46 protein-coding genes (2 of these 46 running past the window's edge) are annotated in these 57671 nt (G+C 40.8%); 30 read left to right on the forward strand and 16 right to left on the reverse strand.

What is annotated here, in order from left to right:
- From SALPA_RS25895 to SALPA_RS25935, 9 genes are all read left to right on the forward strand, one after another.
- Positions 1-1539, forward strand: the 3' portion of a protein-coding gene (locus SALPA_RS25895; protein ID WP_145100891.1) for a (Fe-S)-binding protein. Its footprint begins 519 nt before the window's first position; the window shows 1539 of its 2058 coding nt (coding positions 520-2058); its start codon lies off the left edge, out of view; its stop codon occupies positions 1537-1539.
- A gap of 230 nt (positions 1540-1769) precedes the next feature.
- Complete coding sequence (locus SALPA_RS25900; RefSeq protein ID WP_145100894.1) at positions 1770-2543, forward strand: hypothetical protein; 774 nt, start codon at positions 1770-1772, stop codon at positions 2541-2543.
- The gene (locus SALPA_RS25905) at positions 2527-2754 is read left to right on the forward strand and encodes a hypothetical protein (protein ID WP_145100897.1); all 228 of its coding nucleotides are present in this window, start codon (positions 2527-2529) and stop codon (positions 2752-2754) included. The genes SALPA_RS25900 and SALPA_RS25905 overlap by 17 nt, the downstream gene beginning before the upstream one ends.
- A 904-nt stretch (positions 2755-3658) precedes the next feature.
- Positions 3659-3856: a hypothetical protein gene (locus SALPA_RS25910; RefSeq protein WP_145100900.1), complete on the forward strand. Its 198-nt coding sequence runs from the start codon at positions 3659-3661 to the stop codon at positions 3854-3856.
- Positions 3857-4179: 323 nt separating this feature from the next.
- Positions 4180-6231, forward strand: a complete 2052-nt coding sequence (locus SALPA_RS25915; RefSeq protein WP_145100902.1) for a TonB-dependent receptor — start codon at positions 4180-4182, stop codon at positions 6229-6231.
- 163 nt (positions 6232-6394) lie between these two features.
- Positions 6395-6967, forward strand: a complete 573-nt coding sequence (locus SALPA_RS25920; RefSeq protein WP_145100905.1) for a hypothetical protein — start codon at positions 6395-6397, stop codon at positions 6965-6967.
- Between the two features lie 473 nt (positions 6968-7440).
- Positions 7441-8565, forward strand: coding sequence for a uroporphyrinogen decarboxylase family protein (locus tag SALPA_RS25925; protein WP_255451367.1), 1125 nt, complete (start codon positions 7441-7443; stop codon positions 8563-8565).
- 241 nt (positions 8566-8806) lie between these two features.
- Positions 8807-10126: an MFS transporter gene (locus tag SALPA_RS25930; RefSeq protein ID WP_145100912.1), complete on the forward strand. Its 1320-nt coding sequence runs from the start codon at positions 8807-8809 to the stop codon at positions 10124-10126.
- 331 nt (positions 10127-10457) lie between these two features.
- Positions 10458-10784 carry a DUF3870 domain-containing protein gene (locus SALPA_RS25935; protein WP_145100914.1) on the forward strand — a complete coding sequence of 109 codons (327 nt, stop codon included), beginning with the start codon at positions 10458-10460 and terminating at the stop codon, positions 10782-10784.
- Between the two features lie 170 nt (positions 10785-10954).
- Here SALPA_RS25935 and SALPA_RS25940 read toward each other — a convergent pair whose 3' ends face one another.
- A complete protein-coding gene (locus tag SALPA_RS25940; RefSeq protein ID WP_145100917.1) occupies positions 10955-12283 on the reverse strand; it encodes an aromatic acid/H+ symport family MFS transporter in 1329 nt (442 codons plus the stop codon).
- Between the two features lie 1191 nt (positions 12284-13474).
- On the opposite strand from SALPA_RS25940, the gene SALPA_RS25945 reads away from it, so the two are divergent.
- The 8 genes from SALPA_RS25945 to SALPA_RS25980 all read left to right on the forward strand — a co-directional run bounded on the left by SALPA_RS25945 (position 13475) and on the right by SALPA_RS25980 (position 25784).
- On the forward strand, positions 13475-14794 hold the full coding sequence (locus SALPA_RS25945) for an MFS transporter (protein ID WP_145100920.1): 1320 nt from the start codon (positions 13475-13477) through the stop codon (positions 14792-14794).
- Between the two features lie 117 nt (positions 14795-14911).
- A complete protein-coding gene (locus SALPA_RS31715) occupies positions 14912-15046 on the forward strand; it encodes a hypothetical protein (protein WP_255451368.1) in 135 nt (44 codons plus the stop codon).
- A 312-nt stretch (positions 15047-15358) separates the two neighbouring features.
- Positions 15359-17410, forward strand: a complete 2052-nt coding sequence (locus tag SALPA_RS25950) for a sigma-54-dependent Fis family transcriptional regulator (RefSeq protein WP_145100924.1) — start codon at positions 15359-15361, stop codon at positions 17408-17410.
- 270 nt (positions 17411-17680) lie between these two features.
- Entirely contained in the window at positions 17681-18760 is a 1080-nt protein-coding gene (locus SALPA_RS25955) for a DUF362 domain-containing protein (RefSeq protein WP_186451234.1), read from the forward strand.
- A gap of 407 nt (positions 18761-19167) precedes the next feature.
- Entirely contained in the window at positions 19168-21489 is a 2322-nt protein-coding gene (locus tag SALPA_RS25960; RefSeq protein WP_145100930.1) for a molybdopterin-dependent oxidoreductase, read from the forward strand.
- Positions 21489-21818: a 4Fe-4S dicluster domain-containing protein gene (locus SALPA_RS25965; RefSeq protein WP_145100933.1), complete on the forward strand. Its 330-nt coding sequence runs from the start codon at positions 21489-21491 to the stop codon at positions 21816-21818. Before SALPA_RS25960 ends, SALPA_RS25965 begins: the two co-directional genes overlap by 1 nt.
- A 301-nt stretch (positions 21819-22119) precedes the next feature.
- On the forward strand, positions 22120-23505 hold the full coding sequence (locus SALPA_RS25975; protein WP_145100939.1) for an SLC13 family permease: 1386 nt from the start codon (positions 22120-22122) through the stop codon (positions 23503-23505).
- A 305-nt stretch (positions 23506-23810) separates the two neighbouring features.
- A complete protein-coding gene (locus SALPA_RS25980) occupies positions 23811-25784 on the forward strand; it encodes a methyl-accepting chemotaxis protein (RefSeq protein ID WP_145100942.1) in 1974 nt (657 codons plus the stop codon).
- A 244-nt stretch (positions 25785-26028) separates the two neighbouring features.
- Here the strand turns inward: SALPA_RS25980 and SALPA_RS25985 are convergent, their stop codons facing one another.
- Positions 26029-28077 (reverse strand): sigma-54-dependent Fis family transcriptional regulator, encoded by a 2049-nt coding sequence (locus SALPA_RS25985; RefSeq protein ID WP_145100944.1) that lies wholly within the window; start codon positions 28075-28077, stop codon positions 26029-26031.
- Positions 28078-28751: 674 nt separating this feature from the next.
- Here SALPA_RS25985 and SALPA_RS25995 point away from each other — a divergent pair.
- From SALPA_RS25995 to SALPA_RS26010, 5 genes are all read left to right on the forward strand, one after another.
- Positions 28752-29828 carry a S1C family serine protease gene (locus SALPA_RS25995; protein ID WP_145100947.1) on the forward strand — a complete coding sequence of 359 codons (1077 nt, stop codon included), beginning with the start codon at positions 28752-28754 and terminating at the stop codon, positions 29826-29828.
- Between the two features lie 334 nt (positions 29829-30162).
- The gene (locus SALPA_RS31720; protein ID WP_255451369.1) at positions 30163-30588 is read left to right on the forward strand and encodes a prolipoprotein diacylglyceryl transferase; all 426 of its coding nucleotides are present in this window, start codon (positions 30163-30165) and stop codon (positions 30586-30588) included.
- Positions 30581-30706 (forward strand): hypothetical protein, encoded by a 126-nt coding sequence (locus tag SALPA_RS31725; RefSeq protein WP_255451370.1) that lies wholly within the window; start codon positions 30581-30583, stop codon positions 30704-30706. The genes SALPA_RS31720 and SALPA_RS31725 overlap by 8 nt, the downstream gene beginning before the upstream one ends.
- Positions 30707-30940: 234 nt before the next feature.
- The gene (locus SALPA_RS26005) at positions 30941-31834 is read left to right on the forward strand and encodes a hypothetical protein (RefSeq protein ID WP_145100949.1); all 894 of its coding nucleotides are present in this window, start codon (positions 30941-30943) and stop codon (positions 31832-31834) included.
- A 290-nt stretch (positions 31835-32124) separates the two neighbouring features.
- A complete protein-coding gene (locus tag SALPA_RS26010; protein WP_145100951.1) occupies positions 32125-34170 on the forward strand; it encodes a cation-translocating P-type ATPase in 2046 nt (681 codons plus the stop codon).
- Positions 34171-34475: 305 nt separating this feature from the next.
- Here SALPA_RS26010 and SALPA_RS26015 read toward each other — a convergent pair whose 3' ends face one another.
- A complete protein-coding gene (locus SALPA_RS26015; protein WP_145100954.1) occupies positions 34476-34958 on the reverse strand; it encodes a hypothetical protein in 483 nt (160 codons plus the stop codon).
- Positions 34959-35706: 748 nt separating this feature from the next.
- Positions 35707-35910, reverse strand: a complete 204-nt coding sequence (locus SALPA_RS26025; RefSeq protein ID WP_145100960.1) for a hypothetical protein — start codon at positions 35908-35910, stop codon at positions 35707-35709.
- A 430-nt stretch (positions 35911-36340) separates the two neighbouring features.
- On the opposite strand from SALPA_RS26025, the gene SALPA_RS26030 reads away from it, so the two are divergent.
- The 8 genes from SALPA_RS26030 to SALPA_RS29315 all read left to right on the forward strand — a co-directional run bounded on the left by SALPA_RS26030 (position 36341) and on the right by SALPA_RS29315 (position 43975).
- On the forward strand, positions 36341-36787 hold the full coding sequence (locus tag SALPA_RS26030; RefSeq protein WP_145100963.1) for a hypothetical protein: 447 nt from the start codon (positions 36341-36343) through the stop codon (positions 36785-36787).
- Between the two features lie 37 nt (positions 36788-36824).
- Positions 36825-37157 (forward strand): hypothetical protein, encoded by a 333-nt coding sequence (locus SALPA_RS26035; protein ID WP_222428129.1) that lies wholly within the window; start codon positions 36825-36827, stop codon positions 37155-37157.
- 137 nt (positions 37158-37294) lie between these two features.
- Positions 37295-37912, forward strand: a complete 618-nt coding sequence (locus SALPA_RS26040) for a hypothetical protein (RefSeq protein ID WP_145100969.1) — start codon at positions 37295-37297, stop codon at positions 37910-37912.
- A gap of 11 nt (positions 37913-37923) precedes the next feature.
- Complete coding sequence (locus SALPA_RS26045) at positions 37924-38178, forward strand: hypothetical protein (protein ID WP_145100972.1); 255 nt, start codon at positions 37924-37926, stop codon at positions 38176-38178.
- A 195-nt stretch (positions 38179-38373) separates the two neighbouring features.
- Positions 38374-41499, forward strand: a complete 3126-nt coding sequence (locus tag SALPA_RS26050; RefSeq protein ID WP_145100975.1) for an HAD-IC family P-type ATPase — start codon at positions 38374-38376, stop codon at positions 41497-41499.
- Between the two features lie 510 nt (positions 41500-42009).
- Positions 42010-42255 (forward strand): hypothetical protein, encoded by a 246-nt coding sequence (locus SALPA_RS26055; RefSeq protein ID WP_145100978.1) that lies wholly within the window; start codon positions 42010-42012, stop codon positions 42253-42255.
- Between the two features lie 202 nt (positions 42256-42457).
- The gene (gene phoU / locus SALPA_RS26060; protein ID WP_145100981.1) at positions 42458-43129 is read left to right on the forward strand and encodes a phosphate signaling complex protein PhoU; all 672 of its coding nucleotides are present in this window, start codon (positions 42458-42460) and stop codon (positions 43127-43129) included.
- Between the two features lie 615 nt (positions 43130-43744).
- The gene (locus SALPA_RS29315) at positions 43745-43975 is read left to right on the forward strand and encodes a hypothetical protein (RefSeq protein ID WP_186451235.1); all 231 of its coding nucleotides are present in this window, start codon (positions 43745-43747) and stop codon (positions 43973-43975) included.
- A 222-nt stretch (positions 43976-44197) separates the two neighbouring features.
- Here SALPA_RS29315 and SALPA_RS26065 read toward each other — a convergent pair whose 3' ends face one another.
- The 12 genes from SALPA_RS26065 to SALPA_RS26120 all read right to left on the reverse strand — a co-directional run.
- Positions 44198-45181 (reverse strand): site-specific integrase, encoded by a 984-nt coding sequence (locus SALPA_RS26065; RefSeq protein WP_145100984.1) that lies wholly within the window; start codon positions 45179-45181, stop codon positions 44198-44200.
- Between the two features lie 330 nt (positions 45182-45511).
- A complete protein-coding gene (gene istB / locus SALPA_RS26070; protein ID WP_145100986.1) occupies positions 45512-46261 on the reverse strand; it encodes an IS21-like element helper ATPase IstB in 750 nt (249 codons plus the stop codon).
- Positions 46258-47802 carry an IS21 family transposase gene (istA, locus tag SALPA_RS26075; protein ID WP_145100988.1) on the reverse strand — a complete coding sequence of 515 codons (1545 nt, stop codon included), beginning with the start codon at positions 47800-47802 and terminating at the stop codon, positions 46258-46260. Before istA ends, istB begins: the two co-directional genes overlap by 4 nt.
- A 516-nt stretch (positions 47803-48318) precedes the next feature.
- Positions 48319-49656, reverse strand: coding sequence for a VanW family protein (locus tag SALPA_RS26080; protein WP_145102299.1), 1338 nt, complete (start codon positions 49654-49656; stop codon positions 48319-48321).
- A 135-nt stretch (positions 49657-49791) separates the two neighbouring features.
- Positions 49792-50649: a PRC-barrel domain-containing protein gene (locus SALPA_RS26085; protein ID WP_145100991.1), complete on the reverse strand. Its 858-nt coding sequence runs from the start codon at positions 50647-50649 to the stop codon at positions 49792-49794.
- A 29-nt stretch (positions 50650-50678) separates the two neighbouring features.
- Positions 50679-52427, reverse strand: coding sequence for a hypothetical protein (locus SALPA_RS26090; RefSeq protein WP_145100994.1), 1749 nt, complete (start codon positions 52425-52427; stop codon positions 50679-50681).
- 131 nt (positions 52428-52558) lie between these two features.
- Complete coding sequence (locus SALPA_RS26095) at positions 52559-53800, reverse strand: methionine gamma-lyase family protein (RefSeq protein ID WP_145100997.1); 1242 nt, start codon at positions 53798-53800, stop codon at positions 52559-52561.
- A 3-nt stretch (positions 53801-53803) separates the two neighbouring features.
- Positions 53804-55597 carry a GTPase HflX gene (gene hflX, locus SALPA_RS26100; protein WP_145100999.1) on the reverse strand — a complete coding sequence of 598 codons (1794 nt, stop codon included), beginning with the start codon at positions 55595-55597 and terminating at the stop codon, positions 53804-53806.
- Between the two features lie 61 nt (positions 55598-55658).
- Entirely contained in the window at positions 55659-55880 is a 222-nt protein-coding gene (locus SALPA_RS26105) for a hypothetical protein (protein WP_145101002.1), read from the reverse strand.
- The gene (locus SALPA_RS26110) at positions 55877-56467 is read right to left on the reverse strand and encodes a hypothetical protein (RefSeq protein ID WP_145101005.1); all 591 of its coding nucleotides are present in this window, start codon (positions 56465-56467) and stop codon (positions 55877-55879) included. Before SALPA_RS26110 ends, SALPA_RS26105 begins: the two co-directional genes overlap by 4 nt.
- A complete protein-coding gene (locus tag SALPA_RS26115) occupies positions 56448-57050 on the reverse strand; it encodes a GTPase (RefSeq protein ID WP_145101008.1) in 603 nt (200 codons plus the stop codon). Before SALPA_RS26115 ends, SALPA_RS26110 begins: the two co-directional genes overlap by 20 nt.
- Positions 57035-57671, reverse strand: partial view of an AAA family ATPase gene (locus SALPA_RS26120; protein ID WP_145101011.1) — the 3' portion only. Its footprint extends 335 nt past the window's final position; only the last 637 of its 972 coding nucleotides appear in the window; the start codon falls outside the window, past its right edge — the gene reads right to left on this strand; the stop codon is at positions 57035-57037. Before SALPA_RS26120 ends, SALPA_RS26115 begins: the two co-directional genes overlap by 16 nt.

Here is a 57671-nt window from a genome sequence, read left to right on the forward strand (position 1 = left end):
GGGCAAGACCTGAATTTGATTACAGCTGCCCCGCTGGCTTTTGCCAGTTCACAGTTTTTTGTAAATAGTAACGAAGTTACTTTATATCAGGTTATGCCTATTTTCTGGTGGACTCATTTCCTGGCTGTATTTTCATTGTGTTTTATTATTCCTAATTCTTCGCATTTACATCTGGTTTTTGCTCCTTTTAACGCTTATTGGCATACCCTTGCTCCTAAGGGAGCTTTAAGTAAAATCCAGCAGGACGGTAAGTGCAAAGCTGTTATTGGGGCCAACTACATGGAGGATTTTACCTGGAAGCAACTGTTTGATGTGTATTCCTGTGTTAAATGTGGCCGGTGTAATGGCCAATGTCCGGGTCAATTAAGTGGCGAACCGCTTAAACCACGAGCCATAAATGGTCGTCTGCGTAAACACATCGAAGCAAGGGCTCCCCGGTTACTAGAGGGAAAAACTTCCAGGGATATCACAAAACAAGAAATAGGTACAAAAACAGATAAAGCAAATAAAACAGATAAAAAGGCCAATGGAGATAAATTCAAAAAAAATCTAGCCGGGGGGTTGTTTGATCAGGAATTTATTTGGAGTTGCACAACCTGTGGGGCCTGCCTGGAGGCCTGCCCGGTATCCATTGAACATATTAGCAAACTAATTGATATGCGGCGTTACCTGGTATTGACCGCAGGTAATGTCAGTGAAGGTATGAAGCAAGTCTTTGCCGGGATCGCCGGCCAGGGCAGTCCTTGGGGTTATAGCCGCAAAGCTGGTCTTCCATGGGCCAAGGAGTTGTTTGTACCTACTATTCAGGAAAATCCGCAGGCGGAATATCTCTATTACGCCGGTTGTGCAGCTGCTTTTGATGCCAAAGCGCAAAAAACGGCAGCAGCCTTTATAAAACTTTTACAGGCGGCTAACGTCAACTTTGCTGTTCTTGGTAGTTTGGAATGGTGCTGCGGGGATACTGCCCGGCGCATGGGCAATGAATTTCTCTTTGAAAAAGCAGTAAATGATAATATTGCTACTTGGAATAAGCTGGGGATAAAAAAAATCATTACTACTTGTCCACATTGTTTTAACACCTTGAAAAATGAATATCCTCAATATGGTGGCGGGTTTGAAGTACTACACCATGCTGATTTTTTGGCGAACTTACTCCGGGAGGGGAAGCTGTTGGCTAATAAATCGTTTGCTAAGGTGGTTGTATTTCACGATCCGTGCTATTTAGGGCGGTATAATGATGTATTCAGTCTGCCGCGGGAGGTTATCAAAGCGGTTCCTGAGATTCAGCTAGCAGAAATGCCGCGTTCAAAGCAGCGAGCTTTTTGCTGCGGGGCTGGTGGCGGTAGGGTTTGGACAACGCCTACAGCCGATAATTTGATCACCGGTAATCGCGTCAAAGAAGCTGTTGCAACCGGGGCAGAAGTAATTGGGACTGCCTATCCATTTTGTAAAATGGTTTTCTCTGAAGCAGTGAAATTGGAAGGTTCTCATAATATTGAGGTTTTGGATATTGCTGAAATTTTAGCATCAAGTTTGTAATCTAAAATAAATTAAGTCATTGGTGCCGGGAAGGGGGACATCGGGTGAGTGTACAACAAAAGGGGCGATGGTGTTGTAATTAGTGTCCCAATTGATTCTCGGGTTTACTGGGGGTGTTATAGCATATTTCGCATGTGAACGATTGGCTTTTTTAAGACAAATTTCTCGAAAATGTAAATAACCATATTTTCTTAAATACTAGTACATTTTAAAGAGTGGCGGTGTAAGATATGCAAATTCTTGTGTGTATTGATGATACGGATAATATAGAAAGTAGAGGAACAGGGGAACTGGCCGAAATGATTGCGCAGGCTATTGAGAAACATGACTGGGGTAAGTGTTCTTGGATTACACGCCACCAGTTGCTGCTTGATCCGGCTGTTCCATATACTTCGCATAATAGTTCAATGTGTTTTAAAGCTGATATCAACATTGAATATTTGCAGCTGATTATTGACTATGCAGCTAAGTTTCTTGAGCAGGAAAGTCAAGTAGAGGCCGATCCCGGTTTATGTGTAGCCGTTATTGATGACTTTCTTGATAGTAAAAGTTTGATAGATTTTGGATACAGAGTAAAGCAGGAAGTAGTCACAAAAGATGCTGCCTATAACTTGGCTAGCCGGTTGAATGTTCATCTTTCTGAGCATGGAGGCACTGGACAGGGAATCATCGGGGCTTTAGCCGGAGCCGGTTTGCGTTTAAGTGACAACGATGGCTGGGTAAAGGGAAAGGTCAAAATTAATGTACCTAATAACATCATAAATGTTAGGGATCTTTGTTCCCATCCCGCTATTGACAAGGTAAGAAATATCCAGGGAGGATATTTGGAAGATTCTGAATTAATTTTATTGGGAGATATGGTTAAGTCGCTTCTTATGGATGGTAGTGCAGTAGTTTTAGTCCATAAATTAGATGAAGCTAATGATTTAAGTTTATGGACAACCTGTTCTAAAAAACAACTTGCTAACTATGAGGAGATGAGAACACTTGTGGAGAACCAATGAAAGTGGCGAAAAAGAGTTTAGTGGTGGTAAGAAGGATTGGGTTGGGGCCGCTTCTACGGCTGCCAGCTGTCTATCCTTTCAATCTGACGTTGAAGAAGAAACGGTAGCAGATGAAACAATTTCCTGCTATAACTGCCGTTTTCGCCGGTGGACCAGATCTTCTTTTATCTGTTGTAATTCGGCAACAGATAATCCAACATTGAATACATAACGAGCTTTGTTAATAAATAATATGAGTAAATAGCCACGAAGGTATTACGGTTAAGAATGACCGTAATACCTTCGTGGTTTTTTATTTTGAGTGTGGCGTAGATAAAAATTCATTTTGATGCCTGTGACACCTACCTAAATATTTTTTTAACATGGCAGGAATTTCATAATCAATGTAGAAACATATATAAACTAAAATAGCCAATATAAATAAACATAAACATACTAAATTACAGATGCAGATATAAGTTAATGCTGATTATGTGCTATATATGATGAGAAAATTTACTTTAATGATAGATTTTCTTGACTCTTAGTTATAATATATTACTTGATAAACTAACAATAACTAATATAAATATAAATAGTCTATAAAATCTTAATGGAATCCAGTTCATTTTAACTGATTATTGCACAGGCAGACTAACTATCGAGTTCAATGGCGCACCAATTGCGTGGTAATGTTTACTACTCATGGAAGAGACTAGTTATGCTATTTTTTTTAGTTTAACTAACTATTTTGAAGTGATTCTGTCTCTATATGACAAAGCAGAGCAGTTGTATACCTTGTTCATAAGATTAACTGCAAGTTGCAAAACCCGAAGTTCGACTCGACAGACCAGAATGTATTACCACCTATTACAAAGGTTCAAACTGGTGGATACTGAAGACTGCGCGGAAACGAAAGCAATGTACTGCCGGATATCTGCGAAAATGATAGGTGTTCGTCCCCGCACCATTTTGTTTACACAGATCCTGCCGAACGCCGGAGTGATAATTTGCTTAATCGATAAAGGCAAAACATATTGCCTTTTTATTTAGTTCAACTAACTATTTTCAATCACCGCAACCATCATAATCAATGTAATTTTAGGTCAATGTATTATATTAGGGAGTGAAGTGTTATGACTACGGAAATTGCTCAATTAATAAAGCAGCTATACGAGGTTGGTTACAGTCATTATCAAATAGAAGAAATAATTAGGGAGACTACAGGAACAGTTAGAATCAAAGACCTAGATTCGCAACAGGGTATTGATTTGATCCAAACTTTAGAAGATTATATACGTTTTTCCATCAAGTGTCGTCAGGGTGTAAAATAGTGAATTTTTTTGGCACTATATAATGAAATGGTTTGGGAAATGACAGTCTGTTGAAAAAAGGTTATGCTTTCGGGTTTCCTAGCTTACATAGAAAAAGTGGGAGAACAAACCACACTCATGCGGAGCTGGAAAATCATAAATAAGTCACTGGTGCAGGGAAGGAGGGGACATCAGGTAAGTGTATGATGAAGGGAGGCGAGGGGATATATTGCGGCTGCAAGGCAAGATCTTCTGCAGGAATAATTAATTCGCAAAAGTTTAGAGACCAATATACAATTTAGATGCACTTAGATAGGCTGATGTTTATGGAGGGGTATAAGAAAATGAGAAAAACAAAAAAAGTAGCAGTTATAGTTGGATGCATACTGATATATTCTAGTTTCGCGGCCATGGCAGCTGCAGAAGAAGCCAATAACAGTGATACAACACTTGACGAAGTAGTAGTAACTGGCTCTAAGCTTAATCCACTCAAAATTCCTGTCAAAATGACTGTGATCACAGCAGATGAGATAAAAGCCAAAGGGGCCCAAGATGCGGCTGAGGCATTGAAAGATGTAGCCGGCTTATATGTTACCAGTAGTAATACAAAGGGTAAAAAGTATGCCCAATTTCGCGGCAGCGATGCTAATAGCACTAAGGTAATTGTTGATGGAGTGATGCTCAGTACAGTTGGTGACGGGAGGACAGATTTATCACTTATACCTGCAGATAATATCGAGAAGATTGAGGTAATAAAAGGCCCTGCGCCCGTAATGTACGGTACCAACGCTCCTGGCGGACTAATATTTATAACTACTAAAAGTGGCAGTAAGGGAAGTTCCGGTTCTATATCGATAGCAAAGGGAAGTTGGGACACCGAAACATATTCGCTTTCATTTGGCGGCGATACCGGAAAGGTTAACTATTATTTTGGTGTGAAAAAACAAGATACTGACGGCTATACAACCCACTCTGCCGAAAAATCAGAATCCTACAATGGAAAAGTTCGTTGGAATCTTAATCCTAAAGCTTCTCTGACCGTATTTGGCTCGTATTCAGACACTACCAAACAATTTCCTAATCGTATTGATCCTGTTACTGGCCAAATAAAAAACTATCCTGGTTCAGGCGGTACGCTTTCTTCACGAAACAATTATTTTGGCGGCGGTGGCTCTGGCCTTACTTATGACTGGGCATATGATCCGATTAAACAATCGTACATCGGTGCCGTATATGACCAAAAGCTAGACAATAATAGCGATCTCAGCTTGAAAGTTTATCAATCCAACCAAAAAAGTCTGCTTACTACTTCCGGTTATCAGCGTGTGGATTGGGATGGCGATGTAACGGGTTATGAATTGCAGCATACGATTAAAACAAGCAAAGTAAATACTGCTTCATGGGGTTATTCCTACGAGACCAGAGACTTCACTGAAATAACGCCCAATGGTTCTGGCACAACTCCCAATGGTACATATAACCGCGGTGACTATGATTACACCGGCAAAAGCTTTTATATCCAAGACGTACTTAAGGTCAACAACAGACTGAATACCAGCTTTGGCTACAGGCATAACGAAACCGATGATCGTATCATAGTAAGAACAACAGCATATACCCCAAACTATCAAGATATACGCGGTAACTATTCATCAGATGATCCGGTTTTCACTTTAAATTATAAGCTAAGCGAAAATACTGCTTTACATGGCTCAATCGGAAAAAGCTTCAGATCTCCTAATGCCATGGAACGGTCTGCACCGCTTACTAATAATAATCTTTTGCCTGAGGAAGCCCTTAACCGCGAAGTGGGACTGTCTTCCTCGACCAAGTCTGGACTTGGATTTGATGTTACCTATTTTACCAGAGACATAACAAATATGATTAAAGGCAATGGTGCGGGCGGCGGTCGTACCCAGTACTACAACATACCAGATGTTGACATGCATGGCTTTGAGGCCGAGATCAGCAAAAAAATCAGTCCATGTATTAAAGGATTCGCAAATTACTCATATACAAATGCTTATGACACTCGAGTGAAGACACAAGTAAGTGATGTCCCTTATCGAAAGTTCTCATATGGTCTTAATTATGCAGGAAAAGATGGAATAAATGCCAACCTGGCCGTTAACTATGTTGGAGCAGTAAGAAGTATGTTTAGTCAGGGCAATGGCAATGGTTCTAGCGATGGCAATACTAGTGTAAGTGACGATATCTGGGCATCATCCAAGTCTTTGCCAGCATACCATGTCGTTGATCTAAAAGTCAGCAAGACCGTAAAGAATACCGAGTACTATGTTAAAGTACTAAACCTATTTGATAAGGAGTATTACCAAGGGGCATACCTTGTTGCGCCTGGCCGATATACAGAGGTCGGTACAACCATTAAGTTTTAATCAATAGTTGAATGGTTTAAAAAAGTAGCCATAGCGATTTCGGAAAATATGCAGAAAAGGTAAACAGTGCCTACCTTTTCTGCATATTATGCATATTAATGGAATGATCACCTTTTAATGCATGGATTGTGATATTGAGGCAGGCTATTAAAGGGAGCTTTTAATGATGCTAGAAAAAAATCAATCGGTAATTAGAAATAACTTTAGAATTTTCGGAATGGCCCTTACGCAAGCATTGGTGGTTACAATTTTTGGTGTAGTGGCGGCTATTGGGAATGTAGCCTTAAAATTACCTTTGCATCTTCCAGGACATAGGGGTCTGTTTATTATGTTAGCAATAACTGCGTGCTGCATTATGATAAGGAAACCGGGCGCTGGAACACTGGCTGGTTTTATTGCCGGCTTTGTTACGGTATTTATCGCGCCGGGTGTCAAAGGGATTTTTGCTTTTTTTGATTTTTTATTACCAGGAATAGTGATGGATGTATTTGTAAGCGTAATTCCGATAGCAATAAATAAATGGTATATGATAGGAACGATAGCTGGGTTAGCCCAGCTATCAAAGGTTTTGGTTAATTATATTTTTGGAAGCATCTTGGATTTACCAATGTCCTTCTTATCTCTAGGGCTTAGTGTTGTATTGGTGTCCCACTTGATTCTTGGGTTTACTGGGGGTGTAATAGCATATTTTGTATGCGCGAGAGTGGTTGGTTTAAGACAAATTTCTCAAAAATGATGGTATTGGCCCCCGGAAGAACTGCACACATAAAATTGCATGAAGGTAGAGGGCCAAAATGGCTGAAATGGCTGAATTTCAAAGGATATTCAGAAAAAATAGTTGAAAATACAAAAAAAATGAGTATAATATAATAATAAGATTGAATTTTATAAATAGCATGAGTAGCTTGAATATGATATTGGAACAAAATTCTAATATATAGTAGTTAAGCCTAGCTCTTTAGAAAAGTGACGTTTTTACGCTACTTTTCTTCGAGCTAGGCTATTTTATTTGTTTAAATCAAGTTTTATGTCCATATAGAGGGGGGCTCTTGCTAAGTTGGAGATAAAACAAGCAAAGGAGGAAAATGGTATGATTTGTTAATAAAGCAAGTGAAGGAAATACTTATGACAGTACAAAAATGGCTGTAAAGTTTGTTCAGTAGAATTAAATAAATAATAAAGGAATGATATTAAATGGGAAGAGATAGTATGACAGCGGAAGAAAGAATTGTTGCGGCAATAAATTTACAGCCCGTGGATCGAATTGTCTGCGCGCCGATCATCGAACAATATGCCGGTCAGTTTGCGGGCCTTACCAACAAAGAGTATATGTCAGACTGGGATAAAGCTATGGCGGCGGTCCAAAGAGTTTGGGAAGCATATCCTGTATGGGATTGTAATTCTTGGATGCTTTGTGGGCGTTTTGCTTCGGTTGCCCACAAGTGCGGTCCTGGCCGGATGAAATTGCCGGGTGAAGAATTAGATGATAATGCTCAATATCAAATATTAGAATATGAGGCTATGGTTAGGGATGATTATTCACTCATCAAAGAAAAAGGATTTGATGAGTACCGTCTGACTTATCTGGAACGGTGTCACCAGACATCGAGAGAAGAAGTGCTGACAGGGCTAAAAGAGTCTGCAAGGCTTAGGGCGGATGAAATTGCCAGAACCTTTGCACGTGGCCAAAGTGCATGTTATGGCTTTATAGTAGGTACATTTCCTTTTGAAGCATTTTCCATAATGCGTTCCCTCGAAAAATTTTATAAAGACATGTTCCAAATGCGTGGAGAATTGGAAGAACTGTTGACGAAAGCGACCAAAGATCTTTTGACCAGTGTTATACCGGCCGTTAAAGCCTCTGGAGTAAATCGGGTATTTGTTGGTGGCGTCAGAGGATGCGGTCAGTTCATTTCTTTGAAAAATTTCGAACGGTTTGTTTGGCCTAATTTGAAATATTTTCTTAATACACTGATAGAAAACGATATAGTTCCAATTCTCCATTATGATAGTGACTGGACAAAGAATTTACCGTATTTCCTGGAACTGCCCAAAGGAAAATTCGTGCTGGAACTTGATAGCGCTACGGATATTTTCAAGGCTCACGACATTTTGAAGGATCACTGCGCTATAATGGGCGATGTATCAGCTGCTTTGTTTACCGTCGCATCTCCGAGTGAACTTGATGAATATGCCAAAAAACTCATCACTACCTTCCGTAAAAGCGGCGCAAGCCTGATCTATTCATCAGGTTGCAACATACCAATCAATGCTAAACATGAAAACGTCAAGGCTTTCTTTGACGCAGTTGACAAGCATGGTCGCTTTGACTAATTAAGGAGATCCTCCAGCTATCTGGTTTTTAACTCTGCTCTGCTGAAATCTAGCAATTCTAGTAGTTAGTATTGTCTAAAGCGTATCAATTAACGCAAAGTAAGAGTTGTTGATTTCAGCAGAGTTGAAGTTTTAGCGTTGCTAAGAGTTTTTTAGAATTTTGGTCTCCCCTGAATGTTGTTTGACAACTGAAAATTACTCTATCCGGTAGATCTAATATTATTAAAAGAGGAGGATTACTATGGATAAAGAAAAGGCATTGAGTCAGTTAAAAAGATACCGGTTACCTATTTTAATTGTTGTTATTTTAGCATTTATGTTAACACCGTTTAATCGTCAGGCGCCTGCAGTAATGGGACCGGAACTTATTAAAGATCTAGGGCTCAATGCGGTAGATTTCGGACTTATGGGTTTGTCTTTTATGTGGGCCTATGCGCTGATGAATGCACCTTTGGGTAATTTGCTGGATCAATTTGGTGTTCGCCGGGGCTTATCTGTTCTATTAATAATGATTGGTCTCGGTAGTTTTATTTTTTGCGCTGCACAAACTTTTCTTGTAGCCGTTATCGGGCGAATTATCGTTGCAATCGCTGTTGCCGGTTGCTTTATTGCTGGTGTGAAGGTTATAACCAATTGGTATAGTGCCAAGGAATTTCCTTCCATATACGGTTTGTATTTAGGACTGGCCATGTTGGGCGGGGTGGGAGCAACTGGTCCTCTCCAGTTTATGATGACAAACTATGGATGGAGATATTCGTTTGCCGTAATCGGGGTTATAAGTATCAGCTTGGCGGTTATTGCTTATTTTGTGGTGAAAGATCGTCCTGCAGATGTAGCTCTGCCCTCGCCGGACGAAATAACTGGAGAGGCAGTGCCTGTTAAGAACAAGGAAGAAGCCAAGGCGAGTGGCTGGGAGGTATTCAAAGAAGTTTGCCGTATGCCTAAACTATGGTTGGCTAATTTCTTTATACTTGGAGTTAACTCCAGTGGGCAAGCTATTGTTGCTTTATGGGGTGGAGTCTTTTTAGCCAATGTTTATGGGTTTAGCAAACCCGTTGTTGCTGAAATACTTATGGTTTCCGCAACGGGCCTTATTATAGGTTCATTTGCGGCAGGTTGGCTAGTCAAAAAACTTGGGTCTGTAAATGTAATGTTATCAGGAACCGTTTTATTTCTAATTGGCTGGTTGTATATGACCTTGAATATTCGTACACTGAGTACAATGGAGCTTAAAATATTGTTTGCAGCATTCGGATTCTTACAACAGTATTCAGTGGTAGGTTACTTTTCTCTTATGAGGGAGTTGGTACAACCATCGCAGATGGGCACTGCTACGGGCTTAAATAACGGATTTGTTTGGGTTGTGGGGGCAGGAGCTTTTCAACAGATATGGGGTTTGGTTATCAACCATATATCTAAAGGAGTTACACCATATCCGGCAGAGGCTTTCGAGGCTGCTTTGTGGCTTCAAGTATTTGTTTTTGCAATTAGTATCTGTTGTGGATTATACCTTGTTAAAATGATGTGTAAACCAGCCCCAGGCATTAGTATTGATAGATAAGAAAAGGGACATAGTGAACTCGTTTCAGCATAGCTGAAACATTGGAGATTCAGGTGGAGAATCTACTCCACCTGAATGAACGCCGCCTATAGAGGCGGGAGTCTTTTGACTCGTATCTAAGATAAATAAGGCCTACCCTAATGGGTTGGCCTTATTTATTGCATACTGTTAATTACAATTGGCTAGAACTTCTATGCAGAGAGGAGTTTCTTTTTTTCTTATAGAAATATTAATAATAGTACAACTAATTAATGTATGGATAAACACACCAACATTTTTTGTGAACACTCATTAAAAATAGTTTCTTATATGTGCGAGGAGGAATAGAAATATGAACCTGCAACTATTTGCTGCAAATGCGCAGCTTCCAGAAGGAACTGATTTATTCGAAATATTTAAATATGTGTCGCTAGTTTTAACGGTTGACGTAGATAGTGGTGAAATATTGCAATGTTCTATACCAGTATATTGTCAGCAAGGTAATGAATTTATATCTGATATTATGAAGGGAAAATCACTAGAAAAAGATGTAAATATAATAATTGCGGAAGTTGAAGAAAGAATCCATATGAGTTCAAAGCGCGCTCTTATTACCGCAATACAAATGATACAAAATCGCTACATGATGACCAAAAACAAAATTCGAGCAAAAGGATAGGTGTAGCTTAATGGTAGGAGCTAGACTTCCAAGCTAGGATTCGATGCCTTTCGCACGCTCCAAAAAGAAAACACTCAGCGTTTACTGAAAGGTAAATGATGGGTGTTTTCTTTTTAAGATGTGAGTAGTCTAATAGAAAATGGCTGTGAATTTGCTGATAGAACAGAGAATTATGTTCGGAAATTATGGGTGAGGCGTTTAGTATAACTATACTTGTCTTGAACAAGCGCAATCGCAGTGCCAGCAATCAGGCCCGGTACCGCAAAGCAGAGAAAATTTTGGAACAGGGTGACCTTCATAGACAACAGCATACCTCCTACAATAGGCCCGAGAAGACCACCAAACCGGCCTAAGCCAAGCCCCCATCCCATCATGGTCGCCCGCACAGCTGGCGGATAGTATTGTGCAATGTATCCATGGGTAACATTTTGAGCTCCCATGGTACATGCGCCCACGAGCGCAGTAACTATAGTCGTAGAATAAATGTCCATAGGGATACTTAATAATGAGATGGAAAAGAAGGCGCCATAATAGAGAATTACCAGAACTCGCTTGGCACCGAAACATTCAGATAAATATCCGCAAACCAAGCTCCCTATGCCCGCACCTAGGAAAAGGGATAGAAAAAACCATAAGCTTATTCCAAATTCATGACCTGCATTCATCATCAATGTTGGTATCCAAGTATTTGTTCCAAAGATCATATACATGTTCATGAAGTAAACCAGCCAAAAAAGGCTTGTACTTAGACCCCTATTTTCTGCAAAAACATTGGCGAGCGACGACTTTTCTTTTGCTTGAGGATACTCAAAACGTGCATCATCAGGCACAGTCACATCTGGTCTGAACGTGTTCAGTATTTGTCTGAGTTGTTGAACCTTGTTTTTAGCAACAAGTATCCAGGGCGTCTCCGGCATGTACCAATAAAAGAAGGGTACCAGAAAAATCACAATTGATCCAAAATAAAAAACGGACTTCCACCCATAAGGCGTTAGTAGGTACATACCGGCAAGGGCAGACATAATTCCCCCAATCTGCATGCCGGTGGCACTCGCGGATACGGCTGCCTGTTTCGACTTGCTGGGGAAATATTCGGAAATTAAGGCCATTACATTAGGCGATGTCATTCCAAGTCCCAACCCAGTTATCGTGCGAAATACAGCAAATGAAACCGGGTCACTTGCCAGCGCTGTTGCAAAGGTACCTGCTGTGAATATTACTACAGATGTAATAATTGTGGTTTTTCTTCCCCATTTATCTCCTAGTACACCGCCTAAAATAGCGCCAAATACACCGGCCCCAAATGCGTAACTGCCTATAATGCCTGCGTAAGCAGGGCTCATATTCCATTCGGCGAGTAGGAGGGGGATTGTCGTGGCATATACAACAAGATCATATCCATCAAAGGAAAGTGCTGCTAAACAACAGAAAAATAGTCGCCAATGGTGTTTCTGAATAGAACTCTCATCAAGCAACTTCTTAACGTCTATTGTATTCATAATTTAATCTCCTTGCTTTACTATTGATTGCTGCCGGAGTTCCTGTCATTGTGAATGACATTAAAGCTAACGGTATAATTGCCAACAGACTTTCTGCTTTCATCATTATAAATAGTACGGAGCTTTGTAACATTATGGATTTTTTATATCCATTGAATCGACAGATAACACCCATCAATTCGTTCCACTGGTTAAAAGTTAATAGAGGCGGCAAACCTCTCCTCTGCAGTCATAATATCAGCCATTTAATACCTCCATATTTTTAGAGTGAAACCGCTTCAAATTCTTTTCTTTGCTAGCTATCAGTGGTTTTCGAAAACATTGTAAACCTCCTTATAGTATAATGAACTAGACAAGCGATCAATCAAAATATATGCAAGTTATATGCCAATTTTTGAAAAATTTACTGAATTCGGCAAAAGGTGTCTATTATCTGCGAGCTTTCCTTAGAAGAATGTAAACTTATAGTTAAAAATGGCGAAGATATTGTGTTAGAAGCATATTTTAGGCTATTTCTTTGAAGCTTATTGACAAAGATGAAATGTATTTGCAGACAAATAAGAGTTTATTAATGAACAAGTTGAACTAGGCAATTTGGAGCCATAACTGGTATGTAATGGAAGTATGCTTAAAAGCAGATTCTGGGGAGGGTTCAAAATGAAACAAAATGTCGTGAGGATACCTAGCTTACTGAACAGTAGGCAAGAACAGGGGAAGATGTAAGAGGAGTAGTTGAGCTTGGTAGCAGTTAAAATGGAAAAAGACTCAAAAGAGTAATTAATGAGTGCTAAAGAAAGAAATAGGCTACTAATTGTAATTTAGCAATTAGTAGCCTATTTTTTACTAGGTTGTATTTCAATATGGAACAAGAAACATGTCCGCCAATTGGTTTGCATTCAAAGTGAAACAAAAAGGTCGGTTAATATGGTTGGGGAATGCTCGGCAGTGAAAATTCTATACGCTGACGCAATTATTCGTTTACATGATTTGCTGCAGGGTAAAAAACGATTGCATATCTGTAACTAACCAATAGACAGCAAGCATAATTATGAGAAATAAAAGCAACAGGAACCACATCTCATTTTGAACATGTTGCAAGTGAAATTAATTAAAAATTTTAACTATTTTGGCATACAAAATGCATTAAAAAGAAGTGGGCGAAAAAATAGCTAATAGTTGAGGAGGGTTACTATGGATAAAGAAAAGGCGTTAAGTCAGTTAAAAAAATATCGGTTACCTATTTTAATTGTTGTTATTTTAGCATTTATGTTAACACCATTTAATCGTCAGGCGCCTGCAGTAATGGGACCGGAACTTATTAAAGATCTAGGGCTCAATGCGGTAGATTTCGGACTTATGGGTTTGTCTTTTATGTGGGCCTATGCGCTGATGAATGCACCTCTGGGGAATTTGCTGGATCAATTTGGCGTTCGCCGGGGCTTATCTGTTCTATTAATAATGATTGGTCTCGGGAGTTTTATTTTTTGCGCTGCACAAACTTTTCTTGTAGCCGTTATCGGGCGAATTATCGTTGCTATCGCTGTCGCCGGTTGTTTTATTGCTGGTGTGAAGGTTATATCCAATTGGTATAGTGCCAAGGAATTTCCTTCCATATACGGTTTGTATTTAGGACTGGCCATGTTGGGTGGGGTGGGAGCGACTGGTCCCCTCCAGTTTATGATGACAAACTATGGATGGAGATATTCGTTTGCCGTTATTGGGGTTATAAGTATCATCTTGGCTGTTATTGCTTATTTTGTGGTGAAAGATCGTCCGGCAGATGTAGCTCTGCCCTCGCCGGACGAAATAACTGGAGAGGCAGTGCCTGTTAAGAACAAGGAAGAAGCCAAGGCGAGTGGCTGGGAGGTATTCAAAGAAGTTTGCCGTATGCCTAAACTATGGTTGGCTAATTTCTTTATACTTGGAGTTAACTCCAGTGGGCAAGCTATTGTTGCTTTATGGGGTGGAGTCTTTTTAGCCAATGTTTATGGGTTTAGCAAACCCGTTGTTGCTGAAATACTTATGGTTTCCGCAACGGGCCTTATTATAGGTTCATTTGCGGCAGGTTGGCTAGTCAAAAAACTTGGGTCTGTAAATGTAATGTTATCAGGAACCGTTTTATTTCTAATTGGCTGGTTGTATATGACCTTGAATATTCGTACACTGAGTACAATGGAGCTTAAAATATTGTTTGCAGCATTCGGATTCTTACAACAGTATTCAGTGGTAGGTTACTTTTCTCTTATGAGGGAGTTGGTACAACCATCGCAGATGGGCACTGCTACGGGCTTAAATAACGGATTTGTTTGGGTTGTGGGGGCAGGAGCTTTTCAACAGATATGGGGTTTGGTTATCAACCATATATCTAAAGGAGTTACACCATATCCGGTAGAGGCTTTCGAGGCTGCTTTGTGGCTTCAAGTATTTGTTGTTGCAATTAGTATTTGTTGTGGATTATACCTTGTTAAAATGATGCGCAAACCAACCCAAGTCATTAGTGCTAATAGATAAGAAGAAGGGAATAAGTATTTTGTCAAGATTCTGGTTGAAACAAAGCTAGCCGGTATTACCGAGAAGGGAGCTCTTATTGAGCAAGGCGGTTGTGTGACACTCTATTCTTGTGATACAGTGGTCCTTGCCATTGGAACAAAAGCCTACAATCTTCTGCAGGATGACATATATGGCCTCTGTGAGGTTGTTGTCGTTAGAGACGCCCTCAAAAAAGCATCCTTTGAAGGCTTTGTTGCAGGTATGAATGCGTAATTCTGTGCTATAATTTTGAAAGCCTGGCTCTTTAGAGAAGCAACCTGTTTGTGTTGCTTTTCTATGGGTTGGGCTTTTTTTATTTATGTATGAAACAAGAAACCATTTTAACAAGTGGGGAATCGTAATTAATGCCAACAATTATTAACTTTATAACCAATAAGAAACAATCAGCCCTTGCGTCAAATTTTTATGTATGACATAATACAAAATAATTAGCAATGAATTTGTTCGGTTAAAAAGGTCTCCGACTAACATTTTTAGACGTTTGCAGGTACGAGATTAGATAGAAATGACCTGGGAGGTTAGTTAATGCAGGACAAGCAGTTTATTTTAGAAGAGAATGAGGTAAGGCAAATTAAAGAACTTACCGCCTTTTTTCGTTCCCAATTCAAGCAATGGGAAAAAATAAGCAAATGCAGAGAGCAATTCTTGAGAAATAGCGAAGAAACGGAAATTTTTGCTGCTGTTCGGCCGGAAGTTGTTGCCTCGTGGCGTCGTTCCAGAAATTACGGTGTTGTACCTAATCAACCTTTGACACGTAAAGTTTTAGATTCAATTCAATTTGATAAAGTAATTAAAGAAAATGAACAACTTATGCAAACTGCAGTACCTTTATTAAGTAAACAAATTAATTTTTTAAACAAAACAAAACCTTTCCGGATAGGTTTAACTGACCGTAACGGTATTTTACTATTTTTATATAACTCACATGTTGATCAGCTTAAATGTTCTGGCTTAAATCTTTCAGAAGAATCGGTTGGTACATCTGCACATTCTCTATGTCTGAAATTAGATAAACCTATGTATTTAATAGGGCCGGAGCATTATAACGAAGTTATGCAAAGAAGCAGTAAAGTTATAACGGCGATTCCCATACACGATACAAAAAAAAACATAGTTGCCGCCTTTACCTTTTCTTATCACAGGGATCTCACCCAAAGTAAAGATGAAGAAACATTGTTTGTATGGTGGATTGCCTGGCAAGTTTCTATGGCCCAGAGAATTGAAAATGCTCTGGAAATGGTAAATCAGAAACAGTCATACAGCTTTGATGTTAGTATGTTGTCTACCGCTATGTCCATGGTGGAAGACGGAATGGTTGGCGTCAACTGTTCAGGAAAAATTACCTATGTAAGCAATGGTGGAGAAAAAATTCTGGGATTAGGTCAGAACATAATATTAGGGCAGAATTACCCTAATATTATCGGAAATTTGCCGTTGATTAAAAGCGTATTACAAGGGAAAATGGCGAAATCCAATTTTACCGCAGATATAGTCAGTGGCAATAAACTTAAGCGCTGTTTGTTCGAAGTTAAACCAGTCGTAGATAATCAGGAAAACAGTATTGAAGGCGCGGTTATTCATTTAACCGAATTGAGAAATACTGGCAGTATAGATAAAAAGGAGCGCTTTGAAGCTATCTACACCTTTAATGACATTTATGGAAAGAGTGTCGAAATGGTCAGAGCAAAGCAAGTGGCACAAAAAATCGCTGGCACTGGAGGCTGCGTGTTGTTAATTGGTGAGAGCGGCACAGGGAAAGAACTGTTTGCCCATGCTATTCACAATGATCGCCAATCGCAAAGTCCTTTTGTTGCTATTAATTGTGCATCTATACCCAAGAGCCTGATAGAAAGTGAATTATTTGGCTATGAGGGAGGCAGTTTTACCGGGGCAAATCGCAAAGGAAAACCCGGAAAGTTAGAATTGGCTAACGACGGAACCTTGTTTTTGGATGAAATTGGTGATATGCCACTGGAAGTTCAGGCTGTTTTATTGCGAGTATTGGAAGATAAGCGTGTTATGCGAATCGGGGGAGAAAACTATATAAAAGTTAATTTTCGGGTGATAGCCGCGACGAATAAAAACCTATATGAAGCGGTGCAACGAAAAGAATTCCGGAAAGACCTGTATTTTCGCCTGGCAACTTTTAAACTTTCCATACCGTCGTTACGAAGTAGAGGAAAGGATATCTTAGAACTGGCCCGCCTTTTTGTTGAAAAGCAAAGTAGCGAGTTGAATCGGCCGCTACCTGAGCTGGAAGCAGCGGTTTGTAAACGCCTTATGCAATATGATTGGCCAGGGAATATCCGGCAGTTAAAAAATACTATGTGTTTCGCAGTTAATATGAGAGAGAAAGGAAATATCCGTTTATGCGATTTGCCAGAGGAGTTATTGGATATTTCGGAAATGAATCAACATAAAACAATAAGGTCACTAACTGAGTTGGAAAAAGAAGCGATAGAAGAGACGTTGGCGTATACAGGCAATAGCCTTGGTGAAACGGCGAAAATACTAGGGTTAGGCCGTACAACTCTTTATCGAAAAATTAAGACGTATGGTATTATTGTTAAGCATTGATAGCCCTTCAAAATTGAACACGAAAGAGACTTTTTGTAGAATTGATTTTAAAGAATAGCAGTTAACTGGCTACATGCTATAGAGACTTGATTTTTGGTTTGTTCTGAGGACGACCACAAATCAAGTCTTTTTTTAGTTCGTTGGCATGAGATATGCATTGAATTGAAATATGATTTGAGTACTAAATAAAAAAGTAAACCGACTAAGTGCATGCAGGTTTAAGTTAGGCAAGCGATGAGCCATATCAAATTAAATAGGGGGCGATTTATTTTGAAGTCAAAAGTATATTTTTATAGGCTAGCAGACGGCGCAGTTGCGGCGGAACAGGCACAGGCTATGAGTAAACTCTATTCTGCTGCTGAGGTATCATCCATCATTGGCAGTAACGACTTTGTTGCAATTAAGCTACATGTAGGTGAGGGAACGAATAATACTCGAATTAAGCCTGAACTAATCCGTGAGTTGGTGAACAAAGTGAAAAGTGGGAACGGAGTTCCGTTTTTGACCGAAACTTCAACATTGTATAAAGGAGAGCGGCATAATGCGATTAAACATCTCATGCAGGCTCATTGTCAGGGTTTCGGCATTGAGAATGTTGGCGCTCCTTTTCTTATGGCGGATGGCTTGCTTGGCAATACCGAGTATGAAGTGTCCATACCGGGTGATCTTCATAAAACAGTAAATATTGCCAGAGAAATTATTGGAGCCGATGCTTTATTAGTTATCTCTCATGCTACCGGCTGTATCTCTACGGGATTAGGAGCCTGCATCAAAAATCTCGGTATGGGTTTAGCCAGTCGCAAGGGGAAAAGACGCCAACACTCGGCTGTTTCGCCAATAATTGATAGCACACAATGTACATATTGCCAAAAATGTATGAAATGGTGTCCTGCCGATGCTATCATTGAAAATAATAGCAAAGCATATATTCTTGAAGAAAAATGTATCGGATGCGGTGAATGTATAGCGACATGCCGGTTCGATGCAGTAAAATACAATTTTAATGCTGATGAGGGTTATCTTCAGAAGAGTATGGCCGAACACGCCTACGGCGCAGTGATTGATAAGCTTGGCAAATGCTTTTATTTTAACGTATTAATAAATATGACCCAAAACTGTGATTGCCTTGTAAAAAGCCCTGGGGAAAAGCTAATACCTGATCTTGGTATCTTAGCATCAAGCAACCCGGTAGCAGTTGATCAAGCAACACAAGATTTGACTAAAGCTGCTTATGGACATACATTAGGCCATTTATCATTTCCACAAAGAAACGCCAGTATTCAGATCGAACACGCAGCCAAAATTGGTATGGGATCAATGGAATATGAGTTAATTGAGATAACCGGCTAACTAAAATAACGCCCCCGTTATTAGGCAAGATATGTGTTGACTAATAATGGGGGTGTTATTTAATAGGAGCGGATTTAATTGGTTACTAAGAAATATTTGGTCAGATTATAAACCAATTTGAAACACAACCACTGAAGTTTATGTTCAAGTCTGAAAATTTAATGCTCCATACAATTTTTATTTTTGATCGAAAATGTGGCAATCAAACAAATACTTGGTATCCAATTAATAAAATTTTTAAACACTGTACCATCTAAAATTGCTAGCTTTATAGAGATGTTTAGCAAGTTATTACTAAGTTATGTTTGATATTGGCATGATTTTTGCTTAATATTTTATTGCAATACAGGAGGTGGAGTGTTAAAAGTAGTGATTAAAAACTAAATTAAGCACTTAAGGAGGAAACGATGGAAGAGAAAAACTTAAATACTGAAGGCAGTGCCAAAATAAAATATGGTAATGCCATAGTAGACGTTAAAGAATTTAAAACCCAGGATGACCCGGGGGATCGCAAATGGACTTGGGAAGAAGACGGATATACTGTTTTTCGCGGCAATGCCCGTACAGGCCCAGGCTGTCACGATAACTGTGGTGTCTTAATGTATGTTAAGGACGGTGTGTTGGAAAAGATTGAAGGAGACCCGGAAAATCCATATAATCAAGGACGGCTTTGTCCGAGATGTCTAGCAGTTAAAGAGATGCTCTATCATCCGGATCGTCTTAAATATCCAATGAAACGTGTGGGTAAGCGTGGCGAAAATAAATGGGAAAGACTTACCTGGGATGAAGCCTATGACTTCATTGAAGAAAGCTTAAAAGAAATCTTTGCAAAATACGGCCCGGAAAGTATCTATGTAATGCAAGGAACTGGCCGAGACATTAACGGTTATGGCGGCAGAGTTGCTCAATCCATGGGTAGCCCCAATTATGGCATGGGATTTCTTAGTGGTAATGCATGTTATGTACCAAGAGTTTTCAGCACTGCATTGAAGTTAGGTGTTTTGGTCGTTGGCGATTATTCTCAATTTTTCCCTGATCGCTATGATCATCCCGGTTATGAGATACCCGAATATATTTTGATCTGGGGCAATAATCCGGTCGTGTCAAACTCAGATGGTTTCTTAGGGCATTGGATTGTTGAATGTATGAAGAGAGGCAGCAAGTTAATTACAATTGATCCAAAATTGACGTGGCTTGCTGCACGTTCAGAGTACTTTTTGCAGGTTAGACCCGGAACGGATGCTGCGTTAGCGCTGGCATTTGCCAATGTCATCTGCGAAGAAGGCTTATATGACAAAGAATTCGTAGAAAAGTGGACTTATGGATTCGAGGAATATGCCGAACATTGTAAAGAATATACCCCGGAAAAGGCAGCTGAGATATGTGGGGTTGATGCTTCCTTGATACGGGATACTGCGCGCGCCTTTGCAAAAGCAAAATCTGCAACTTTGCAATGGGGAGTCGCTATGGACCATACTTCAGAAGGGTTTATAACTGGTATGGCCTGCATGGACTTAGTCGCTTTAACCGGTAATTTGGAAAAACCAGGCTCTATGGTTGCAGCTCGTCCTTGCTTTGGCGTAGCACAAACATGGTCGGGACGCTGGGGTGGAGACAAACCGATACTTTCGGAAGAACAGGCTGTTAAGAGGATGAACTCGGATTATCCTACATTACAAGCAATGAATTGTATCAGTCAGGATATGTTATTAAAGGCAATGCTTACAGGTGAGCCCTATCCGATTAAAGCTACTTGGATGCAAACGAATAATCCGATCACCTGCATGGGGGCAGACCCGAAACGAATTTTGGAAGCCCTGCTGAAGATGGAATTCAACGTTGTCGTAGATATGTTTATGACTCCGACTGCACTTGCTGCTGCCGATGTAGTGCTGCCTGCCGCGGGTTTTGCAGAGAGAATAGGATTGACAGGGCACCAGCCTTATTATCTTGGGGCGATTGTTAAAGCAGTTGAACCAGTTGGTGAATGTAAATCAGACCAACAAATAATCTATGAAATGGGTAAACGTTTTAGACCAGATAGAAATGAATGGAATGACGATAAAGAGTTCTATAATACAATTCTTGAGCATGCTGGCATCACCTATGATGACATAAAAGAACGGACCTGGGCTTACCCGGAGTTTGAATATTACAAACATGAAAAAGGACTGCTAAGATCTGACGGTGAACCCGGATTTGAAACAGCCAGTGGAAAATATGAATTTAAATGTGAGTTCTTGGAGATGTTCGATATGGAGTCGTTGGCTATTTATACTGAGCCGCCGGAAAGCCCTGTCAGCACTCCCGAACTAGCTGAAAAATATCCATTAGTATTAACAACTGGTGCTAGAAGATGGGCCCTGTTTCATTCAGAACATCGGCAAAGTCCATCAATGCGCCGGATAAATCCTGAGCCTATGATTATAATTCATCCAGAAACTGCAGCCAAATACGGAATTAAGGATGGGGACTGGGTAGAAGTAGAGAACAACTTCGGAAAATGCAAATTAAAAGCGGAGCTTACGATCAGCATCCGTAAGGATACAGTATCAGCCGACCACGCATGGTGGTTCCCGGAAAGAGATCCCGAAGATGGCACTTTGTTCGGAGTATTTGAGTCTAATATTAACTGCCTGGTTCCAATGAGACCAGGAAAATCCGGTATTGGTGCGTCATATAAATCATTATTATGTAAAATTTCCAAACATGAAGGGAGCGATCAATAATGGCGCATGGTTTGTTGATTGATTATCAATATTGCAGTGGCTGTCATACTTGTGAAGTTGCATGTCAGCAAGAGCACGGCTATGATGCTAAAACGCTGGGAATTGAGATAAAAACACTTGGTCCAACAGAGCTAGATAACCGGAAATGGCAATATGATTTTATTCCTACGCCTACAGCGTTGTGTGATCATTGCCAAGATAGAGTTGAAAAAGGCAAAGTTCCGAGTTGCGTAAAACACTGCCAAGCTGGGTGTATGTCTTTCGGTGAAGTTACTGATTTGGCAAAAAAAATCGACCGCGAAAAAATGGTTTTATTCGCGTTAAAATAAAAATCATTACATAAAGGAGAAATAACGATGTGTTTTCGCCCCCCAACTGCAGTTAAACCGGTTAAATGTCCCTCTTGTGGAACATCAAATCCTTCAACAAGTACTGTTTGCAGGAAATGCAAAGAACCGCTAGTAAAAGAAAAAGAATAAACATTTACTAAACGGATTAACTTTATGACATTGCCATGCTCAATTATGGCAATGTCATAATTTTGGATGTTGGAATATTTTAAACACCTTTGAGAATCTTGAGTTACTTTTTATTTTTTCTTTGTTACAAAATATGTAGGGAGTGTGTTACATGACAAAAAAATATATTGGTCTTATTTTAGGGGTTATAATTTTAGCATGTGCAAAATATATGTCCCCTCCGGCAGGGCTCTCACCACAAGGTTTGCTTTCTTTGGGCATATTGGCAGTGGGAATTGTGTTATGGATTTGTGAAACTTTTCCTTCGGCAATCACCGGTTTATTTTTGATGATTCTTGTTCCCATATTTGGCGCTATGGATATGAATAGTGCATTTAAAAGTTTCGGAAATACAGCCGTGTTCTTCATTATTGCAACCTTTTCAGTAACGATAACTTTAAGCAAAACGAAAATCCCTGATAAGATAGTTGCTAGAATGATGCTTTGGGCTGGCACAGATTCTAAAAAACTAGTGCTCGGGTTTCTGCTTTGTACGGCAACAGTATCTACAATTATGTCGAATACACCAGTTGCATTAATGTTTCTCGGTTTATCCTACCCAATATTGAAAGCTGTGAATGCCAAACCGGGTTTTTCTAATTTGGGTAGATGCCTGATGATTGGAATACCGATCGCTGCAATGATAGGTGGATTTGGTACACCCGCAGGAACCAATATTAACATTCTTACACTGAGTCTTTTCCAAGAAGCCACAGGCAGTTCAGTTTCGTTTTTGCAATGGATGGTTGTAGGTATTCCCATGTACCTGGTGATGACTGTAGCAACATGGTTTTCTCTTGTAAAGGTGTTTAAACCGGAAGCGATTACCGCGGAGATTCTGGCCGAATTACGCAAAAAAACAAGTCAATTTGGGAAAGCTGACGCTTATGAGCAAAAGGTTAAAATCGCCATTACTACCTTGTTTGTACTATGGATTGCAGGAAGCTGGGTTCCCGCATTGAACACAACCACTGTAGCCATGGTCGGACTAGTCGCAATGTTCTTGCCTAAAATTGAACTCATGACATGGGATGAATTTTGCAAAGGAGTCCCTTGGGCGGTTGTAATTGTATTCGGTAGTGTAAACGTTGTTGCTGCGGCAGTTTTAACGAATGGCGCAGCGAAATGGATTGCAGGTTTATTCATAAGCTCTATTCATGGTATGGCAGTTTTACCAATCCTAATACTTTTTTCACTTCTTATTGTTTGCATGCATGCGGTATTTCCTGTTGGCCCGGCGGCAGTTGCAATGTTCACTGCACCTATGGTGTCAGTTGCAACTGCCGGTGGTTTCTCACCGGTAATTACTGCATTTATCCTAGCATTTGGTTTTGGTGCAACATGGCTGCTCCCAATTAATCCAGTGTTTTTGTTAACCTACAATGAGGGTTATTATACTATGCTGGATACGTTAAAAGGAGGACTTATACCTTCATTGGTTATGATAGTTTTGTTGGCCATTTGGGTACCATTTGCTGTTGCCTTAATTGGACTATAAGGATATTTGGCAACTATTTCAAAAGGTTTTCCTCACTTGTCTCTAAATTTTTATCATTGGCTATGAGTGCTATAGCTGTTTTTGACACTTCCTGCATTTTCCGATAATTTTATTTAATAGTGACAAATACAAGGTAGAACAAGAACTATTCTGATAGCGACATTAAAAAAAAATAGGTTAACTGCAATGGAAGTATAGCTAGCATAGCAAGTAATATCCGGAAGCGGCAATTTTTAAATGCGAACTCTTGCAATTTTTCTCGTAAGGATAATACATCAAAAACAATATACAGGGAGAGTTTTGTAATGAAGAGTATTAAGGTAAAATTTGCTGCAATTGTTCTTACCTTAGTTGTACTTGCACTGGGTCTATTATCAGGACTGAACTATTGGCAAGCTCAAAAAATTATAGTACAAGATGCAGAACAAGAACTTACGGGTAAAGCACAAAGTAGTGCCGTACAAATCGGTGGTTGGTTAGATAGTAATAAAAGAGATATTGCAACACTTGCCCGTTCACCGATTATCGCTAGTGGCAAACGGGAGATCATTATGCCTTACCTAAGCGCCGAGCTAAGCAATGCTAAGATTTATGAAGGTCTGATATGGATTGATGAAAAAGGAGATTCTTTTGATCAGAAAGGAGTAACAAGAAATTTAGCAGAACGTGATTATTTCCAACACTCAATTAAGGGAGAAACTTTTATCTCTAATCCTATCGTATCCAAAGAAACTAATAAGACGGTCGTTGTTATCTCGGCTCCCATTCGCGCTGAAAACCGCATCATTGGCGTAGTAGCTGCTATGACTCATATTGAAGAGCTAGAAAAGCTAGTTTCAGATGTAAAAACTGGTGAAACTGGTTATGCCTATATGATCCGGGGCGATGGAGTCATCATAATGCATCCAAACAAAGAATTGGTTAACTCAATCAGCTGTCTTAATGATCCTAATGCTCCCCCGACATTAAAAGCGGCTACAGAGAAGATGATCAAAGGAGAACAAGGAATTTTAAACTACGAAAATTTCGGAAGTAAAAAATATCTTGCTTATGCACCAGTTACGGGGTGCAATTGGTCAATCGGCGTAAATGTTCCAGTAAATGAAGTCCGGGCAAAACTAAACACATTTACCTGGACATCACTTAGTATTAGTCTCATTGTGCTGATTATAGCCACCGTTGTCGTGATGATAATGGCCAGCAGATTCGCTAAGCCGTTGAGAAAACTTGAGACTGCAGCCGAATGCATTGCAGATGGTGATCTTACGTTGACAACTATTAATGTTAACTCTCAGGATGAAATGGGACATGTAGCTCGCGCGTTCGAAACTATGGTCGGTAATTTGCGCAGCCTGGTACAACATATCAACGGTTCTTCAGAACAGGTCGCTGCATCTTCACAAGAACTAACTGCGAATGCCGAGCAGGTCGCTCAAGTCGCAGGTCAGGTGAGTGCCTCGATTACCGATACAGCTCAGGGGGTAGAACGCCAGGTTAATGTTGTTGAAGGAGCGCTATTGATGGTGGAGAAAATTTCATCAGGTGCCCAGGAAGAGGCGGCTAAAACAGGGAATGCCATTACTATTGCTACCAAGGCTGTTAATGCGGCTGCAACGGGAAATCGGGCAGTGGAAAGCGCCATTAATCAGATGAATAATATCAGGCAGACTGTGGATAATTCTGCTCAGGTTGTTTCTGAACTAGGAGAGCAATCCAAAGAGATTGGACAAATTGTTGAAACAATTTCTGGTCTTGCTGGACAAACCAATCTACTGGCACTAAATGCTGCTATTGAGGCGGCGAGAGCGGGAGAACAAGGCAGAGGATTTGCCGTAGTTGCCGAAGAAGTTAGAAAATTGGCCGAACAATCCCAAGCGGCAGCTAAGCTAATTGCAACACTCATTAGCGATATCCAGAGTAAAACGGATAAGGCGGTAGCAGCAATGGCTAATGGTACGCAAGAAGTAAAAATAGGCACCGAAGTGGTTAATCAGGCCGGTAGATCGTTCATTGATATTGATACACATATCAAGCAGGTGGCATCCCTTTCCCAGGAAGCAGCTGACGGAATGAACCGACTTGCCAAATTCAGCAAACAGGTTCTCACATCAATGAAAGAAGTTGAAGGTGTCAGTCGTGAGATCGCAGGTCAGACACAAAGTATTTCTGCTGCGACAGAAGAACAATCGGCATCAATGGAAGAAATCGCGTCTTCAAGTCACCACCTCTCGCAATTGGCTGAAGAATTACAGGGCGCGATTAATAAGTTCAGAATGTAATGAATGATTGAATGTCAAAGCGGTTAGGGTAAGCAGCCTAAAATAAAATGAGTTTCTAATTATCGAGACAAGCTTTATAATTAGAAACTCATTTATTTTTTCTATATACAACATATTAAAGATTTTTACAATCGGGTGGTGTGCTGGCAAAAGCTGAAGTCAAACGCTAGTGGTGGGGCGTTGTCAATACACCGCCCGACTGTGCCTGCAAGCTTCTTTAATGCGGAATATATATATAGTAATTTTAGTTTAAATTAATAGTACAGATGCCGTACTCTTTAAGTCTTCTATATAAAGTAGTACGACTCATCCGAAGTATATTGGCAGCTTCTTTCACATTATTATTAGCCGCCAATAGAGCACTTTCAATAGCTTCTCTCTCTAATTCGGCCAATGTTTTTGCTGAACCTTCATTATTAGTCAAATATTCGCTTTTGGTTATTCTTATGGGTAAATCATACAAAGTAATTTTTCCACCTACGGACATACTTACTGCATAATCCATTGCGTTTTTTAAATCTCGTACATTTCCTGGCCATTCATATCTCAGAATTTTTTGTTTTACTGCATCATCCATCTGGGGTATTGCAGTCTGCGTTGCACATTCCTCTTCAATAAAATGCTCAGCAAGTTTTAAAATATCTCCTTTTCTTTGACGAAGTGGGGGAATCCAAATTTCAAAAGTTGCAATACGATAATACAAATCTTCCCTAAAGCTCTTATTGCTGATCATTTCCTGCAAATTTTTATTAGTGGCCGCTACTATACGAAAATCAACTTTGCTAGATTCTATTCCCCCAATACGCGTTACTTGTTTATCTTCTAGAACACGAAGAAATACCGCCTGTAATTCTAATGGCATATCTCCTATTTCATCTAAAAAAAGTGTTCCGCCATGTGCCGATTGGATTTTCCCAATACGTCCACCTTTGTCAGCACCAGTAAAAGAGCCTCCTTCATAGCCGAAAAGTTCACTTTCAAGAATACCTTTCGGTAAAGCTGCACAATTGACAGCAACAAAAGGTCCTTCTGGTCGCGATTCTTGATGAATTGCCTGAGCAAATAGTTCTTTTCCTGTACCACTTTCTCCAATCAGTAATATACTTTTCATAGTATTAGTTACTCTCTTCACTATTTGTTTGGATTTAAGCATTTCCTCGCTATCACCCAAAATTGTATCCACAGGATGAGTAATATCTGCATTTTGGGGTAAAGGTATCTTGTTGCCTATCAGATTGGAAATACAGATCAACACAGAATTTTCATTTAGCGCGGTAGAGGAAGGTTTCGCTTTAATAAGATATTTATGGTCATTACTCACACAGGTATACTGGGCAGTCAATTTATTATTTCTTGTTTTTTTCTTGTAAAGTTTTTCTATTGCTGGTATTACACCAAGAATAGTGGAATAGGGCTTTCCTATTACATTATCTTTTTTTATATTAAACAGAGCTTCTCCATTATTATTTATATATGAAATGTTTCCTGTTGAGTCAACAGCGATAACAGATTCATCAACTAGAGACATCGCCGTATCAAACGAAAAGCTCTCTACCCTGATTTGTGGTTTGTAAGTTTGCGCTACGATGGTTTGTTCAATATTTTTTTCTAACATAAATAAAAAATTAAGCATCCATAGAAAATGGGATTTTTCCATTTCGGTGTATTTAATCTCTTCAAAATATGGAATCGTTAATGCTGCTATAATGGTATCAGTTTGATCGTAAATGGGTACAGAAAATGTAACTTTCGGTTTTCGTAAATCCGGATGAAAATTCTCCGGTGAAAGAACGAACACCGGCTTTTCTAAGTTAACGCAAAGGGTATGGGAGGTAGTCCCGACTGACTCTTCGGACAAATCATTGCCTAATCCCATTCCATCTAAAGCACTATTAGCTACAAACAGAGTAATACCATTTTTATCATACAATGATAGTCCAGAGGATTTATTCATAAGATTATGAGATGCAAAATTCGTTAATAAGGGCATAGCTGAATCAATTAGTGTTTTATTATCCTTAAGCAACATTTTACTTTGTTTATCGTTTATTTTTTTCAATATAAGTGCTTTATCAGGTTTTATATTATAATTTTTCGATCGAATCCAAGAATTAACTATAGGCTTTCTTACGATTGAATATTCTAATGGGGATTGATTGTACTTTATTAAATTAGTATAGTAATTTTGAATTTCTGTAAATTGATTTGAAGTATAATGAAAAAATGATAACATCTCAGATAATGTTTGAGAAGAAAAAACATTTTTCATTTCATGTAGTGATTGATAGTCCATATCACAAAAGCCCCTTTAAAAATAACAATAATACATGTGTAGTAATTCTAATAATATTATACCTTATTTTTTCGGTTCTGGTGCAAAAAAAGAAACAAGGATATACTCTTTCCATAATTGAGAAAAATGAGGGAAGAGTTAATCGTTAGGAATGTTAGCAGCCCTAACAACAGCGCGGATTTGGTCATCGAATGTACCACACCAGCCATTGTTGAGCAGTAGACTGCATCCAAGTGCCAATTCAAGAAACGCATTGGCCAAACCAATAATATCGAAAATTACGTTGGGATAAGGCAGGGTATATTTTCTTTAGTTTATCTATCATCGTTTGCCACTTATTTCTTCTAAAATTATTCTAAAAATTAGAGGTTATTATATAGTCATCAGGTTGATGAAATATATTTAGAGTGGAAAAGCTACTCTATTAAGATAGATTGTAGTCAAGTCAGGGAGGTTTTAAAATGTATGGTCATTTCCCACCAGGCTTGGTTGCTTTCGGTATGTTGCGTTTAGCCGTTGTTGGTGACGGATTATATTTACTATATAATATTTTTAAGTCGTGAAGCGGATTGCTGATAAAATGAATGTTTGATTTTTCGGCAAAGGATGGATGGTTAGTTCACATATTTGTGATAAATTATTCAGAACATGGGAGATAAAGGAGAAACAATAGTATGAATAAATGGTTGCGACGATTCAATGTCTTAATTATTGGAATTATTATTGGCGGCTTATGTGTAACGAATTACACCAAAGCTGCAGCTATGCCTAATTTATCAATACCAACCGCTGTACAAGATGAGGGGGCATCTTTGGCCCGTAATACTTTTGTCGTTCAGGCAGTTAAAAAAGTAGGTCCTGCAGTTGTCGGCATTACCAACAAGGCCTATATGCGAGACAATTTTGATCAGAAAGTACTTGTGGAAAAAGGGGTAGGTTCGGGAGTAATATTTGATTCGAATGGATACATTGCAACCAATTATCATGTTGTTGAAGGAGCGCAAGAAATTGTCGTATCGTTAACAGATGGCAGGACTTTAAATGGTAAAGTGTTGGGAGTAGACTCGGCAACGGATTTAGCCGTAGTTAAGGTCGATGCGACCGGTTTGCCGGCTGTGGAATTTGGGAATTCTGATTCGTTGATGGCAGGCGAGCCGGCCGTTGCTATTGGCAATCCCCTCGGCCTTGAGTTTCGCGGTAGTGTGACGGTCGGCGTGATTAGTGCACTAAACCGAACTATTGAAGTTGGGGACCGCAAATTTAAGTTAATCCAGACCGATGCAGCAATCAACCCTGGCAATTCGGGAGGAGCGTTGGTCAATGCTGACGGCGAGGTGGTTGGGATTAATAGTGTCAAAATTTCCGCCGCGGGTGTCGAAGGAATGGGTTTTTCAATTCCCATTAATTCTGTCCGTCCAATTTTGCAATCGCTAGTGGAAAAGGGTAAGGTAAGTAGGGCGTATCTTGGCGTTGCAGCACTGGATCGCGAATCAGCACTCCGTTATAGTTACAATGTAGAAATCGACCATGGCATGTATGTAACCCGTGTAGAAAAAGGTGGCCCGGCTGATCAAGCTGACATCCAACAGGGTGATATCATTGAAAAAGTTAACAGTACAATTGTTAACAGCGTGGCCGATTTACGAGCTGTTTTAGATAATGTTCCGATAGGCAGTACGGTGGATGTTGAAATTACTCGCAATGGTAAGAATTTGACAATGCATCCGGTTGCAATCGAAATGCCTAATTGAAAATAATCCCATTTAACTCGAAAAATATGTAACTTATTTTTCAATTAACAATTTATAACTGACAGTACCAGTCCGTGCTACCTTTGCATAGTACGGACTCTTTTTTATTATATTGGGCTAAATACTAAATAAGGGAAGGAAGGATGGCATATAACTGTTGCATAACGTTCATGAATAACATGTATGCTATGCATTCTTAAGATAGGGAAAGGAGAGAAACTACTGTAACCTATTTTATTTAGTATTAATGGTTTCGAAGTCCGTGTCTGGGGTCTTATGGTAGCTGCAGGGGTGCTGGCTGGTTTGTGGCTGGCGACACGGTTGGCAAAAAAAAGTGAATTTACCGAGGATATGCTGCAAGAGTATGTACTCTATGGGTTCTATGGCCGGTATTTTGGGGGCAAGGCTGTGGGCGGTTGCTTTTTCCTGGGCACAATATGCTGCCAATCCTATGCAAGTCTTGATGTTTTGGGGAGGAGGCCTGTCCATACAGGGAGCGGTCATGGCTAATGTCTTGCTGGCGTTATGGTTTTTTCACCGCAAGGGATTGTCCTTCAAGCGGTTTGTAGATATTGGGGCTCCGGCGCTCATTCTTGGTCAAGCCATTGGAAGAATTGGGTGTTTGCTAAATGGCGATGCCTACGGCAAACCCACCGATGCTTGGTATGGTGTAGTCTATCAGCCAGGAACACCGGCGTATGAGGCCTGGGGTCAGGTGTCGCTGGTGCTGGCTGAACTTTTTGAGGCTGGGCTTGGATAGTCTGTTGATCGGCGGATTTAAGGCTGCGCAGCTAACGGCTGTACTCACGGCCTTGGCAGTTAGTCTGCTGTGGGCTTGGTGTGCAACACGAAATCAGGTAATCAAGACTGAGAAGTAAGTTAACTTGACAACAAGATCGGATAAGAAAACGAAGGGGTGTGAGTTCGCTCCGAATGGAGGACAGGAGTATACTACACATCCTTTTTGATTCTTTCACGACAACGCAGTGTCTGCTCAATCTTCCCGGCGTTAGATTTAATAATACGTTAATATTTCCTTAACCCTGTCTTAATACGTCTGACTTATAATATAAACATGGATCAGTAGTCTAGATCTAAAAGCGGGGTGGAAAATGTTGAAGCTACTATCTGGAAAAAACCATTGTAACCGAATCCCCCATCTTTTACATAATGGTCTAAAAGGAATTAGATGTTTTCGCCCTCTAGCTAAAAATATTGTAATGCAGCAACGCCGTTACTTAAAACAAGCCTTATTAGAAACCCTAGATTGTAGACGCTGTCAAAAAGAGATGCAAATTGCTTTCACGGTGGAGCGTTGTCATAATTTGATCGAGAGACAGGTTAATGCTTTTTTGCTGAGAGAGAATGAGAGTATTGAATCATATACTAGTGACTTACTGGGAGGAAAAAGCAAGACAAAAGCTTGCTTTTTTCAAGAATTTCTCAGTCCCTCGGCTATAGATAACCTGCTTGATAATATAAAGCATAGTATTCAACTTGAAATGAAAAAATGTTTTGGTGCTGCATATGTGGATATCGCAGCTTTGCAGTATATTGCCACTGATTTCGAAGTGATTAACTACATGGTAGACAGGGTTGACGAGTATAGAAATACTCTGCTTCTTGCAGAGATAGCAATTGAGGTGGGCGACCAAACTTGGGAGCAGGCTCTGGGTAAACTAGACTTGAGTCCAGTACTCGGAAAACTACTGAAAAGAATAAAACTAGGTACTATTGCAATGAAGAGTGTCGGCTGTGACCACAAGACGCTATTTGAGCAATGCCGACGGCAACTGGAACAAGAGATGGTTGGTATCCTATTAAACATTACACATAAAGTAAAAATTTTTACGCGTAATAAAGCGACTCAAATTTTTTATGAAATGTACGACAACACATATGGCAGTTATTTCGTGTCCTTAGAGCATAATATTAGGACACGAAAATTTTGTAAGGCTAAACAAGCTAAGTTTATTACGGAACGAATTGACCAGCAGGCCATGTAAATGGCCTGTTTTTTACCTTTGAATCGGTAAAAATAGGGCAGCACACTATAGATGGTTCTCTTTAGCTATGTAGGCAAAAAGTGATTTAATTCCTAGTTGCAGGATAGAAAACACCCCCTTATTTGACCAGTCAAGACCGCCTATGCGGCTAGGTAGGGTTCAGCCCGTCATTTTTCCCCATGAATAATGCTATAGTTATCTTTATGCTTTTATTTAGCACATATGGCTTAGCTAACATGGATACAATAAATACATATGATTTGTTCAAACTTGGCTAGGGGGAGCTTGCTTTGCTATCGGAAAACGACTATCGGCTTTTACCAGGACGATTAAGGATAACTATTCCTAATCTTCGAAAAAACAGCCTGCTGGAAGCTTACTTTGTTAAACAGGTGAGTAAGGTTACTGGCGTTAAAACAATAACAGCAAGCTCTTTAACCGGGCGTGCTCTTATTTATTTTGATCAAGCCAGGATTAGTTTCCCTGTGCTATGTCAAGAAATAGAAAATACGTGGGAGCTTTTTTTTGAACAGCAGGTAAACCAGGAAAGTAAGTATGAGGTACTGTCACTGCCAAAGGCAACCAGTCAAATCATGAACGATCAGGGCAGTATAACAAAGCTATATGTACTGGCAACAGGCGGGGTCCTGACCGGGTTACTTGCCAAGCGGATGCTTGTGGGGCGCTCGCCGCTGGTGTCATCCACTAACGTATTTTACCTAGCTGCCTTGACGACAATTATAGGGAGTTACCCTTTATTAAGAAGAGGGGTAGACACCTTGGCTAGGAAGAAAAGAATCAATTCCGATTTATTGCTTTTCGCAACAACGCTTGTCCTGCTGGCCATGAAGGAAAGTATAACCGGTCTGTCAATCTTGGGGATTGTGTATCTGAGCGACCTGTTTCATCACGTTATGCAAACCCGCTCACAGTATGCCATCAGTAAGATGGTGGCAACAAAAGAACTGACTGCTAGACGTTTGGAAAACGGCGAAGTAAGGCAGGTCTTAGCCGGAGATACTGTTATGGTACAGGCTGGAGAACGAGTTCCGGAAGATGGTGAATCTATAGCCCATATGCTTAAGATGGTTGAGCAGGCCGCCGCTGCACGAGGAGCGCTACAGCAACCAGAAGATTACTATGCGCAAAAGCTGATGCCTTTAACAATGGGTATTGCTGCCATGATCTTTCTCGTTACTCGTGACTTCTATCGCGCATTAACCGTGTTACTAGCCGGTTGTCCGATCGCAGTATCGATAGCTAAGAATACGGCTCTAGGTACGGCGGTAGCCGACGCAGCACGCAAGGGTATTTTTGTAAAGCAGTCCCGGTGCTTAGAGGTTGCAGGGCAGACAGAGGTGGTTTTGTGGGATAAAACGGGTACTTTAACTACGGAGAATCCCATAATAACGGAAGTGATATCACTACAACGAAAGCAAAGCAACCAGGAGATATTGCTACTGGTTGCGTCAGCTGAACAAGGCAATTGCCATCCGTTAGCCAGGATGGTAGTAAAAGAAGCTATGCAAAAAGGACTAATTCTTGAGCCCGCCGAGAGTGAAGTACTTGTTGGTTATGGAGTAAGAGCCTATATAAATCAGCAAGAGGTTTTAGTGGGCAATGATTCTCTGATGTACAAAGAACACATAGACATAAAGACAAGTAAGGCTCGCGTATTACGGCTGAAGCACTTTGGCAATAGTGCTATTTATGTTGCTGTTGATAAAAAGCTAGTAGGCTTAATTGGGGTAAAGGAACACATACGGCCGGAAAGCTATCAGGCCATTGAACAATTACGAGTTGTCGGTATACCTCATATCGGCTTGATAACAGGAGATACGGCTAACACGGGTAATGCAGTGGCCGATGAACTGGGTATTAAACGATACTGGAGCACAATGAGACCCGAAGACAAGATTCGGATGATAACTCAGTTAAGACGAAAAGGGTATCCAGTCATGATGGTGGGGGATGGAATTAACGATTCGCCCGCCCTGGCAGCGGCCGACGTTGGTGTCACTATGGCCGACAACTGTCCGGAACTTGCCCTGCGGGCGGCCAATGTCGCTATTGCCGGGGATGACCCAAGAAAAGTTTCCCAGATGATCAGCATTGGCAAGAAAACCAATCAGGTCATACGTCAGAATCTTTCCTTTGCTGTCGGTGTGAATGTTGCGGGTATCGCCTTGGCAGCAGCCAATATTATCTCGCCATTAGCAGCATCGTTATTACTAAATTTTGGCACCCTCGGTGTTATCGCCAATTCTGCCCGGCTATTTTCAAAAGGTAACCATTCAGCCTGTAAACAGGATAGACAAATGGTCTGTACAGGATGATTGTAGGTTCATTTTTCGTGATAAGAATCCTGGCCTTTAATCTTTACAAGGCAAGGGGGCAACTAAAACTATTTTATCAATTCGGTTGTTTCTTGGAATCCCGATCGGTGTAGTATTTTACCAGGTGTCTTAGCAAAAGCAGTAACATTACTTCGTTAAGTCGCAATTACTAGTGGTTTTTATCGCTAAGCCCGAAATATGGGAATAAAGCGTAATATAAAAAAATAAGAAGCGCACTAGCATGGTGCGTTTCTTGTTTTTTACGTAGCGGGAAGAATAATTGTATGGCGACTTGTGAGAGACAGTTAAACTGGATCGGTTGCTAAGTTATCCCTTTCATGTTGGTGTGTCCCAGGTTCAGGTGCGGAGTGATCACCTTGGGACCCTTTGCCCTTAGCTTCTTCGATTGCGTCGTGAAACTCATGTTTAAGTTTTTTTGCTTTACCCGACATAGCTACAACACCGGTAGCAGTAGCGGCTAAAATACGGCGACGATGTCTCCGGGCATGATCCTTTACTTCATCCCATTTATTACTAATTTCTCTGGTGGTAGTTTGTTCTGTTGTACGTGCTTCAGCCATAAAGTCTTCGGCATCTTCTTTGAATCTGGCAATAACACCTTTCGTCTGATCCGTTATTGCCAGAACTCCTTTAGTAGCTAAAAGAGCTGTAGAACGCAGTCCCCGCCGTACTACTGGAGTCGCTAATGCAATTGCTGCACCGGTTAATATAAGTCCTGCAGGTGTAGTCCTCGACAGCATGCGTGATCCCCAACGCAAAACATTCATAGCTTAATCCCCCTTATTACAGTTATTAATACAAACATTCCTTGTATTTTGAAACAGAAGAGCCCTGCACTTTTATGCGGAAATTTCCCTAGTGCTAGGTGCCCGGCTCAATATTAGCAGGCTTAGTTTCAACGCCGCCAAACAATCCTCTCTATTAAAATGACATTTTTAATATTCCATTATTATAGTGACAATATGCAACGTCTATTGAATGAACGGCTGTATAAACAAATTGTTATGGATACGAGTCTACTCCACCTGAATCCCTAATGTTTCAGCTATGCTGAAATGAGTTCATTTCATGGTAAGAATACTCATGTGAATTGCAACTCACTGCAGTGGATGAGGGAATGGAGGAGTGAAGATGATAATATGGTGGCTGTTTTTGCAGCGAGTTTATTTGGTATACTCCCCCTATACACTCCAATCGTGACAGGGATTCTAATAGGCGCACCATTAAATTACAGCTACTTAGTTACAGGAGGAATACAAAGCTTAAAAGAGTAAAAGTTGCAGCAAGGTCTCGTACCTGCTGCAACTTTTTCCTATGGAATTTGCTCGTCATTCGCAACAATTCGCCACAACCAGAGGTATTAAAAATTTTGTCCGCGAGTGGAATATCCTTGATTCTATATGGAAAACTGTTTTCCTTGCAATGAGGAATTTCTATTTACACTAATAAGACGCAGACCATATCAAATAATAGATTCAAGATTTCGTTGTAGTTTCACGAGATCTGTTTTTGTTATCAGGTATGTGAATATTGGTTTAAAAAAAGCAGTAGTTCGTTTATGGACCATCGTTTAGTTTCAACTTTGCTAATAACTTCGTCAATATTTTTAATAATCGTCGTATCAACTATATGTATATTTTTAGGGGAGTCCTGAAAGATAAGTCGTTGTCCTTGTTCCACAGGCCAGCTTTCTTTAAGTATCCATTGATGTTTATTCATTGCCAGTTCCCCCTTTTATTGTTATATAAATATATTCCAGTATAATACTCAGAAATCCTGCCAATAAATGTAATGTCGAAAAGTATACAATTTATCTGCAAGGAGTATTACATTCAAGCTTTGCAGTAGTTGCCCTTATATTTGCGCTTGTAGATAATCAAAATCATCAATTTACAAACTATCTGAAGTCAGCGAAGTTGCCGCTCAGCTAAAAAAGAGAGCCAAGATGATTGAGGGATCGACATGGGTAAGTGATCGGCGAGGATCAGTTATATAACCAGCTAGGTTTAAACCCACTGCTAAAGCCTGAGATATGGCCAAAGACAGTGGTTTTTTCATAATCAAGGCATTATTTATGAACCTATATTATTGTAGTATTGGATAGAAACTGGTTGAATGGGAAAATTAAACGGCAAAGGGAGGGCTAAACATGGCGAAAAAGGATACAAGCCCTAACGGTCTCAATATACTCGGCAGAGCCTGGAATGAATTGAAGAGAATTAATTGGCATGAGATAAATAGACTTTGTCAACAGAACTTTCATATTGGCCTTATTGGTTCCGAAAGGGATGTTGAAGCAATAAAAAACTGGCTGATTTCCTTTCCAAGCCAGGCAAGTCCAGATCAAGCCCCGATACGAGTGAAATGCGATACCCGGCTGCTGGCAAGATATATAACGTCTATTTATATTAGGAGTACGGGCGACAAACTTGACGAGAAACTTATTAAATCGACGACGTTTTGTATTGTGAGCCCGGAATACGTCAATCAAGTCCGACGTTTTAAAACCGAGGTATCAAAATACAGCCTGGACGGTCATTACTTCAATGCCAAATACCGTTCCTGGTCCACATCAGCTTGTTTCTATACCCTTTGAGGGCATTTCCGATTGCATCATTCTTTCCCTTAATGAAATGAAAATGTTATTTGAAATAGTAGGCCTATCAGGGTACACCGTTGTACCTTATCGCCAATTACCTGAAATTGGAGTACTGATGGGTATGGCCTTATTGGCTCAAAGTACAGCTACCAGCATTATTGGGAAGTTACCTACGCGGGCAGGGATGGTGGCCAAAGGCGCGTTAGCCTATGCTTTTACGTATTCCATCGGCGAAGCAATTTTTGCTTATGTTAGTTATCAGCAGAGAGTAAATGGGTGCTTCTTCCGTGACAGTATCCGTGAGCATTATGAGGAAGGGGTAAAAATAGTAAACAATATAGTAAATCATAAATCGGAAACATTTTAGGAACACCTTTAACTTTGGGTGCTCCTTTTATTATTGGTACATAGCTTCCTGTTTCAAGATTCGCTGGTATATACATGGTACATTTTGGACAATATAACCAATGAATTTGGGAATACGATTGGGGGGAAAGAGACATAATGAAAAGCATGGAGGGGCTGCAAAAAGATGAACGCCAGGAGCAACCACCGGTAAGACGAAGCCAAAGGCTAAAAGATAAAATCGCCCAGTCGTCAAACGAAGAAACGTTAACCGGTTTGGAACAGGTCTTTGAGGCCAAATTGGCAGCCGTACAGAGCTATGAGCAGCGCATGTCTTCGATAACTGACCCATATGCACTCAAGGCTTTACGGCAGATGATAGAGCAAGAGCGGCGCGAATTGATGCGTTTAGCGGAACTTATCGAATATGTAGAAGTCAGCCCCGATATGAGCGGGGTCGGACGTCTTAACCGGCAATTTAATCATCGCGTCAAGTCAAGTACTGGACGCCCCCCTGGTTTCTGGCTGGCGGCGGCTTTGGTAGGAGCTGTGCTAGTTCCGAGTGTCCGCGAGACTCTGCGACCATTAGCGTTAAAGACTGTTCAGGGAGTAATGGAACTAGGAGAACAAGCCCAAGGATTGTTTAGCGGCGTCAAAGAGGATCTGGAAGACTTAGTGGCAGAGGCCCAATTTGATAAGTTCAAACAGTCCATCGAAACTTCCTTTGATGAATTGCCAGCTGACGGTGGAGTTGATAATCCGAATTTAAATGAATGAGGTGAGGTAGTATGTCAATAGGGACCGAGCAGCAACTTCGAATTGAGCATTTAGCCGAAAAATTGCGAGGACTCAGTCGTGAATTGAAAGACACGGTAGATTTAAGTATCCAGCTGCGGGCGGAGTCGGCGCAGAATAAGAATGAGGTTGCGCGGCTGTGGGAAGACTTTTTGGGTCAATTATTCGGCTACATCAAGCAACGAAGTAAGGAATCGCGCGATAATCTGTTAGCAAGCCTTTCATGGTCAAGAATGAAACTGTTCTAGAACAGCCAGAATATTTGGCAGCAAGGTTTCATACCGTGCTGTCATTTTTTTGCCCAGATGAAAAGTAGTTTCCTGGATACGACTAGGCTTCTGCCGGTGTCCCAAAGGAAAGGAGTGACATGCGAGACTATTGTCACCTCTGTGCACAGGAAATCTGCATAATACTGATGCAAGAAACCATAAGGAGGAAACAGCTTGTTCTTATCCGCAGAACAACGACAAACTTATCACGCATTACCCGGACGATTACGTGTCAGTGTACCGGGATTATGCCACAATAAAAAATTCGCGAGCTTTTTAACCGAACAGCTGGCATCTGACCACAATATTATCTCAATCAGTGCAAATTACCTCACTGGGCGAGCTTTAATTTATTTCAACCAGAATGTGCTCAGCGTAAAGGAGATCCAACAAGTCTTAACACAGGCATGGGGGCGGTTTTGTCGGGGAAATAACACTCTAACGTTAAATCTACAGCAGTTTGCCGATGGCAGTCCTAGTCTGGTATCTTTACCGGTCGTCTCTAACCCGCAGATAGAAGGCCTTGCGTACACTGGTTCTAGTAAGCTGTGGCATACTGAAAGCATGGAAAGTGTCTGTGATCTACTTAATACCTCAGATCGTTTTGGTTTGAGTGACTGGGAAGCTGCCAGCCGCCTTAAGAAGGTAGGCCCTAATAAGCTTACCGAAGGAAAGCGGGCAACGTTTTGGGAACTGTTGAGCAATCAATTCAAAGATTTTATGGTGCAAGTGCTGCTTGGAACCGCAGGGATTTCGTTTGTTCTGGGGAAACGTAGTAACGCCCTCCTGACCGGGTCTATTGTAGTGGCTAATGCCGTTTTGGGTGTTATTCAAGAACGCAAGGCCGAGCAGTCTATGGAAAGCTTGCAGAAACTGGCGGCACCACAGGCGCGTGTGATTCGTGCGGGCCGAGTTAAAAAGGTGGCGGCTGAGAATTTGATTCCGGGTGACTTGATCGTCCTGGAAGCAGGTGATCGGGTACCTGCTGATGCCCATCTAATAACTGCAGTTCAATTTGCTACTGAGGAAGCGTCGCTTACTGGTGAAACAGTACCTGCCAAAAAAGATCCGAGATATCGTGGAAGTGAAGACACTACTCTTGGAGATCGTAGAAACATGGTGTTTATGGGCACAGGTGTAACGCGGGGGCGCGCCACGGCGATCGTAGTTGCAACAGGAATGAAAACAGAGATGGGTAGAATCGCTTCCCTTATCCAGCATCAAACCGAAGAGCTTACGCCGTTGCAGTGCAAACTGGAGCAACTAGGAAAATACCTTGTTTACGGTTGCTTAGGCGTCTCTGGAGTTGTCATGGTCACAGGAATATTACGGGGTCAAGGATGCTTGAATATGCTGCAAATTGCGGCAAGCCTAGCTGTAGCAGCTATACCGGAGGGCTTAACTGCGATTGTTATCATTGCCTTAGCCATGGGCGTACAACGTATGAGTAAACGAAATATAATCATCCGCCAATTATCATCGGTTGAAACACTGGGCTGTGCTACTGTAATTTGCTCAGACAAAACAGGAACACTTACCAAAAACGAGATGACGGTTCGCATGGTATACACGCATGGGCGTAATTGGCAGGTAGCAGGCGAGGGCTATGCACCTGTAGGTGACTTTTTTCTGGATGGAGGGGGGCCTGTTACTATTCATGAGAATGCCGAACTCTATCAAACGCTGCTCACTGGCGCATTATGTAACAATGCCCGATTGAATCAAAATAGGGTTTCTAAAGAAGATAATGTATTGCCGATGAAGGAAAAACATAATGTTGTCTGGAAGGTGGAAGGTGATCCTACTGAAGGTGCCATCCTGGTGGCAGCGGCTAAAGCTGGCTTATGGCGAGACGAACTAGAAAAAACATTTATAAGAGTTTACGAATATCCGTTTGAATCAGATCGACGCATCATGTCAACGATCTATAAAACTCAAGTGGGCGATATGATCCTGAATGTTAAAGGGGCAACAGATCGTGTATTATCCGCGTGTACCCACTACCTTCGGGACGGTGAGATCCGCCAATTGAACGATACAATTCGTGCTGAGATTATGTGCGCGAATGATGAGCTGGCCAATAAGGCTCTTCGCGTTTTAGCCTGCGCGTATCGGGTAATGGAACAGTTTGACGAACAGAGCGATGAAGAACCGGAGCAGGAAATGATCTTTTGCGGTCTCATGGGCATGATTGATCCGCCCCGTCCGGAAGTTCCGCCAGCAATCACTAAATGTCGTCAAGCTGGAGTAAAAGTCCTTATGATCACAGGCGACCATCAACAGACTGCAAGTGCTGTCGCAAGAGAAATCGGCCTGTTACGAGCTGGGGACGGAATTTTACTGGGTAGCGAAATAGACCGGATGTCTGACCAACAGCTCGCCGATGCGGTCGAGATCAGCACGGTATTTGCCCGTACTTCGCCGCAACATAAGCTGCGGATAGTAAAAGCATTAAAACAACGAGGCTATGTGGTGGCGATGACCGGCGATGGTGTCAATGATGCACCGGCAGTAAAAGCGGCAGATATTGGGATCGCTATGGGAATTATGGGAACAGACGTAACCAAAGAAGCTGCTAGCATGACACTGTCAGACGATAATTTTGCTACCATAGTACGCGCCATGGAGGAGGGGCGGTCTATTTATGCTAACATTCGCAAGGCCATTCGCTATCTGATTGCGACCAATGTCGGTGAGGTTATACTGATGCTGCTGGCTGTGTTAATGGGATTACCGTTTCCGCTCATCCCGATTCAACTCTTATGGATTAATTTGGTGGGAGACGGGCTGCCAGCCGTGGCGCTGGTGAATGATCCACCTGCCCAGGATATTATGAGCCAGCCGGCAAGAACAGCTAGCGATAGTGTGTTTGCCGGTGGTCTGGGGATGAAAGTGGTCGTTAGGGGTTTGATTATCGGCCTTACTAGTTTGGCGTTGTATGTGTGGAAATTGCGGTCAACCGGCAACCTGGCTTTTGCGCAAACCATCGTATTGGTTCAACTTGCACTCAGCCAATTTGTGCATATTTTTGATTGCCGCGGCGAAAAACAAACAGGAAGGGTAGGTTTGTTCAGTAATCTGTGGCTTGTTGCTGCGGTAGCCTTGTCGATGGGTATGGTTGCTGCCAGTGTCCACATTCCATTATTACAGTCAATTTTTGGTACGGTTTCTTTATCTGCTGGTGACTGGGCTGTGGCTAGTGCTCTGGCAGTAGCCACTGGGATAATCGATGCCGGACTTTCGCGTGTACGCACTATTCCAGTCTTAGAAAGTACTACCGCTTGTAGTGACGCAATATAGAAAATATAGAATTGGTTTTGCTTCGACTAAGCGATAAGGAATATGCGATATCGATAACTCAAGTCAAAGAAATCATCCAGTACAGGGGTGCTTCCTCATATTACTCTGGATATGGACATGATGTTCAACTGGGGAAGAGATTCAAGAACTGAAAAAGTTGGATAACACAAAAGGCTCTGGCGAAAGCTGCAGAGCCTTTTGTGTTCATTGAGTCTGATAATCGCATGGAGATTGTCAAAAGCCATTGCCAGCTGACTTCCTGATAGTACGGAACACTTACACAAAGTTGCAGAGGGAGGTGTTTTTTGTATTATTTTAGGTGCAATTATTACAATACTAATTTTCATTAAAATGAAAATTGGTATTGACTTAAATTAATTTCGGTATATACTTAAATTAACATAGTACTATATGGGTGTGGCTATTGACGGTTATACTACCAGGTAAATTTTCTATTACGAAGTTACTTCTTGGTTTCGTATCTTTATTTTTATTAAGGAGGTTGGCAAAATGGGATGTCAAGACGAAAAACCAAAAGGCGTAGGTCGTCCTAAGGTCAAGGAGAAAAGAAAACCACGATCGATCAAGGCGACAGAGGCAGAGTGGAAGCGTATCGTAAAACTTTTGAAACAGATTGATAGTCCGAAGGCAGTGGCTATTATGACTGCTCTGGAAAATTATCTTAGCCAAAAAGGAACAGATCAAGTCGACAAGTCGACGAAACTCCCCAAAGAGAAAACTAAAGTTAAGGTATGACTAAGATTTAAAATAATGAATCAGGACGGGTCAAAAAGGGAGGTAGTCTCATTCAATGAAGCCGGGCGCTGCAAGAAAAGGTAAATGGTCATATATTATATATGGGCAGCGCAACAAAGCTGAAATTGAGAGCGACATAAATAGGCTGGTTAACATTCTTGATTTTCACCCGGGAAAAAGATAGTTTGGAGGGGATAATTCTATGAATGTAAGAAAAGGCTACCAGGAAGAACTCCACGAAATCAATGAGCAAATTAGTCGGATGGGAAAACAAACTACAACATTTGTTGCTGAGGCGGTGGAGGCCTTAGCTATCTTTGATACCGGGGGCGCGGAAACTATTCGTCATCATGAGCGTGAAATAGATGCCTTACACCGCGAAATTGAAGAAAAATGTATTGCTATCATAGCCACTCAACAACCAGTGGCCGTTGATCTGAGATTCTTAATCGCCAGTATTAAGATTTCCGCAGAAATTGAGCGAATTGCCGATTATGCAAACAATATTGCTAAAATAACTCACAGAAAACTTTCGGGATTGGACTTAGCACCAGTTTCCCATTTAGGTAGTGTTATCGGAGATATGGGGAGCTTGGCAATAAATATGTTGACTGATACATTGAGAGCCTATGAAAGCAGAAACCACGATTTTGTCGTTATTGCCAAAGAGCAGGATGCAGAAGTAAATTCGGCTAATTATAAATTGTTTAACCTAATGATTGACACTGGTAGGAGAAACGGCAGCCTATCCCAGGCTATGTTAGAAATGCACACCGCCATTCGCTATCTTGAACGGTCTGCTGACCGGGCGGTAAATATCGCAGAATGGGTGTTCTATATGGGAACCGGCTTTCGTTATGTTAGGCTGAGATAAATTTTAGTCTTGGTCTTATATACTGCTATACTGCGGAAATTCTAGTAATATTATCTATTATCTATCTTAGTCGTTTGAAAAATAAGAACCCAAGTGGGCTGAACGTGAAACGCCACTTGGGTAGTTTTATTCCGTTTTTGTAGTTGGCTGTAGTTGGCTTTTGTAGTTTTGAAGTAGACGAGAAAATAATGTAAGCAGTTTGACGGTCAAGTGGCATTAAGGAAGTCCTTTTACGTCCTGTTGCCTGCAAAGTTCACAAAATAGCCATAATTTCTTCATGAGTTCTTCACACTTATCGTGTATTATATACCTATCAAGTCAAGGCAAAGCGAAACTAAATGATGCGGAGTGATGGAAGATGATGTGGATTCTATTTTTTATGAACTTGTTTGTTATAATTTATGTTCTCCATGTAATTGCAAGATTAAAGGCTCAGGAAGAGTAGACTAGATAAAGCGTTCCGGATGGGCAACTCCATTCGGTTTATATAGAGATCTCCTCCCCCCATTTATAGAACCCTAGCCTCGGTTAGGGTTCATTGCTTTTTCCTTATGAAACCTCCTTGTAACTATTGTCCTTGCTTTACTAACTAATGGAATATAGCTGAATAACAAGGTGTTGGCACTTGATCCGGAAGTGGTGACGCGGCGAATTTCGCCGTTTTTGGCAGATGAGAATTTGAATGATGCGGCCATTTCCGATAAGCTAATTGGATTTAACTGTCGCCAAACGCTCAAAACTCCATATATTATAATATATTACCTTAATCAATCAACGAATGAGGAGGTCTACTTATGGGAGGAAGATTTGGCTGTGGTGGAGGTGGCAGTTTTAGTTGTATCATAATAATCATTATTATTATTTTGTTATTCTGCTGCTTTGAAGATGATTGTAGTCCGACCTGTTAGGTATTTTGTTCAGTTCAAATTCATAACGAGATATATGAACCAACTTGTAAGGCATCGCTCAGCGATGCCTTACAAGGCATATTTGCGTAAGCGAATACCACATGCTGTGCATGTGGCTATATATACATGTGGCTATATATAATAAATGTAAATGACTAGCTCAAAACATTTTATTCAATGGGTTATTTTTAAATAAATTACCTTGCTCTATATATCTACGTACCATTTTTTCAGATTTATGACGTGTTTGCTGCATTATTGAACGTTCATCAACATCATGTTGGGCTGCACTCGTGGCGAATCCTCGCCGGAGACTGTGTCCAGCAAAATTATCTGGGTTTAGACCGGAGAGTTTGGCATATTTCTTTACGATGATTGCCACAGACTGATTTGTTAATCTTCGATTACGAATTTGTTTATATTTATTTAAAGGGCGGAAGAGGGGACCTGAATCTAAATGTGCTGTATGTATCCAAGATTTTAAAGCAGTAACCGCACAGATATCCCGATTTGAGCGATAGTAGGGGATGGCTACCTGGGCCCCCTGGCCTACCTGGTCGCCTTTAGATTGTGCTACCAGAATGATTACACCTTCTTGCGTAAAAGTTAAATCTTCAATATCTATTTGTACCAGCTCAGATCGGCGAAAAGCACCCATAAAACCAAGCAGCAACAAAGCTTTATCTCGAATTCCCGCTATATCTGTATTATCAAAGTAAGATGTAATATTTTGCAAATCTTCCATTAAAATTGGCGCTTTGCCTCGTTGCAGAGTGCCTTTTTCACGTCTGATGGCATCCAATGCATTTCGAACGAGACCACCGCGACATGGATTATTGTCAACACATCCAGCGGCTTTATGGTTTTCCGAAATAGCGCTTACGCGTCGAGATACCGTATTAGCTTTAGCATGATCAGCTAGGTCATTAATATAATTGACAATAGTTTCCGGTTCCGCAGGTAAAGCTTGCAAGTTATGATGTGTACACCAATCATAAAAATCCATCCAGTCAGCTTCATATGCACGTAAGGTATTATCCGATTTAGATTTTTGCAAGCGTTTTTTGCTTTTTATTGATAGCTTCTTGTTATTTTGAATAAAATTATTTTTACGTAGTACAAAATCTTTATCATTGTTATTCATAATAGATAGACTCCTCGAAAAAAACATTATCAACTAGTGATAACTATAAATTATCACTAGTTATAAAATTCTTAAATTTATAAGATTTATACGGTTAAACTATTGAATATTTCTTTCTGTAGTTAGCCTACCATATTCCGTTCCGATTGACCATACCTTATACAGAAATTTTTGGATTTCGTACTAATCTTGAATATTTCGCCTCAAGTGAGCCAGTAAAACGCAGCAGACTGATCCACCTTCACGCTATAAATTGAGCCACCCCTACGTTGCGAGAGCCAGTTTGAAATAGTTGCCGGGGGAGAGTGTCCCCCGGTAGGATAAAAAAGTTTAGGCTTCTGTAGCAATCCCTTTTCGTTTCCTCATAGAATCTTGTCCATCAATAAAGATTGTGTATGAATCATGGATGATGCGATCGAGGATAGCATCGGCCAACGTATCTTCACCGATTTTTGCGTGCCATCCAGCAGGACTGAATTGAGAACTAAAGATAGTTGAGCCTTGTTTGTGCCTAGCTTCCACGATTTCCAGCAGATCGCGAGCCGCAGCACCGGTCAGCGATGTCAAAAGCCATTCATCCAGAATCAACAGGCTAACCTTTTTATACTGTTTCATTACTGTCTGATAATTGCCTTCTCCACGGGCTACAGCTAATTCATCTAATAACTCAGGCAACCGAACATACTTCACGGTATAGAAGTTACGGCAAGCTGCCACACCAAAAGCACAGGCAAGATATGTTTTACCGGCACCAGAAGCGCCAAGTATGATAATGTTATGGCATTCTCCAATGTAGTTGCATGTGGCAAGGCGGATAATTTGTGTTTTGTCCAGCTTACGATCGACATGGTATTCGATGTCCTCAACTGCCGCACTATGAAAGTGTAGACTCGCTTTTCTTATAAGTCGATTCAGATGATTACTTTTGCGGCGCGTCCATTCTGCATCAACCATTAGCCCAAAACGTTCTTCAAAATTCAGTTCACCCAGAGATGCATCCTGGATCTGTAGCCTATAAGAATCCGCCATGGCAGATAGTTTCATTTCACATAACTTGTTTAAAGTTGTTTTATTCATCATTTGGATTCACCTCCGTAGTATGCAGCTCCACGGGTGAATCCATGGGAATTTGTTTTCGGCTTCTCTTGGGATGGAGTTTCCTGAGTGATTCGGTCACTACCGGAATGCAAAATGGTTTGGATACTTTTAAATCCGGGACGCGGTGTATATGTTAAAGCACGGGTACATGCGGATTCCAATCTCTGTATAGAGTATTTGTCTGCCAATTTCAGAAGTCCCATGCATGCCCGATATCCTTGCTGCTCGACCTTGTGGGACGCAAAGATTGCCTTAATCACCGCTTCAGTATTCGGTCCAATACTCTTTGCCCAGGAAAGAAAACGTTCCGCATTCCATGCGGTGTATTTCTGATGATCGTCCGGCATATGTTCCACAGTTGTACTGTATTGTCCGGGATATCCATGTAATCTGGGATGTGAACAAATTCGGTTTCCTTGAAAAAAGACCTCCATCACGTTGCGTGTCAGACGAATATCCACTTTTTGTTTGATATACTCATAGGGCACTGAATAGTACATTTTTTCCACGGCAACATGGTAATTGTACTGCACAGTGGCAATCTTCCATGTTGACAACTCGTAGGGCTGTTTAGGTAAAGGCAGAAGATATTCCTTTTCTTCTTCAAGAAAAACGCTTTTGCGACTACCGGACTTCTTTTGAAAAGGTTTTGTGTTGAACTGCTCTAACTTTTCTCGGATGGCACTGTTCAGTTCCGCCAATGAGAAAAATTGCTGCTTACGCAACGCAGCGATGATCCAAGTGGAAATAATGCCCACGGTACCCTCTACCTTTGGCTTGTCCTTTGGAGTTCTGACACGAGCAGGGATAACACAGGTACCATAGTGTTCTGCCATTTCATGATACGTTCGGTTAATGATCGGTGTATACCAGTTCACACGCTCAACACCAGTTTTTAGGTTGTCTGGTACCAGAATACGGGCAACGCCGCCAAAGAAGCGATAGGCATTTACATGAGCAGTAATCCAACTTTCTTGATTCTGATTAAGAAACGCTTCCACGTAGGCATATCCACTGCTGGACAATGCTGTCACGAAGATATATGCCGGAATAAGTTCTCCGGTATCGGTATCCGTAATGAAAGCTGTCTGACCGGCCCAGTCTACCTCCTGCTTTTCACCAGGCTTGCGATCAATGTGCATAGTTGCTTTTGTTTTGTTTGCAAACTCTCGGTAATATTTACAGAACTGCGTATACATAAACGGTACATCGCCGGACAAGCGACTCTGTTCGCAGTACTCATTCCACAAAAGGCTTAGGGTTACACCGCTTTTAGCCATTTCCTTGTGGACGTATTCGTAGTCCGGAAATTTGTACAGACTTTTCGGTGTGATTGTTGGAAAAAGTAGCTTGCCGATTTCTTGATCGGTCATCTTTTCCAGCAATGGCCACGATAACTGAGCTTCTTCTGCTGTGTTGATGGTTTTAGTTACGGTGTTCCTTGAGCAGCCACAACTGGCAGCTATGCTGCGCTGACTGATTCCCTGGGTGTGTAGTCTTAGAATTTCTCTGTACGACGTCATATTTACATGACCTCCTGATGAAAATTCACATCTTATTGATGCATATTTTCATTGTACAGGTTCATGGTTTTCGCTGGCTCACTTTGCGCGTACGCGTTGCTCCGCACATACGAAATATTCATAATCTTTCGTATCTAATCTTTTGACCCTGCTGCGCCAGAGAAGCCACCTTGCTGTGGACTGTGGTGTGCTGTAATCATCCGGTGGGCTTGCCGCTGTGTTGCGACCAGTTGAGAACGACTTCTTTGATCTTTTGCAGCGAGCGAGTCTCGCCTTACTTTGATTTATTTTATTTAATAGTTCTCTGTAGAGTTTAGCAATTAATTCAATTTAATTTAAAGATACACGATTTTACGCCTTGCTCAGTTTTAAATTTACGTAATAAATATTATCGGACATAAAATTTATAAAAAATTGATTAGAAATACCACGAACATGATTGAACTTGTTCAGCAAAGTAATAATAAAAAATCAGCTCACGCAAGCTGATTTTTTTATTACCTTAAATTTAAATAATTAATAATTAGTGCTATTCTTAGGTTTAGGTTGCTGGGCTGGAATCTTAGCTCCAACGCGTATGATCCTGTCAACAGGTGAAAATTCATCAATTGCCAGCAGTTCCTGTTTAACAACTTGTCCATCGACTTTTTTAATACGATAGGTAGATACCTGAACCCCTCTTTGTCCTTCATCTTCTACAATTTCTTTTCCTAATTCTAGCTGCTGATCTTTTTGGATGATGGTATTTGGCTCTAATATCTTTTTATCTGTAGAGACTATATAAATTTCAGGCTGTTTTTGAATTTGTTTGCCCCAGATATTTATAGTAAGCCTACTCCCCGATACTTCACTAGTAATATAAATATTCTGGGGTAGAGTATTCTTAAACTTAAAATCTAATTGATTATCAGCAACGGTTGCATCCTGTCCTAGGGGTACATAACCAGGTGGATGAAAATGAGCTGTTCGTTCTTCAATACTCAAATCTGCTAATAAAACAGCATTGTACAGGGTACTACTAACCTGGCATACTCCTCCACCCCAATCGGGTACTAAAACTCCATTAATATATCCAGGAGCTTTTTTATAGCCAAATTGAGGCAATCGTAAGCCTACAACATCATTAAAAGAAAATACTTCACCTGTTTTCACCAGCAAACCATTAACACTGCGAGCGGCTAAAATCACATTTTGCATACGGTTTTGATCCCAAGGATCAAAATGCGTAATATAAGAAGCAATTATTCCATCAATTTCTGCGAAATCACTAGCCACTACTGACGGTATAAAGTCGTTGACCGGTATTGTAAAGGTAAAAGTAATCTTAGTATTAAGATTATCAAGCACCAACGCCAGAGTTTTAGCTAAGTCAACTTTATGTCCGACTATCTCGGGAACGATCTCGAATTTTTCAGCTAATTTCATCCTGGCATTCTGTGGTTCTTGATCAATACTAGTAGCAATATTGGTGAAAATACTTTGAACTTTTGCTTGGTTATACTGGAAAGCTAATGGCAATTTATGTCCCTGATTTACCGCTAAATATCTTTCTTTTAAGCGATGAATAATGTTACCAGTCCGTCCAATATCGTATGCCTGCTGAGCTAATTGTTTTGCCTGAATACTCAAGTCAATGTCCTGTGCAGAAATTGTCCACTTTTGATTTTGATATACTGCTGTAATCACAGGTGTTTTGGCAGTCCGTTCTTTAAATGCAGCCGCAATCTTTTCCTGCGCTTGCATTATTGATAAACCGCCAACATGAATATCGCCAACAGTGACTCCGTGGTAAATTTCATTTTTGACTAAGAAAGCTGTATTAGCCGCAATCATACTTACTGAACTAAATAACATTATAATAAGTAAGAAAAATAGTATGTTTGCATTTTTTGATGTTACAGTCTGCACAAGGCATAATCAATCCCTTCGTTATGGTAACAAACCCCCGCCGATATAGCGGGGGAATTTTGGATACTGTTGGGGATACTATTATTGAATGTTCATTGATAGTTCAACAAATTTACCGGCAAGCTTTGCTTTTTGCAAAACTTCCTCAGTAATCTCGCTACCCTGATCAACAATTAACATTCCATTATCAGTCTCAATCCGGCGAGCAGCTTTCTTGCCAAGTAAGAACTTACGATGTTTGTCATCAAATTTTTTCGCAGAATCATCAACAGGCTGTTGCTCCGCTTCACGAACTTCATTAGTTGGAATCGGATCAGCAACCTCAGCCTGAGAAACAGGGTCAGAATCAAGATTAGCTGGAATAGGTTCAGCTTCAGGCTCAACCACTGGTTCTGGTTGAACAGGTACAGTAGGGATAGTTTCAATAACTTCAACTTCCACACTATTGGCTGCAGATGCAGATATAGTATTTACCTCATCACTATCGGAAACAATTAAGACCGCTTTACCAAATGTAACAATATTTTGTGCCGGGAGTTGGACAACTTCACCGTCTGGTTTCTCTAACTCACAAGTAGTGATTTTACCTGAGTTATCAACGATAAATTCATTAATTTTACCTTGAATTTTGCCGCCTTTAGTAAGCACTTTGGTACCAATAATTTTAACATCAGCTTCAAACATTTTTTCAAACTCAGATTGTCCAGTAATAGCTATGATATCACTGCTATTATTGATAGTAACGGCAGATTCACCAAGACCGGCGATTGCAGGGAATGGTAAAAGCTTAGCACCTAAATACCATTTACCATCATCAATAACTAATGCAGCTATTGTACCATTAGAATAATTAACAAGAAGCTCTTTAACATTACCCAATTCTTTACCTTCGGTAATGCTAATAATTGGCTGTCCAATAATGTCCACACTTTTTTTCATTTTATGACCTCCATATATCTCTTAATAAATTAGATATTACCTACACTACGCCACTCGTGAAATTCTTCATCAATCTGTTTTACTATATGTGGCGGAATTTTTAAAAACGGTATATTTCCAAGACGATTTTGGAGTAAAACATTTTTGATAATCCGCAAATAAGCAATTGTACAAATAAATTCCTGTTCCATCATTTCGTCTTGCTTGGTTTGCGATAAATTACGACCATGCCCAAATACATTAATGGCACCATCGTAGTCTCCTTTGTTTTTTAATATATTACCAATTTCAACGACGAGAAATGGAGCAGCTTCACTATTAGGATATAATTTTAATGCTTTATTAAAAGCATTAAATGCAATTTCATAATCTTGACTTTCTTTATTCAAGAAAGCAAAATCAATCAAATCATCTAATTTCTCAGATTCCAACTGGTTAAGATCCAGTGGTTTATTGGATTTCATTATTGAATCATCAGCCTCCTGCACAGATGGCTGCTCTGGAGACAGTTCACCATTATCTGGCACTACTACATTCGCAACAACTGTCACGTCAGACATTTGTTGCGAAACTTCTGCTGTATTTTGCGTATATTCTTCAAATTCTTTTATCTCTGTACTGGGCTGATCTTCCTCAGTAGTAGAATCTTCTAGTTGGATAGACTGTCTGAATTCAGATTCAGGAACAGTAATTTCTGTAGAGTTTCCTATTGCCAATTGAGCATCTTCTCCATTCTCATGACTATCCTTGAGTTGCTGCTCAACTATAAGGTCTTCTGAAGGCCCAATAGTATCCGAGATCAAACCAGTAGTTACTGTTTCCTTTAATTCATCGAAATCGGATTCGATAACTGGTGCGACAGCTTGAGAGTCTGATTTTGCTTTAGCCGCTTCCTGCACAGATGACTGCTCTGGCGGCAGTACACCGTCATCTGGCACTACTACCTCCTCACCAGCTGCATCGGAGATTTGTAGCGAAACTTCTGCATCTTCCCCATCCTCATGACTATCCATGAATTGCTGCTCAACTATAGGGTCTTCTGAAAGGTCTTCTGAAGACCCTATAGTATCCGGGATCAAACCAGTAGTTACTGTTTCCTCTAATTCATCTAATTCATCGAAATCGGATTCGATAACTGGTGCAGCAGCTTGAGAGTCTGATTTTGCTTTAGCCGCTTCCTGCACAGATGACTGCTCTGGCGGCAGTACACCGTCATCTGGCACTATTACCTCCTCACCAGTTGCATCAGAGATTTGTAGCGAAACTTCTGCATCTTCTCCATTCTCATGACTATCCATAAATTGCTGCTCAATTATAAGGTCTTCTGAAGATTCAATACCCTCAGTAGTCAAACCCTTGCTTATTGGTTCCGCTACATCAGCTTCGCTAACTGGCGTACCAGCTAGCGAAGCATCCTGATTGGTTTCTTCCTGAGTCGCCATCTTAGCTGTTATCTCAGGCAGGATTAACGGTTCAGCCTGGCAACACGCACTTTCGGCCTCAGTGTCGAGTGTTTGCGGCGGCGAAGGTTCTTTATCACATCGGGCAACAAAGTAAGCAAATCCAACTGAAAAAATTGCCAATACAGCCAAAGTTCCAGGTAAACCGGCAAATCCCACAACAATTTTAGGTAAAACCAGGCTGATAAACATGGCACATACTGCACATAACAAGAGCGGCTTTATTCGCAAGCCAAGCCCAAATAGGTTGTTTGCCACCTTATAGACAATCAGCGTTGCAATAAACATAGCAACCGAACTGGCAATTATATATTCCACGATAGACCACCAAAAGCTACATATTTTTTCCAAGCCATAATAAGTCATACTTTTACTGTATTCGACGCTTTTGACTTTTTTCCTGTCAAGCAAGCAGTTCGATTTAAGAAATGTACAAAGAAATACCTAAATTACATGTTTATAATAGCATTCGCTGCTCCTAGAATGCCGAGTGCAGCATGCTCAAAGGTTAATCCACCTTGGAGGTAGATGATATAAGGCGGACGTAACGGACCATCCGCACTAAGTTCAATTGATGAACCTTGAATAAACGTCCCTCCTGCCATAATTACCTGATCAGTATATCCAGGCATAGGGCCAGGTAGTGGCCGTACATGTGCATCTACGGGGGAATATTGTTGTAGTCCTTGGCAGAATGCAATCATTTTCTCTGGTGATCCAAGTTCTATAGCTTGGATGATATCGCTTCGCAGTTCGTTAACGTGTGGTAAAGTTTTATAGCCCAGCAAATCAAATAATATGGCAGCAAATATGGCTCCTTTTAACGATTGCGCCACAACATGAGGCGCTAAAAACAAACCTTGATAAAGTAATCGGCTATCAGCAAGGCTAGCTCCCAAATGTCCACCCAACCCCGGTGCTGTTAGACGATAGGAAGCCATATCTACTAATTCTGTTTTGCCAGCAATATATCCGCCTGATGGCGCCAAGCCGCCACCCGGGTTTTTAATCAGCGATCCTGCCATTATATCAACACCGGCTGCTGTTGGTTCAGTGATATCCACAAATTCGCCATAACAGTTATCCACAAAGCAGATGCAATCTGGCTTGTGTCTCTTTATTTCAGCACAGGCGGCACTAATTTCACTAATAGATAATGGTTTTCGTAAACTATAACCCCGTGAACGTTGTATCAATGCTATTTTAGTATTACTTTTAAGATAGCCGGCAATTGCATTCAGGTTGATTCCGTCTGGAGTCATCGGTATTTCCTGATAGGTAATGCCACTTTCTATCAGTGAACCTGGGGTGTTAACTGTCTGTCCAATGACTGTCTGCATGGTATCATAGGGTGTACCTGTAAGGGCCAGCAACTCATCTCCTGGACGCAACAAGCCAAATAAGACACAGGCTAACGCATGTGTCCCAGATACAAATTGAGTACGCACCAAAGCCTTTTCAGCTCCACATAGCTCCGCCCATACGGCTTCAAGGCGATCCCGTCCACTATCGCCATAGCCATAGCCGGTTGTTGTACGAAAAAGATACTCGGAAATTTGATGGTTGCGAAAAGCCTTAAGTACCTTGGCTGTATTTCTTTCTGATATCTCATCAATTCTCGCAAACAGCGGCCGTGCCTGTTCCATGGTTTTTGCTTTTAGTGCCATAATCTGATCGGAAAATAAATTCATTAATTACTCATCTCCTACTACATACTTCTTAAACCGCTCCCAATATTCTGGTGATAAAGAAGCAGAAACATAAATGCCTTCTGCCTGGTATTCAACTGAATTTACAGTAGCAACGGCATATAGTTTGGCCATAAAACCACTGTCATCGTAGGGTATTATTAACCTTGCATCAATACTTTTTGCTTTAATAGTGCCTTCGATCATGGCAAGCAGCTTATCAATATGGGTTCCTGCAACTGCCGATACGGCAATACTGTCAGCTTGCCGGAGCATACGCTCAGTTACGTATTCATTGTCAATTTTGTCTATTTTATTGAATACCGTTATTACTGGTTTGGTATCAGCTCCCAGTTCTTTGAGCACTTGGTATACAGCGATATTTTGCTTCTCAAATTGTGGATGACTGGCATCAATAACATGAAGCAGTAAATCAGCCTGAACTACCTCTTCCAGCGTACCACGAAATGCAGCAATCAACTGATGAGGAAGCTTTTGAATAAATCCCACAGTGTCTGTTAGTAATATTTCTTGCCCACCCGGTAATTTAGTTCGTCTGGTAGTTGGATCTAATGTAGCAAACAGCTTGTCCTCTGCTAAAACTTCGGCAGCAGTAAGTTTATTAAGCAAGCTTGATTTTCCGGCATTGGTATAGCCTACTAATGCTATTGTAGGAATTTCAGATGCCTGACGCCGTTCACGGTGCAAAGACCGATGGGCTTTTAGGTTTTCAATTGCTTTTTCAATATCACTGATTCTTGTTCTTATTCGCCGCCGGTCAACTTCAAGTTTCGTTTCCCCTGGTCCTCTAGTACCAATGCCACCACCTAAGCGTGACAGCACCAGCCCTTGGCCGCCCAGGCGTGGCAGATTATATTTTAATTGAGCCAGTTCAACCTGTAACTTACCCTCATGAGAGTGCGCGCGTTGGGCAAAGATATCCAATATTAATGCTGACCGGTCAATTACTTTAACACCTAGTACTTGCTCTAAATTGCGTTGTTGAGCCGGTGAAAGTTCGTCATCAAAAATAATAATATTAACGCCCAACTCCTGGCGAATAAGACTAATCTCCTGAACTTTGCCGCGACCAATATATAAAGCAGCATCAGCGCGACTGCGCTTTTGCCAAACTGAACCTGCGACTTCAGCGCCTGCTGTCTGAGCCAATTGTGCCAGCTCACTAAGCGAATCACTAACATCCCATTCTCCTTGCCGTTCAATGCCAACCAATAGGGCTTTTTCTGTTTGCACTATAGTTGAACTAACATCTTTAGTTTCCAGCAATTGCTCGATTTGGTTGGTGAGATAGTTTAAATCGATCTGGACAAACTCAGCTAATGACAATGGCCCCACTGTCTGTACTTCATAACTATCAGGACAATGCCCTGAAATAAAACCAAGACTAAATTCAAGGATATTTTCGCTAACGGCTAATGCGACCATGATATCAAACCGCATTTTTTTTAGTGAGGCCAAATCGACACTACTTAATTGACTGTCTCCGCCTGGATGAGTATGTATGCAGCGAATACCGCTCAGCCGATTTAAAGCGCGTCTTCCATCTGTTTCTGGCAGTGGCACGGTCTTAGTATCGCCAACTGCTACTTGAACAACATTTCCCCGTCTATTAATATATACCGCAATTTCCTTGTTTAACTGTTCGGCAATAGCCCCCATGGCTTGTGCCAATTCAGCCGTGATTGTTTGACCGAAGGGAACTGTATATTCATATAACTGTTCTAAATTCTCAATAATTGTTTTTTTTAAGCCAGTCTTTTCTCCATATATCTCAGGCAATCAGTAAACACCCCTAACTTCAACCTTACTTTTGGTCATTTAATATTGTACAACACTTTTGTTATAAAGTATTCAAATCCCTGCTAAAATTTTCATGATTGCTTGTTTTTGCCCAGCATTCAGCACAAATAATGCATTTTCCGTCCTCTAAAGATTGTTGGCGCAGTTCTAGGGGCAAAGTGGCAGCTGCTTCCTGATACCCTTTTTCCCAGCCATGATATTTTCCTAGAATGTATCCTAATAAAAAGGCAGCTAGAATACCGAATATAGCATAGGTTATCATATTCGCACCGTATTAGTAAAACGAAATGATAATAAATAAACGATAGCCGTTCCGGCTAGTGTCGGAACAAATAACCTTTCATTCAGCCAAAAAGCTGCTAGGGTACAAAATAACCCTACAAGTAAGCATTCCATTTTACCATATCGATTAGCTAGATTACGCTGACCAGATAAGCAGTCACTGTGGGCATCAATATAGTCGTCAAATAATTGGATAGCAAATACAAAGCTAACCGAAAATAGCATAGTATTCCAACCGAATAATACCAGACCAACAGTAACGGCAACAAGTGATTCCTGAAATCCGTTTAAGCGACTGGGAAACTTATCGCGCATAGCACTAAACATTCCCACAATATAGCTGCCTAAAAATAAAGACAGAGCCAAAGGTGCATTGATGCCTGCTGACAGAGCTAATAAAAACATAGCATACAACATAGTCCCTTTGTCAAAAATCTCGGCCCAGTTAGTTTTCCCCGCTATAGCATCATATTCCTTATCCAGGTAATCATCGGCTAGTTTTACAGCTGCTGCACAACAGGCAACCGCTACAATGGTAGACAAAAATTCAAATATTTCTGGCCACACAAGCCTTCACCTCCCTAAATCCCTGACTATATAAAGCCGAGATAGGCATAATCCTAGCTTTAGGAAAAGCAGTTGCCAGATGAGGCAGATTATTTTTAGCAGAACTTAAATCATATTTATTTCCAAGCAGTACATAGGATTTGCAAATCATACCATAGTTATAAAATTCATAGTCAATAGAGGATTGTTTGGAAAACCCTTTATTGATAAGTGATAAGTCCACTACATGCAAAAGCAGGTCAACCGAACGTAACAAACCGATAGTTTGTGCCATCCCCTTACGAATTCGTTCATCAGCATGAATTTGTTCGCTGACACCACAAGTATCGGTAAGTTTAAAATTTACAGTTGCTTTGCCCACTTTCATATTTAGGAGCATCGACTGTAAAGAACATGTTTTATGTAAGGTGTTGCTGCATAATTCCCGTTTCGCTTCTTCAATGGAAAAATGTCGGCAAGTCATTAAACCATCATATGTCCGGAATGTAACATCAATATTTTTTGTTCCAAGATATCCGGCAAAATTAAGGGCAAATAAGGTTTTGCCAGAGTTAGGGCGACCGATGATCACACATTCCCGCATGGTCCCACCCCCATTAAATCACATGGTTCAATAACCATCAATTCTTCCCTGGTGGTAGAATGTTTGCTTATTAATCGCACAGCCTGCCTCCGAATAGACTTCTCAATAATATTCCGTACAGTACGGGCGTTGCCAAAATTATCATCGCTGTTGTTTTCTGGAGGATTAATCAAAGTAAGCAATGCAATTTTGGCTTGACTGGTAAGCTGATATTGACGCTTTACACACAGTTGTTCAGCAATTTCTAATAATTCCGGTTTGTTGTAATCGGGAAAATTAAGATGGATAGGAAACCGCGAATGCAGACCTGGATTTGTTTGTAAAAAAATTTCCATTTCCTTATGGTATCCAGCCAAAATTAAGATGAATTCATCTTTATGATCTTCCATGGCTTTCACCATACAATCAATAGCCTCTTTACCGAAATCTTTTTCGCCTCCTCTGGCCAATGAATAAGCTTCATCGATGAACAATATTCCTCCATATGCTTTTTTTAGTTGGTCACGCATCTTTTGAGCTGTGTGACCTATATACTCACCTACTAAATCAGCCCGCTCGACTTCAATTAGATGTCCCCTTGACAGTACTCCCATCTCCCGGAATACTTTGCCCATAATTCTG

This window comes from Sporomusa sp. KB1 (assembly GCF_007830295.1).
Classification (GTDB): domain Bacteria; phylum Bacillota; class Negativicutes; order Sporomusales; family Sporomusaceae; genus Sporomusa.

Coding starts and splice junctions, on each gene's coding strand:
- SALPA_RS25900 (WP_145100894.1), top strand. CDS start 1,770: ATGCAAATTCTTGTGTGTATTGATGATACGGATAATATAGAAAGTAGA.
- SALPA_RS25910 (WP_145100900.1), top strand. CDS start 3,659: ATGACTACGGAAATTGCTCAATTAATAAAGCAGCTATACGAGGTTGGT.
- SALPA_RS25915 (WP_145100902.1), top strand. CDS start 4,180: ATGAGAAAAACAAAAAAAGTAGCAGTTATAGTTGGATGCATACTGATA.
- SALPA_RS25920 (WP_145100905.1), top strand. CDS start 6,395: ATGATGCTAGAAAAAAATCAATCGGTAATTAGAAATAACTTTAGAATT.
- SALPA_RS25925 (WP_255451367.1), top strand. CDS start 7,441: ATGACAGCGGAAGAAAGAATTGTTGCGGCAATAAATTTACAGCCCGTG.
- SALPA_RS25930 (WP_145100912.1), top strand. CDS start 8,807: ATGGATAAAGAAAAGGCATTGAGTCAGTTAAAAAGATACCGGTTACCT.
- SALPA_RS25935 (WP_145100914.1), top strand. CDS start 10,458: ATGAACCTGCAACTATTTGCTGCAAATGCGCAGCTTCCAGAAGGAACT.
- SALPA_RS25940 (WP_145100917.1), bottom strand. CDS start 12,283: ATGAATACAATAGACGTTAAGAAGTTGCTTGATGAGAGTTCTATTCAG.
- SALPA_RS25945 (WP_145100920.1), top strand. CDS start 13,475: ATGGATAAAGAAAAGGCGTTAAGTCAGTTAAAAAAATATCGGTTACCT.
- SALPA_RS25950 (WP_145100924.1), top strand. CDS start 15,359: ATGCAGGACAAGCAGTTTATTTTAGAAGAGAATGAGGTAAGGCAAATT.
- SALPA_RS25960 (WP_145100930.1), top strand. CDS start 19,168: ATGGAAGAGAAAAACTTAAATACTGAAGGCAGTGCCAAAATAAAATAT.
- SALPA_RS25965 (WP_145100933.1), top strand. CDS start 21,489: ATGGCGCATGGTTTGTTGATTGATTATCAATATTGCAGTGGCTGTCAT.
- SALPA_RS25975 (WP_145100939.1), top strand. CDS start 22,120: ATGACAAAAAAATATATTGGTCTTATTTTAGGGGTTATAATTTTAGCA.
- SALPA_RS25980 (WP_145100942.1), top strand. CDS start 23,811: ATGAAGAGTATTAAGGTAAAATTTGCTGCAATTGTTCTTACCTTAGTT.
- SALPA_RS25985 (WP_145100944.1), bottom strand. CDS start 28,077: ATGGACTATCAATCACTACATGAAATGAAAAATGTTTTTTCTTCTCAA.
- SALPA_RS25995 (WP_145100947.1), top strand. CDS start 28,752: ATGAATAAATGGTTGCGACGATTCAATGTCTTAATTATTGGAATTATT.
- SALPA_RS26005 (WP_145100949.1), top strand. CDS start 30,941: ATGTTGAAGCTACTATCTGGAAAAAACCATTGTAACCGAATCCCCCAT.
- SALPA_RS26015 (WP_145100954.1), bottom strand. CDS start 34,958: ATGAATGTTTTGCGTTGGGGATCACGCATGCTGTCGAGGACTACACCT.
- SALPA_RS26025 (WP_145100960.1), bottom strand. CDS start 35,910: ATGAATAAACATCAATGGATACTTAAAGAAAGCTGGCCTGTGGAACAA.
- SALPA_RS26030 (WP_145100963.1), top strand. CDS start 36,341: ATGGCGAAAAAGGATACAAGCCCTAACGGTCTCAATATACTCGGCAGA.
- SALPA_RS26035 (WP_222428129.1), top strand. CDS start 36,825: ATGAAAATGTTATTTGAAATAGTAGGCCTATCAGGGTACACCGTTGTA.
- SALPA_RS26040 (WP_145100969.1), top strand. CDS start 37,295: ATGAAAAGCATGGAGGGGCTGCAAAAAGATGAACGCCAGGAGCAACCA.
- SALPA_RS26045 (WP_145100972.1), top strand. CDS start 37,924: ATGTCAATAGGGACCGAGCAGCAACTTCGAATTGAGCATTTAGCCGAA.
- SALPA_RS26055 (WP_145100978.1), top strand. CDS start 42,010: ATGGGATGTCAAGACGAAAAACCAAAAGGCGTAGGTCGTCCTAAGGTC.
- phoU (WP_145100981.1), top strand. CDS start 42,458: ATGAATGTAAGAAAAGGCTACCAGGAAGAACTCCACGAAATCAATGAG.
- SALPA_RS26065 (WP_145100984.1), bottom strand. CDS start 45,181: ATGAATAACAATGATAAAGATTTTGTACTACGTAAAAATAATTTTATT.
- istB (WP_145100986.1), bottom strand. CDS start 46,261: ATGATGAATAAAACAACTTTAAACAAGTTATGTGAAATGAAACTATCT.
- istA (WP_145100988.1), bottom strand. CDS start 47,802: ATGACGTCGTACAGAGAAATTCTAAGACTACACACCCAGGGAATCAGT.
- SALPA_RS26080 (WP_145102299.1), bottom strand. CDS start 49,656: ATGTTATTTAGTTCAGTAAGTATGATTGCGGCTAATACAGCTTTCTTA.
- SALPA_RS26085 (WP_145100991.1), bottom strand. CDS start 50,649: ATGAAAAAAAGTGTGGACATTATTGGACAGCCAATTATTAGCATTACC.
- SALPA_RS26095 (WP_145100997.1), bottom strand. CDS start 53,800: ATGAATTTATTTTCCGATCAGATTATGGCACTAAAAGCAAAAACCATG.
- SALPA_RS26105 (WP_145101002.1), bottom strand. CDS start 55,880: ATGATAACCTATGCTATATTCGGTATTCTAGCTGCCTTTTTATTAGGA.
- SALPA_RS26115 (WP_145101008.1), bottom strand. CDS start 57,050: ATGCGGGAATGTGTGATCATCGGTCGCCCTAACTCTGGCAAAACCTTA.